The sequence below is a fragment of the Variovorax boronicumulans genome, from assembly GCF_030812215.1.
GTDB lineage: Bacteria > Pseudomonadota > Gammaproteobacteria > Burkholderiales > Burkholderiaceae_C > Variovorax > Variovorax boronicumulans_C.
This window is the reverse complement of record NZ_JAUSSG010000010.1, coordinates 166,399-220,934: the sequence shown is the minus strand read 5'-3', so window position 1 is coordinate 220,934 and position 54,536 is coordinate 166,399. Positions and strand designations below refer to the sequence as shown.

Annotated in this window: 54 protein-coding genes, 1 tRNA gene and 1 pseudogene (2 of these 56 only partly in view); 19 read left to right on the top strand and 37 right to left on the bottom strand. The window is 68.2% G+C overall.

Annotation, left to right across the window (positions count from 1 at the left end; genetic code table 11):
- Positions 1 to 1,099: the 5' portion of a 4-hydroxybenzoate 3-monooxygenase gene (gene pobA / locus J2W23_RS25200; protein WP_307650694.1), read on the bottom strand. 83 nt of this gene lie to the left of the window's left edge; only the first 1,099 of its 1,182 coding nucleotides appear in the window; it begins with the start codon at positions 1,097 to 1,099; the stop codon falls past the left edge of the window.
- A 133-nt stretch (positions 1,100 to 1,232) separates the two neighbouring features.
- On the opposite strand from pobA, the gene J2W23_RS25195 reads away from it, so the two are divergent.
- From J2W23_RS25195 to J2W23_RS25175, 5 genes are all read left to right on the top strand, one after another.
- Complete coding sequence (locus J2W23_RS25195; RefSeq protein WP_307650693.1) at positions 1,233 to 2,003, top strand: IclR family transcriptional regulator domain-containing protein; 771 nt, start codon at positions 1,233 to 1,235, stop codon at positions 2,001 to 2,003.
- A 59-nt stretch (positions 2,004 to 2,062) separates the two neighbouring features.
- Positions 2,063 to 2,722 carry a response regulator gene (locus J2W23_RS25190; protein WP_176657107.1) on the top strand — a complete coding sequence of 220 codons (660 nt, stop codon included), beginning with the start codon at positions 2,063 to 2,065 and terminating at the stop codon, positions 2,720 to 2,722.
- Positions 2,719 to 4,062, top strand: coding sequence for an ATP-binding protein (locus tag J2W23_RS25185; protein WP_307650692.1), 1,344 nt, complete (start codon positions 2,719 to 2,721; stop codon positions 4,060 to 4,062). The genes J2W23_RS25190 and J2W23_RS25185 overlap by 4 nt, the downstream gene beginning before the upstream one ends.
- 86 nt (positions 4,063 to 4,148) lie before the next feature.
- Positions 4,149 to 5,627, top strand: a complete 1,479-nt coding sequence (locus J2W23_RS25180) for a DegQ family serine endoprotease (RefSeq protein ID WP_307650691.1) — start codon at positions 4,149 to 4,151, stop codon at positions 5,625 to 5,627.
- Between the two features lie 124 nt (positions 5,628 to 5,751).
- Positions 5,752 to 6,054: a hypothetical protein gene (locus tag J2W23_RS25175; protein WP_176657110.1), complete on the top strand. Its 303-nt coding sequence runs from the start codon at positions 5,752 to 5,754 to the stop codon at positions 6,052 to 6,054.
- A gap of 21 nt (positions 6,055 to 6,075) precedes the next feature.
- On the opposite strand, the gene J2W23_RS25170 is transcribed toward J2W23_RS25175, so the two are convergent.
- The 3 genes from J2W23_RS25170 to J2W23_RS25160 form a co-directional block, all read right to left on the bottom strand.
- Positions 6,076 to 7,992, bottom strand: a complete 1,917-nt coding sequence (locus tag J2W23_RS25170; protein ID WP_307650690.1) for a sensor histidine kinase — start codon at positions 7,990 to 7,992, stop codon at positions 6,076 to 6,078.
- Positions 7,993 to 8,032: 40 nt separating this feature from the next.
- The gene (locus tag J2W23_RS25165; protein ID WP_176657112.1) at positions 8,033 to 8,722 is read right to left on the bottom strand and encodes a response regulator transcription factor; all 690 of its coding nucleotides are present in this window, start codon (positions 8,720 to 8,722) and stop codon (positions 8,033 to 8,035) included.
- Between the two features lie 89 nt (positions 8,723 to 8,811).
- Positions 8,812 to 9,810, bottom strand: coding sequence for a helix-turn-helix transcriptional regulator (locus tag J2W23_RS25160; protein WP_307650689.1), 999 nt, complete (start codon positions 9,808 to 9,810; stop codon positions 8,812 to 8,814).
- Between the two features lie 91 nt (positions 9,811 to 9,901).
- Between J2W23_RS25160 and J2W23_RS25155 the strand changes: the two genes are divergently transcribed.
- Complete coding sequence (locus J2W23_RS25155) at positions 9,902 to 10,306, top strand: GFA family protein (RefSeq protein ID WP_176657114.1); 405 nt, start codon at positions 9,902 to 9,904, stop codon at positions 10,304 to 10,306.
- On the opposite strand, the gene J2W23_RS25150 is transcribed toward J2W23_RS25155, so the two are convergent.
- Genes J2W23_RS25150 through J2W23_RS25135 form a run of 4 tightly spaced genes read right to left on the bottom strand, consistent with a single transcriptional unit; the run spans position 10,297 to position 13,762 of the window.
- Entirely contained in the window at positions 10,297 to 10,995 is a 699-nt protein-coding gene (locus J2W23_RS25150; protein WP_307650688.1) for a substrate-binding domain-containing protein, read from the bottom strand. The two genes, J2W23_RS25155 and J2W23_RS25150, sit on opposite strands and share 10 nt — an antisense overlap.
- Before the next feature lie 4 nt (positions 10,996 to 10,999).
- Positions 11,000 to 11,995, bottom strand: coding sequence for a Bug family tripartite tricarboxylate transporter substrate binding protein (locus J2W23_RS25145; protein ID WP_307650687.1), 996 nt, complete (start codon positions 11,993 to 11,995; stop codon positions 11,000 to 11,002).
- A gap of 36 nt (positions 11,996 to 12,031) precedes the next feature.
- Positions 12,032 to 12,730, bottom strand: a complete 699-nt coding sequence (ligK, locus tag J2W23_RS25140) for a 4-carboxy-4-hydroxy-2-oxoadipate aldolase/oxaloacetate decarboxylase (protein WP_176657117.1) — start codon at positions 12,728 to 12,730, stop codon at positions 12,032 to 12,034.
- Positions 12,731 to 12,733: 3 nt separating this feature from the next.
- A complete protein-coding gene (locus tag J2W23_RS25135) occupies positions 12,734 to 13,762 on the bottom strand; it encodes an amidohydrolase family protein (RefSeq protein ID WP_307650686.1) in 1,029 nt (342 codons plus the stop codon).
- Between the two features lie 136 nt (positions 13,763 to 13,898).
- Between J2W23_RS25135 and J2W23_RS25130 the strand changes: the two genes are divergently transcribed.
- The gene (locus J2W23_RS25130) at positions 13,899 to 15,188 is read left to right on the top strand and encodes a LysR family transcriptional regulator (protein WP_307650684.1); all 1,290 of its coding nucleotides are present in this window, start codon (positions 13,899 to 13,901) and stop codon (positions 15,186 to 15,188) included.
- A 20-nt stretch (positions 15,189 to 15,208) separates the two neighbouring features.
- Here the strand turns inward: J2W23_RS25130 and J2W23_RS25125 are convergent, their stop codons facing one another.
- From J2W23_RS25125 to J2W23_RS25110, 4 genes and pseudogenes are all read right to left on the bottom strand, one after another.
- Positions 15,209 to 16,342 (bottom strand): hypothetical protein, encoded by a 1,134-nt coding sequence (locus J2W23_RS25125; RefSeq protein WP_307650683.1) that lies wholly within the window; start codon positions 16,340 to 16,342, stop codon positions 15,209 to 15,211.
- 98 nt (positions 16,343 to 16,440) lie between these two features.
- Complete coding sequence (locus J2W23_RS25120) at positions 16,441 to 17,313, bottom strand: alpha/beta fold hydrolase (protein WP_307650682.1); 873 nt, start codon at positions 17,311 to 17,313, stop codon at positions 16,441 to 16,443.
- A 27-nt stretch (positions 17,314 to 17,340) separates the two neighbouring features.
- Positions 17,341 to 17,943 carry a LysR substrate-binding domain-containing protein gene (locus J2W23_RS25115; RefSeq protein WP_307650681.1) on the bottom strand — a complete coding sequence of 201 codons (603 nt, stop codon included), beginning with the start codon at positions 17,941 to 17,943 and terminating at the stop codon, positions 17,341 to 17,343.
- A gap of 151 nt (positions 17,944 to 18,094) precedes the next feature.
- Positions 18,095 to 18,181 (bottom strand): annotated as a pseudogene (locus J2W23_RS25110) (LysR family transcriptional regulator); the annotation flags it as partial.
- Between the two features lie 178 nt (positions 18,182 to 18,359).
- Here J2W23_RS25110 and J2W23_RS25105 point away from each other — a divergent pair.
- Both J2W23_RS25105 and J2W23_RS25100 read left to right on the top strand, forming a co-directional pair.
- Positions 18,360 to 19,373 carry a zinc-dependent alcohol dehydrogenase family protein gene (locus J2W23_RS25105; RefSeq protein WP_307650680.1) on the top strand — a complete coding sequence of 338 codons (1,014 nt, stop codon included), beginning with the start codon at positions 18,360 to 18,362 and terminating at the stop codon, positions 19,371 to 19,373.
- A gap of 145 nt (positions 19,374 to 19,518) precedes the next feature.
- On the top strand, positions 19,519 to 20,523 hold the full coding sequence (locus J2W23_RS25100) for an AraC family transcriptional regulator (protein ID WP_307650679.1): 1,005 nt from the start codon (positions 19,519 to 19,521) through the stop codon (positions 20,521 to 20,523).
- Positions 20,524 to 20,542: 19 nt separating this feature from the next.
- On the opposite strand, the gene J2W23_RS25095 is transcribed toward J2W23_RS25100, so the two are convergent.
- Positions 20,543 to 21,724 carry an ABC transporter substrate-binding protein gene (locus J2W23_RS25095; RefSeq protein WP_373423982.1) on the bottom strand — a complete coding sequence of 394 codons (1,182 nt, stop codon included), beginning with the start codon at positions 21,722 to 21,724 and terminating at the stop codon, positions 20,543 to 20,545.
- Between the two features lie 187 nt (positions 21,725 to 21,911).
- On the opposite strand from J2W23_RS25095, the gene J2W23_RS25090 reads away from it, so the two are divergent.
- The 6 genes from J2W23_RS25090 to J2W23_RS25065 are packed head-to-tail and all read left to right on the top strand — an operon-like array spanning position 21,912 to position 27,372.
- On the top strand, positions 21,912 to 23,171 hold the full coding sequence (locus J2W23_RS25090; RefSeq protein ID WP_307650677.1) for a dienelactone hydrolase family protein: 1,260 nt from the start codon (positions 21,912 to 21,914) through the stop codon (positions 23,169 to 23,171).
- Positions 23,168 to 24,148 carry a PDR/VanB family oxidoreductase gene (locus tag J2W23_RS25085; RefSeq protein ID WP_307650676.1) on the top strand — a complete coding sequence of 327 codons (981 nt, stop codon included), beginning with the start codon at positions 23,168 to 23,170 and terminating at the stop codon, positions 24,146 to 24,148. Before J2W23_RS25090 ends, J2W23_RS25085 begins: the two co-directional genes overlap by 4 nt.
- A gap of 23 nt (positions 24,149 to 24,171) precedes the next feature.
- Positions 24,172 to 25,515 (top strand): aromatic ring-hydroxylating dioxygenase subunit alpha, encoded by a 1,344-nt coding sequence (locus tag J2W23_RS25080; RefSeq protein ID WP_307650675.1) that lies wholly within the window; start codon positions 24,172 to 24,174, stop codon positions 25,513 to 25,515.
- Positions 25,512 to 25,997 (top strand): aromatic-ring-hydroxylating dioxygenase subunit beta, encoded by a 486-nt coding sequence (locus J2W23_RS25075; RefSeq protein ID WP_307650674.1) that lies wholly within the window; start codon positions 25,512 to 25,514, stop codon positions 25,995 to 25,997. The genes J2W23_RS25080 and J2W23_RS25075 overlap by 4 nt, the downstream gene beginning before the upstream one ends.
- Positions 25,994 to 26,587: a cysteine hydrolase family protein gene (locus J2W23_RS25070; protein WP_307650673.1), complete on the top strand. Its 594-nt coding sequence runs from the start codon at positions 25,994 to 25,996 to the stop codon at positions 26,585 to 26,587. The genes J2W23_RS25075 and J2W23_RS25070 overlap by 4 nt, the downstream gene beginning before the upstream one ends.
- Positions 26,584 to 27,372 carry an SDR family oxidoreductase gene (locus J2W23_RS25065; protein WP_307650672.1) on the top strand — a complete coding sequence of 263 codons (789 nt, stop codon included), beginning with the start codon at positions 26,584 to 26,586 and terminating at the stop codon, positions 27,370 to 27,372. The genes J2W23_RS25070 and J2W23_RS25065 overlap by 4 nt, the downstream gene beginning before the upstream one ends.
- Here J2W23_RS25065 and J2W23_RS25060 read toward each other — a convergent pair.
- Together J2W23_RS25060 and J2W23_RS25055 are read right to left on the bottom strand one after the other, a co-directional pair.
- The gene (locus tag J2W23_RS25060; protein WP_307650671.1) at positions 27,369 to 28,439 is read right to left on the bottom strand and encodes an MBL fold metallo-hydrolase; all 1,071 of its coding nucleotides are present in this window, start codon (positions 28,437 to 28,439) and stop codon (positions 27,369 to 27,371) included. The two genes, J2W23_RS25065 and J2W23_RS25060, sit on opposite strands and share 4 nt — an antisense overlap.
- Before the next feature lie 82 nt (positions 28,440 to 28,521).
- On the bottom strand, positions 28,522 to 29,415 hold the full coding sequence (locus J2W23_RS25055; protein ID WP_176657133.1) for a CsgG/HfaB family protein: 894 nt from the start codon (positions 29,413 to 29,415) through the stop codon (positions 28,522 to 28,524).
- Between the two features lie 318 nt (positions 29,416 to 29,733).
- Here J2W23_RS25055 and J2W23_RS25050 point away from each other — a divergent pair, with 318 nt between their 5' ends.
- Positions 29,734 to 29,952, top strand: a complete 219-nt coding sequence (locus J2W23_RS25050) for a hypothetical protein (protein WP_176657134.1) — start codon at positions 29,734 to 29,736, stop codon at positions 29,950 to 29,952.
- 357 nt (positions 29,953 to 30,309) lie between these two features.
- Here J2W23_RS25050 and J2W23_RS25045 read toward each other — a convergent pair whose 3' ends face one another.
- From J2W23_RS25045 to J2W23_RS25005, 9 genes are all read right to left on the bottom strand, one after another.
- Positions 30,310 to 30,963: a murein hydrolase activator EnvC family protein gene (locus tag J2W23_RS25045; protein WP_307650670.1), complete on the bottom strand. Its 654-nt coding sequence runs from the start codon at positions 30,961 to 30,963 to the stop codon at positions 30,310 to 30,312.
- Between the two features lie 51 nt (positions 30,964 to 31,014).
- Complete coding sequence (locus J2W23_RS25040; RefSeq protein WP_307650669.1) at positions 31,015 to 31,176, bottom strand: hypothetical protein; 162 nt, start codon at positions 31,174 to 31,176, stop codon at positions 31,015 to 31,017.
- Positions 31,177 to 31,227: 51 nt separating this feature from the next.
- Positions 31,228 to 31,473: a hypothetical protein gene (locus J2W23_RS25035; RefSeq protein ID WP_307650668.1), complete on the bottom strand. Its 246-nt coding sequence runs from the start codon at positions 31,471 to 31,473 to the stop codon at positions 31,228 to 31,230.
- Between the two features lie 136 nt (positions 31,474 to 31,609).
- Positions 31,610 to 31,685: transfer RNA gene (locus tag J2W23_RS25030), tRNA-Asn, on the bottom strand.
- A gap of 83 nt (positions 31,686 to 31,768) precedes the next feature.
- Positions 31,769 to 33,931, bottom strand: coding sequence for a TonB-dependent siderophore receptor (locus J2W23_RS25025; RefSeq protein WP_373423981.1), 2,163 nt, complete (start codon positions 33,929 to 33,931; stop codon positions 31,769 to 31,771).
- 16 nt (positions 33,932 to 33,947) lie between these two features.
- A complete protein-coding gene (gene thiE / locus J2W23_RS25020; protein ID WP_307650666.1) occupies positions 33,948 to 34,883 on the bottom strand; it encodes a thiamine phosphate synthase in 936 nt (311 codons plus the stop codon).
- A complete protein-coding gene (locus J2W23_RS25015; RefSeq protein ID WP_307650665.1) occupies positions 34,880 to 35,692 on the bottom strand; it encodes a thiazole synthase in 813 nt (270 codons plus the stop codon). The genes thiE and J2W23_RS25015 overlap by 4 nt, the downstream gene beginning before the upstream one ends.
- A gap of 24 nt (positions 35,693 to 35,716) precedes the next feature.
- Entirely contained in the window at positions 35,717 to 35,914 is a 198-nt protein-coding gene (gene thiS / locus J2W23_RS25010) for a sulfur carrier protein ThiS (protein ID WP_176657142.1), read from the bottom strand.
- Between the two features lie 5 nt (positions 35,915 to 35,919).
- Positions 35,920 to 37,020, bottom strand: a complete 1,101-nt coding sequence (locus tag J2W23_RS25005; RefSeq protein ID WP_307650664.1) for an FAD-dependent oxidoreductase — start codon at positions 37,018 to 37,020, stop codon at positions 35,920 to 35,922.
- Between the two features lie 44 nt (positions 37,021 to 37,064).
- On the opposite strand from J2W23_RS25005, the gene thiD reads away from it, so the two are divergent.
- Positions 37,065 to 37,943: a bifunctional hydroxymethylpyrimidine kinase/phosphomethylpyrimidine kinase gene (gene thiD, locus J2W23_RS25000; protein ID WP_307650663.1), complete on the top strand. Its 879-nt coding sequence runs from the start codon at positions 37,065 to 37,067 to the stop codon at positions 37,941 to 37,943.
- Here thiD and J2W23_RS24995 read toward each other — a convergent pair.
- Positions 37,876 to 39,222, bottom strand: coding sequence for a purine-cytosine permease family protein (locus J2W23_RS24995; RefSeq protein ID WP_176657145.1), 1,347 nt, complete (start codon positions 39,220 to 39,222; stop codon positions 37,876 to 37,878). The two genes, thiD and J2W23_RS24995, sit on opposite strands and share 68 nt — an antisense overlap.
- Before the next feature lie 322 nt (positions 39,223 to 39,544).
- Here J2W23_RS24995 and J2W23_RS24990 point away from each other — a divergent pair, with 322 nt between their 5' ends.
- A complete protein-coding gene (locus tag J2W23_RS24990) occupies positions 39,545 to 41,482 on the top strand; it encodes an adenylate/guanylate cyclase domain-containing protein (RefSeq protein ID WP_307650662.1) in 1,938 nt (645 codons plus the stop codon).
- Between the two features lie 4 nt (positions 41,483 to 41,486).
- Here the strand turns inward: J2W23_RS24990 and J2W23_RS24985 are convergent, their stop codons facing one another.
- On the bottom strand, positions 41,487 to 42,221 hold the full coding sequence (locus tag J2W23_RS24985; protein ID WP_307650661.1) for a TetR/AcrR family transcriptional regulator: 735 nt from the start codon (positions 42,219 to 42,221) through the stop codon (positions 41,487 to 41,489).
- A gap of 109 nt (positions 42,222 to 42,330) precedes the next feature.
- On the opposite strand from J2W23_RS24985, the gene J2W23_RS24980 reads away from it, so the two are divergent.
- Positions 42,331 to 43,635 (top strand): aspartate aminotransferase family protein, encoded by a 1,305-nt coding sequence (locus J2W23_RS24980; protein ID WP_307650660.1) that lies wholly within the window; start codon positions 42,331 to 42,333, stop codon positions 43,633 to 43,635.
- Here the strand turns inward: J2W23_RS24980 and J2W23_RS24975 are convergent.
- The 11 genes from J2W23_RS24975 to gsiC all read right to left on the bottom strand — a co-directional run.
- The gene (locus J2W23_RS24975; protein ID WP_307650659.1) at positions 43,616 to 44,692 is read right to left on the bottom strand and encodes an NAD(P)/FAD-dependent oxidoreductase; all 1,077 of its coding nucleotides are present in this window, start codon (positions 44,690 to 44,692) and stop codon (positions 43,616 to 43,618) included. The genes J2W23_RS24980 and J2W23_RS24975 overlap by 20 nt on opposite strands.
- Positions 44,650 to 44,979, bottom strand: a complete 330-nt coding sequence (fdxA, locus tag J2W23_RS24970) for a ferredoxin FdxA (protein ID WP_307650658.1) — start codon at positions 44,977 to 44,979, stop codon at positions 44,650 to 44,652. Before fdxA ends, J2W23_RS24975 begins: the two co-directional genes overlap by 43 nt.
- Positions 44,980 to 45,021: 42 nt before the next feature.
- On the bottom strand, positions 45,022 to 46,362 hold the full coding sequence (locus J2W23_RS24965) for a sulfate adenylyltransferase subunit 1 (protein WP_307650657.1): 1,341 nt from the start codon (positions 46,360 to 46,362) through the stop codon (positions 45,022 to 45,024).
- The gene (cysD, locus tag J2W23_RS24960; RefSeq protein WP_176657168.1) at positions 46,362 to 47,303 is read right to left on the bottom strand and encodes a sulfate adenylyltransferase subunit CysD; all 942 of its coding nucleotides are present in this window, start codon (positions 47,301 to 47,303) and stop codon (positions 46,362 to 46,364) included. Before cysD ends, J2W23_RS24965 begins: the two co-directional genes overlap by 1 nt.
- Positions 47,304 to 47,348: 45 nt before the next feature.
- Positions 47,349 to 47,981: a phosphoadenosine phosphosulfate reductase domain-containing protein gene (locus J2W23_RS24955; RefSeq protein ID WP_176657169.1), complete on the bottom strand. Its 633-nt coding sequence runs from the start codon at positions 47,979 to 47,981 to the stop codon at positions 47,349 to 47,351.
- A 13-nt stretch (positions 47,982 to 47,994) separates the two neighbouring features.
- A complete protein-coding gene (locus J2W23_RS24950) occupies positions 47,995 to 48,390 on the bottom strand; it encodes a DUF934 domain-containing protein (protein WP_307650656.1) in 396 nt (131 codons plus the stop codon).
- On the bottom strand, positions 48,387 to 50,165 hold the full coding sequence (locus J2W23_RS24945) for a nitrite/sulfite reductase (protein ID WP_176657171.1): 1,779 nt from the start codon (positions 50,163 to 50,165) through the stop codon (positions 48,387 to 48,389). The genes J2W23_RS24950 and J2W23_RS24945 overlap by 4 nt, the downstream gene beginning before the upstream one ends.
- Positions 50,166 to 51,170: 1,005 nt before the next feature.
- Positions 51,171 to 51,992: a M55 family metallopeptidase gene (locus J2W23_RS24940; RefSeq protein ID WP_307650655.1), complete on the bottom strand. Its 822-nt coding sequence runs from the start codon at positions 51,990 to 51,992 to the stop codon at positions 51,171 to 51,173.
- Complete coding sequence (locus tag J2W23_RS24935) at positions 51,989 to 53,068, bottom strand: P1 family peptidase (RefSeq protein WP_307650654.1); 1,080 nt, start codon at positions 53,066 to 53,068, stop codon at positions 51,989 to 51,991. Before J2W23_RS24935 ends, J2W23_RS24940 begins: the two co-directional genes overlap by 4 nt.
- Before the next feature lie 18 nt (positions 53,069 to 53,086).
- Positions 53,087 to 54,016, bottom strand: coding sequence for a glutathione ABC transporter permease GsiD (gene gsiD, locus J2W23_RS24930; protein ID WP_307650653.1), 930 nt, complete (start codon positions 54,014 to 54,016; stop codon positions 53,087 to 53,089).
- A 10-nt stretch (positions 54,017 to 54,026) separates the two neighbouring features.
- Positions 54,027 to 54,536, bottom strand: the 3' portion of a protein-coding gene (gsiC, locus tag J2W23_RS24925) for a glutathione ABC transporter permease GsiC (protein WP_307650652.1). Its footprint extends 411 nt past the window's final position; 510 of the gene's 921 nt are visible here — the last part of the coding sequence; its start codon lies beyond the right edge, outside the window; its stop codon occupies positions 54,027 to 54,029.

Here is a 54,536-nt window from a genome sequence, read left to right as displayed (position 1 = left end):
CGGCTTCCTGGATCTTCTGGCCGAAGGCGCCAGTCTCGGGAAAGCGGTGCATCAGCGAGGTGAACCACCACGAGAAGCGCTCGGCCTTCCACACGCGGCGCAGGCACAGGTCCGAATAGCGATCGAGCGCCGAAGCCGATTTTTCACTGTAGAAGATCTCGAACGCGCGCGAGAGGTAACCCACGTCGGCCGTCGCGAGGTTCAGTCCCTTGGCGCCGGTCGGCGGCACGATGTGCGCCGCGTCGCCCGCGAGAAACAGCGCGCCGAAGCGCATCGGCTCAGCGACGAAGCTGCGCAGCGGCGCGATGCTTTTCTCCAGCGACGGGCCGGTCACCAGCCGCTCGCGGGCCTCGGGGTCGAGGCGCGCGCGCAGCTCGTTCCAGAAGGCCTCGTCGCTCCAGTTCTCGACACGCTCTTCGGTCGGCACCTGCACGTAGTAGCGCGAGCGCGTGGCGCTGCGCATGCTGCACAGCGCGAAGCCGCGCTCGGTGTTCGCATAGATGAGTTCGTGCGACACCGGCGGCACATCGGCCAGCACGCCGAGCCAGCCGAAGGGGTAGACCTTCTCGTAGGTCTGGATCGCATCGGCCGGCACGCTCGCGCGGCTCACGCCGTGGTAGCCGTCGCAGCCGGCGATGAAGTCGCATTCGATCTCGTGCGTCTGGCCGTCCTTCTCGTAGCGCACGCGCGGCTTGGCTGAATCGAAGTCGTGCAGGCTGACGTTGGCGGCGCTGTAGATCGTCGTGAGGCCCTCGGTGGCGCGCGCTTCCATCAGGTCGCGCGTCACCTCGGTCTGGCCGTACACAGTGACCTGCTTGCCGCCGGTGAGGCCGTGCATGTCGATGCGGTGCCGCGCACCCTTGAACAGCAGCTCGATGCCTTCGTGCGGCAGCCCCTCGGTGCGGGCGCGTGCATCGACGCCGGCGCGTGCCAGCAGGTCCATCGTCACCTGTTCGAGCACGCCGGCGCGGATGCGGCCGAGCACGTAGTCGCCGCTCTGGCGTTCGACGATGACGTTGTCGATACCTGCCTTGAAAAGCAGTTGACCGAGCAGAAGGCCGGCGGGGCCCGCGCCGATGATCGCGACCTGGGTGCGCATGTTCGTGTCTCCGAGAAGGGTTTTGCCGAGCGTAGGGTGCGGCCGGCCGCTTGGTTCACGGCATTCCGAGGCACTGTGCGATCATGCGAACGCGTGCGCGATGATCGCGCAACACTTCGAATTGAGACCCCGAATGACCATCGCCAAGGCCGATTTCATCGAGGGCATCGCCAAGGGAATGGCGGTGCTCGAAAGCTTCGACACCGAGCGCCAGCGCCTCAATGCCACGCTGGCTGCCGAACGCGCCGGCCTCACGCGCGCCGCGGCCCGGCGCCACCTGCTCACGCTCGCCCACCTGGGCTACCTGGAGACCGACGGCAGCTATTTCTGGATGGCGCCCAAGGTGCTGCGCTTCTCGGGGAGCTACCTCGCCTCGTCGCGCCTGCCGCGCGCGCTGCAACCCACGCTGAACCGGCTCGCGGCGCAGACCGGCGAATCGTTTTCCGCGGTAGTGCTCGATGGCGAAGAGGTGGTCATCGTCGCGCGCAGCGGCAGCTACGGCACGCCGACGCGCGTGCTGGCCTACGGCCTGCACCTGGGCGCGCGGCTGCCGGCGCATGCGACCTCCACCGGCCGCGTGCTGCTCGCCGCCCTGGCGCCCGCGCAGTTCACGCAATGGCTCAAGGGCCGTCACCTCGCGCGGCTCACGCCGCAGACGGTGACGCAGGCGCGGGGCCTTCGCACGCTCGTTGCCCGCACGCGCAAGGACGACTATTGTTTTGCCAGCGAGGAGCACGAGCTCGGCGTGCAGGCGCTCGCGGTGCCGCTGCGCGACATGCAGGGCCACACGGTGGCCGCGCTCAACGTGGTGCTGTCAGGCACGCGCTACCAGGAAGAAGCCTTGCAGCGCGAGATGCTGCCGCTGCTGTTTGAGGCCGCTCGCGAAGTCCGCTCGCTCCTCTGAACTGAACTTCGCCACGGCCGCCGCCTCGAATCCCGAAGACCGGACAACGGAACACAACCATGCGACTCCTGCTTCTCGAAGACGACGTGATGATCGGCGAGGCCGTGCTCGACCTGCTGCGCGCCGAGCAATACGCGGTGGACTGGGTGAAGGACGGCGAGGCCGCCGAGTCGGCCCTGCGCACCCAGCAGTACGACCTGGTGCTGCTCGATCTGGGCGTGCCGCGCCGCGACGGGCTGGAGGTGCTGCGCAGCCTGCGCGCCCGCAAGCAGCGCATGCCGGTGCTCATCGCCACCGCGCGCGACTCGGTGCAGCAGCGCATCGAAGGGCTCGATGCCGGCGCCGACGACTACGTGCTCAAGCCCTACGACCTCGACGAGCTGCTGGCCCGCATCCGTGCCTTGCTGCGCCGCGCGGCGGGGCGCGCCGAGCCGGTGTACGAGCACATGGGCGTGAGCATCAACCCCGCCACCCGCGAGGTCACGGTGGCCGGGCAGCCGGTGGTGCTGTCGGCGCGCGAGTGGGCGGTGCTCGAGCCGCTGCTGGCGCGTCCGGGCATGGTGCTCTCGCGCGCGCAGCTCGAGGAAAAGCTCTACAGCTGGAAAGACGAGATCAGCAGCAACGCGGTCGAGGTCTATGTGCATGGCCTGCGCAAGAAGCTGGGCGCCGAGTTCATCCGCAACGTGCGCGGCGTCGGCTACATGGTGCCGAAGGTATGACCCGGAGCCTGACCGGATCGCTGCGCGCGCGTCTCCTGTGGTTCCTGCTCGCGGCCATCGTGCTGGCCGCTGGGGCGCAGGCCCTTGTCGCCTACCGCACGGTGTTGCACGAGGCCGACGACATCTTCGACTACCACATGCAGCAGATGGCGATGTCGCTGCGCTCGGGCCTGCCGCCCAGCGCGGCCGTCGGCGGCATCGGCAGCGGCGAGCAGAACTTCGAATTCGTGGTGCAGGTGTGGACCGCCGACGGCGTGCGCGTCTTCGAGTCCGCCGACCAGGCGGCGCTGCCGCAGCTCGCGGTGCTGGGCTTTGCCGACGTGCGCGCGCGCGGCACCACCTACCGCGTGTTCTCGATGCAGACGCGCGGCCTCGTGATCCAGGTGGCGCAGGACATGGCGGCGCGGCGCAGCATGGCCGGCACGCTGGCGCTGCGCACCATCGCACCGGTCGCGCTGATGGCGCCGCTCTTGATGCTGGTCGTGTGGTGGGTCGTGAGCCGCTCGCTCGCGCCGGTGGCCCGCGTGCGCAAGCAGGTGGCTTCGCGGCAGGCCGACGATCTTTCGCCGGTGAGCGACGAGGGCCTGCCCGAGGAGGTGCGCCCGCTGGTGCAGGAACTGAACCTGCTCTTCGGCCGTGTGCGCCATGCCTTCGATGCGCAGAAGCACTTCGTCGCCGATGCCGCGCACGAACTGCGCTCGCCGCTCGCGGCATTGAAGCTCCAGGTGCAGGGCCTGCAGCGCGCGCCCGACGATGCGGCGCGGGAGCTCGCCGTGAGCCGGCTGGTCGCGGGCATCGACCGCGCAACGCGGCTGGTCGAGCAGATGCTCGCTCTGGCCCGGCACGAGGCCAGCATGGCGGCCGGCGCGAAGCCGGAACCGGTCGACCTGGGCGAGGTGGCGCGCCTCGCCATTTCGGACGCGGTGGCGGGCGCGCAGGCACGCCGCATCGACATCGGCATCGCGCATGCCGATACGGCAGTCGTCCAGGGCCAGCCCGAGGCGCTGCGCATGTTGCTGCGCAACCTGCTGGACAACGCGGTCAAGTACACGCCCGAGGAAGGGCGCGTCGACATCGGCATCGCCAAGCGTGGCGATGCGGTCGAACTCAGCGTGGACGACAGCGGCCCCGGGCTGCCGGAAGCCGAGCGAGAGCGCGTGCTCGACCGCTTCTACCGCTCGGGCGAACCGCAGGCGCCGGGCAGCGGGTTGGGGCTGTCCATCGTCAAGTCGATTGCCGATCTGCACGGCGCCACGGTGACGCTGGAGAAATCCCCCAGCCTCGGCGGGCTGCGCGTGCGCGTGGTCTTCGCTCCCTCTTCGGGAGGCAGAGGAGCGTAGTTCCCGTTTAAGCCGCGCTTAAGTCAGCGCAACGACATTCCTTTCATCGTGTTTTGCGTCCATACGCAATTGAAAGGAACCGAGCCATGAACACCCGCCTGACTTCCCCCCGCGCCCTGGTGATCGCCCTGGCAAGCGCCGGCGTGATCGGCGCCGTCGGTGCCGGCGCCTACACCAGCGCCGTGAGCGCCCCGACCAACGCCACCCCCATCGCCGCAGCCCCCGCGATGGTGACGCTGCCCGATTTCTCGACCATCACCTCGCGCGACGGCCCGGCCGTGGTCAACATCAGCGTGACCGGCACCATGAAGGCGTCGGACGACGAGGCTGCCGCCGAGATCCAGGGCATCGACCCCGATGACCCGATGTTCCAGTTCTTCCGGCGCTTCCAGGGCCAGATGGGGCCGCGCGGCCAGCAGCAACAACGCGACGTGCCGGTGCGCGCGCAGGGCTCGGGCTTCATCGTCGACCCGAGCGGCATCATCATCACCAACGCCCACGTCGTGAAGGACGCGAAGGAGGTCACCGTCAAGCTGACCGACCGCCGCGAATACCGCGCCAAGGTGCTCGGTGCCGATGCCAAGACCGACATCGCCGTGCTGAAGATCGATGCGAAGAACCTGCCCGTGCTCGCGCTGGGCAACACCAAGGACCTGAAGGTCGGCGAATGGGTGCTGGCCATCGGCTCGCCCTTCGGCTTCGAGAACACGGTGACGGCCGGCGTCGTGAGCGCCAAGGGCCGCTCGCTGCCCGACGACAGCTACGTGCCCTTCATCCAGACCGACGTGGCGGTGAACCCCGGCAACTCCGGCGGCCCGCTGCTCAACACGCGGGGCGAGGTGGTGGGCATCAACTCGCAGATCTACAGCCGCAGCGGCGGCTACCAGGGCGTGTCGTTCGCGATCCCGATCGATGTTGCAGTGCAGGTGAAGGACCAGATCGTCGCGACCGGCAAGGCCTCGCATGCACGCCTGGGCGTCGCGGTGCAGGAAGTGAACCAGGCCTTCGCCGATTCGTTCAAGCTCGACAAGCCCGAAGGCGCGCTGGTCTCGAACATCGAGAAGGGCGGCCCCGGCGACAAGGCGGGCCTGAAGGCGGGCGACGTGATCCGCAAGGTCGACGGCCAGGCCATCGTCTCCTCGGGCGACCTGCCCGCGGTGATCGGCCAGCAGGCGCCCGGCAAGAAGGTCACGCTCGAAGTGTGGCGCCAGGGCGAGCGGCAAGAGCTGCAGGCCAAGCTCGGCGATGCCAGCGACAAGCCGGCCCAGGTCGCGAAGGCCGACACCGGCGCTGGCCAGGGCAAGCTGGGCCTGGCGCTGCGCCCCCTGCAGCCGCAGGAGAAGCGCGAGGCCGGCGTCGACACCGGCCTCCTGATCGAAGACGCGGCCGGCCCTTCGGCGCAGGCGGGCGTACAAGCCGGCGACGTGCTGCTGGCCATCAACGGCACGCCGGCGCAGAGCCTGGAGCAGGTGCGCGAGGTGGTGGCGAAGGCGGCCAACAAGTCGGTGGCGCTGCTGATCCAGCGCGGCGAAGACAAGATCTTCGTCCCGGTGCGCATTGGATAGGCTCGCCCCAGGCCGCGCGCACTTCGTGTCGCGCGCGCCAACCCCCTACCGGGGGCGACACCAGAGGCCCGGCCAAGCCGGTTCCTCGGTGTCCCTCGAAAAGCCCGATACGGACAGCCTTCGCATGACTTCATCTACTGGCGGTCTCTCCGCGCACATCCTGCCCACCTCGGCCACGATGATCGGCGTGTGCATGACCGTGATGTCCATCGGCCACCTCGGGCCGCGCGACGACATGCGGTTGCTGATCGACCGGCTTCTTGCCATCGACGCGCTGGTCTTCCTGGCCAGCGCGTTGCTGTCTTTCATCTCGATGCGTTCGCGCCGTTCGGGTGCACGGCTGGAGGCCTGGGGCGAGATGGTGTTCATCGCCGGCCTCGGGCTGCTGGCGCTGGGCGCGGTCACGCTTGCATTCGCGTTGCGGTGAGCCCGGCCCGGCCGGGCTGCTTCAGGGCATGACGCAGGGCCATTCGAGCCGCACGCGCGTGCCGCCGCCAGTCTCGGCGTCTGCCGGCTCGATTTCCAGCCGCGCGCCGATCGCCTGCGCGCGCGAGCGCATGTTCGAGATGCCGTGGCCCGCTGGCCTCGCCGCTGCGCCCGCGCCCGCGTCCGCGTTCTCACCGGTCCCGCCCGTCGCGCGGGACAGGCCCCGCCCGTTGTCGGTGAGCACGATGCGCACCAGCGGCGGCGTTTCGTCACCGTGCCAGCTCACCTGCATCACAATGCGCGTGGCCGCCGCATGCTTGAGCACGTTGGTGAAGGCCTCCAGCAGGATGCGCTGCAGTTGCAGCGCGGCCTGCGCCGCGAAAGGCGCAACGGTGGGGATGAGCGCCACGTTCCAGACCAGTTCGATGCCGGCCGCGTCCAGCCGCGGCTGCAGCCGGTAGCGCAGCGTCGCCAGCACGGTGGAGAGGTCGTCCTGCGCGGGCTGCAGCGAATCGACCGCCATGCGCATTTCGTCGAGCGCGAGCTTCACATGCTCCTCGACCACGGCCCGGTCGGGCGCGGGCTGCGTCACCACGTTGAGCAGGCCCACCAGCTGCGAGCCGACGCCGTCGTGGATCTCCCGCATGATCCGCTGCCGCTCCACCAGCACCGCCTGCTCCTGCTGCTGCAGGCGCACCGTTTCGAAGGCGCCGCGCAGCTGTTCCTCGCGCTCGGCCACGCGCGCCGCAAGGCTGGCGTTGAGCGCGCCATAGTCGGCCACCGTGCGGCTGTAGCGCTCCACCACCAGGCCGGCCAGGATCACCACGAAGAAGAACATCGCATGCGGCGTGAGCGTGTAGTAGGCGCCGCCGAAGAGGCCCATGCGCACCAGCAGCAGATCGTGCGCGCCGGCCAGGATGGCCAGCATGCCCGCCGCCATCAGCACCCCCGCGATGCGCCGCCGCGCCACCAGCGCGCCGTGGATCACATAGGGCAGGCAGACGATGCTGGTTACCTGCAGAACCACCAGGCCGCTGGTCCACAGCAGGGGCCTGGCGAGCGCGAAGGAAGCGCAGGCCAGCGTGACCGACAGCGCCAGCGCGCCGTAGATCGAGCGCACCAGCCAGGGCGGGTTGCGGTCCAGCACCAGCAGCACGAAGCGTGCAATGAGCCCGATGTGGCAGGCATAGCAGACCGCCACCAGCGCGCCCCAGAGCGGCCATGGCACCGGCACGTCGGGCCAGACGCGGTCGAGGTTGCGCGTGACGCCCGAGAGCGCTGCCAGCGCGAAGCAGCCGTAGAGCGCGTCGCGCTGGCGCAGCCACAGGCCGCCGGCCAGCCCGCCCATCAGCAGCAGGCTCACCGAATACACGATGGCCGAGTTGTTGCGCCAGTTCTGCTGCGTGCGGTGGAGCGCGGCGAGCGGCGCCTCGGCGCCATAGCGGATGCTCGCGAGCCCGCCGCCGCGTTGGCGCTGCAGCGTGGTCCGGATCACCAGTTGCTGCGGTTGGTCGCTGCGGTGCAGGGCAGCGGCGACCGGCACCAGCTGCGAGCCCTTGGCCGCGTCGTAGCCGGGGTTGCCGAGGCTGCCGAAGCTCGCAAGCAGCGCACCGTCCAGCGAGATCGTTACCTGGTTGCCCACGCCCGAGAGCAGCAGCGCCGCGGGTCCGCCCTCGGGCACGGCCACGGCCGGCAGCTCGATGCGGTAGCTCGCCTTGCCGCCGCGGCCGGGAAAGGCGTGGTCCCACCGAAAGGGCAACTGCACCCGGCGCACCTGCGGCGGCAGGCCGTCGGGCTCGAGCGTGGCCTCGGCCGAGCGCACGTCCATGCCGTCGGGCAGGCTGCCGGCGGCATCGACCGAGCGCGCATGGCCGGTGGAGGCCGGCAGGAGCAGCGCGGGGGCCAGGATCAGGAGCGACAGCGTGGCGGCGGCGAGCAAGGGCCAGCGCAGGCAGGCCCGCCGGACCGCTTCAGGGAACTCAGGGAAGCCAGCCCAGGTTGCGGGCTTCGAACACAGCTTCCGATTTGTTGTGCACATCCAGCTTGCCGTAGATATTGCGGATATGGGATTGGACCGTCGAGGCCGAGACTCCCATCTGCGCGCCGACTTCGACATAGGTGAAACCACGAGAGACCAGCCCGAGCACCTCCGACTCGCGCGGCGACAGGCGCTCGGGCGTCACGGCGGAGAAGCGGGCGGCACCGGCGCCGGGGCTCCCCGGACCGCGCTGCGACGCGTCGGCGCGGGTCTGCCAGCGCCGCAGCAGCTGCCGCGCGATCACCGGCGACATCGGCGAGCCGCCTGCGCGCAGGTTGCGGATGTGGGTGGCGAGATCGGCCTCGGTGCCGTCCTTGAGCAGGTAGCCGCTCGCGCCGGCCTCGAAGGCCAGGACCATGTTGGCCTCGTCGCCGAAGATCGACAGCACCATCACCGCGCAGGCCGGCTGCATGCTGCGGCAGCGGCGAATCACCTGCAGGCCCGGCAGGTCGGGCAGGCCCAGGTCCACCAGCAGCACCTCCACCGGGTTCTCGCCCAGCCAGCGCAGCATGTCCACGGCGCTCGAGGCGCTGTAGGCCAGCGCGAGCGAAGGGTCGGCACCGATGACGCGCGCGATGCGCTCGCGCACGCCGGTGTCGTCCTCGACCAGCGCGACCTGCGTGGTCGTCATGGAATCGGGCCGCGGGCGAGGCACATGGGCGGTTCCTGGAAGGGTTGCGACAGTCGCCAGCGTACGGATCGGCGCGGCGCCTGCCTATCCTATAGATGAGGGAGGCGGGCAGCCGGCTTTTGCGGTTTGCGCGGCGTGCGCGCCCCAGCCTTGCCGAGCCGCCCCGCGACGAGCGCCAGGTGCTCGGCCAGCGCCGGCGGCGATTCCACCTCGAAGTCATGCCCGAGGCAGCCGAGCCACACGGCCAGCGCATCGAGCGAATTGGCTGCGGTCGCGATCCGTGTCGTGCTGTCGTCGATCGCCTCGGGCACGCCGCCCACCCAGCCCAGGTGCGCCTCGAGCGCCTTGGCGGGCGCATGCACCACGACACGCGCGTGGTGCAGGTAGGGCGAGACGCGCAGCGCCTGTTCCATGTACGCCGCCACATCGCCGTGCGGGAGCCTGCGTGGCGTGAAGCGCGCGCCGGTCGGCACGGGCGCCACGATGCGGTCGAGGCGAAAGGTGCGCCAGTCCTCGCGCGCCGTGTCCCACGCCAGCAGGTACCAGCGCTGGCCCGACTGCACCACGCGGTGCGGCTCCACCGTGCGCGCGGTCGCCTTGGCGTGGTGGTCGCGGTAGTCGAAGCGCAGTGCGGCCCGGTCGGTGCAGGCTTCGGCGAACAGCGTGACCGCCTTCAGCCGTACCTCCGACTTGCCGCGCGCGAGCGGCACCACCGATGCGCGCACGCTGTCGAGCCGCTTGCGCAGGCGCGGCGGCATCAACTGCTCCAGCTTGGCGAGGGCGCGCATCGACGCGTTCTCGATGTCGCCCTTGCCGTCGCTCGGGTTGCCCAGGCCCAGCGCCACCGCGATGGCCTCTTCGTCTTCGAGCAGCAGCGGGGGCAGGGCGGCGCCTGCGCCGAGCCGGTAGCCGCCGGCCACGCCCGAGGTCGAGTCGACCGTGTAGCCCAGGCTGCGCAGCCGGTCGACGTCGCGGCGCAGCGTGCGTTCGGTGATTTCGAGCCGTTCGGCGAGGCCGGCGCCGGTCCATGCGCGTTGGGCCTGGAACAGGGAAAGAAGCCTGATGAGGCGTGCGGAGGCAGACAGCATGGACCGGATGATGCCTCGGATCGAGGACAGAATCTGTCCGCAATGGGTCGTAGCCTCGGGTTTCTCTCCAACCCATCTCTAGGACGTCACCATGAAGAAGACATACAACGGCAGCTGCCACTGCGGCAAGGTCCGCTTCCAGGCCCTCATCGACCTCGCCGCGGGCACCGGCAAGTGCAATTGCTCGATCTGCATGAAGGCGCGCGGCTGGGGCGCCATCGTCAAGCCCGAAGACTTCACGCTGCTTTCGGGCGAAGAAAACCTGTCGAGCTACCAGTTCGCCTCGCACAGCGCCGAGCACCTGTTCTGCAAGACCTGCGGCATCAAGTCGTTCGGCCGCGGCAACGTGCCGCAGATCGGCGGCGCGTATGTCAGCGTGAATGTGAGCTGCCTGGACGATGCGACGCTGGAAGAGCTTTCGACCGCGCCGGTGCGCTACATGGACGGGCGCAACAACAACTGGTTCGAGGTGCCGGCAGAGGTGCGCTACCTCTGAGGAGCCGGCGCCATGCCGTGGCGGCGCTTGGCTTCGGCGCTGCCGTCCGAGGCCATGAAATCGAGCAGGGCGCGCACGGCGGCCGGCTGCGGGGTGCAGAAGCCCGGCGCGGCCGAGAAGGTCGTGACGATCTGGATGGCCTGCGGCAGCGGGCCGAGCAAGCGGATGCCTTCGAGGCCGATCAGTTCGCTCATCTGCTGGAACCCGAGCGCGGCCTCGCCGCGTGCGACCAGCGCACCGACCGGCACACCGGGCGGCGCTTGCACGAGGCGGCCGCGGATCTCGTCGGCGATGCCCCAGCGCCCGAACAATGCGAGCAGCGCAACGCCGCTCGGGCCGGTCGAATAGGCGATGCTGGCCGCCGCCTGCACGGTGCGGCGCACGGCATCTTCCGTGGCGATGCCGGGCGGCTCGGCATCGGCATGCACCGCGACGCCGACTTCCGAGCGGACGATGTCGACCTTGCCCGCTGCGTCGAGGCTGCCTGCTGCAATGAGCTTGTCGATCGCGTCCGAGGCCAGGGCTACCACATCGAAAGCCTCGCCATCGGCCACGCGCCGCGCGGCATCGACGCCGCCCACAGCCAGGAACGAGACCGGCACGCCGCTCTGCCGCGAGTGCGCCGCCGCCAGTTCGTCCAGCAACCCGCGGGTCGCCATCGAGCAGATTCCCTTGAGGGGCGTTGCCATGGAGTCAATCCGGCTTGATGCTGGCTTCGCGAATCAGCTTGCCGTAGCGGGCCGCGTCGCTCTTGAGCAGCTTCTCGAACTGCGCGGTCGGCCCCGGCAGGGGAACGCCGCCGGCCGCGGCGAGTTGATCGCGCACCTCCTTCGAATCGATCGCTTTCTGCACCGCCTCGTGCAGCTTCTCCTGCACCGGCTTCGGCAGCCCGGCAGGCGCCACGAAGCCGTACCAGACGCTGGCCTCGAAGCCCGGATAGCCTGACTCGGCCACCGTCGGCACGCCCGGCAGCACGGCGGAGCGCTCGGTGCTCATTACCGCCAGCACCTTCAGCTTGCCGCCCTTCACGAGCGGCAGCACTTCGAGCGCGTTGACCGCCACCACGTCGACGTGACCGCCCAGCACGTCGGTGATCGCCTGCGCGCCGCCCTTGTAGGGCACATGGCTCAGCTTGAGGCCGGCGGTGTGCTGGAACAGCTCCATCGCCAGGTGCGGCGTGGCGCCGTTGCCCGGCGTCGCGACGGTCACGCCGCCCGGCTTGGCCTTGGCCGCGGCCACGAACTCGGGCAGCGTCTTGATCGGCGAGCCTTCGCGCACCGCGAACACCACGGGCACGCGGCCGACCATCGAGATGGGCGTGAAGTCGCGATCGAGGTCGTAGGGTGCGGGCTGGTACATCGACGGGTTCACCGCAAGCGCATTGGCCGCCAGCAGCAGCGTGTAGCCATCGGGCACGCTCGACGTCAGCGACTTGATCGCGATGTTGGTGCCGGCGCCGGGCTTGTTCTCGACGACCACGGGCTGGCCGAGGATCGTCGCCATGCGCTGGCCGACCGAGCGCGCGATGGCATCGACCGCGCCCCCGGCGCTGTAGCCGACGAGGATCTTCACGGGCCTGGACGGATAGGCGTCGGCGGCGCCGGCGTGGATCGAGGCGCCGAGCGCGAGCAGCCCGGCAAGGGCGAGGGGGAGAGCGAGGAAAGGGCGGCGGAGGGAAGAGGTCTTCATGGTTTCGCGGGAGGGTAGGACTGCGGTGCGGTCTCGTCAGTCGATGTAGCGCAGACCCGCCTTGGCCAGCGGCTCGCGCATGGCGTACATGTCCAGGCCCAGTTCGCCGGCGGCGAAGCGCTCGCGCTTGGCGGTCTCGTTGGCTTCGCGGGCCTCGGCCGCATCGGCCACCTGCTGCGCACGCGCGGCCGGCACGACCACCACGCCATCGATGTCGGCGACGACCACGTCGCCCGGGTTCACCAGCGCGCCAGCGCACACCACCGGCACGTTGACCGAGCCGAGGGTTGCCTTGATGGTGCCTTTCGAATGGATGGCGCGGCTGAACACGGGGAAGCCCATCGCGTTGAGGTCGCGCACGTCGCGCACGCCGCCATCGATCACCAGGCCCTTGCAGCCGCGCGCCTTGAACGAGGTCGCGAGCAGGTCGCCGAAGAAGCCGTCGGTGCTGTCGCTGGTGCAGGCGGCGACCACGACGTCGCCGGGCTGGAGCTGCTCGGCCGCGACGTGCAGCATCCAGTTGTCGCCGGGCTGCAGCAGCACGGTGACGGCGGTGCCGCAGAAGCGCGCATCGGGGTGGATGGGGCGGATGCGCGGCTGCATCAGCCCGAGCCGGCCGAGCGCTTCGTGCACGGTGGAGACGCCGAAGCGCGAGAGCTTTTCGACCGCGGCTGCATCGGCGCGCGCAATGTTGCGATGGACGACGCCGAGTTGCTGTTGGAGGGTGTTGGACATGGGTCAGAGGCCTTTGGCGATGAGTGCGCGATCCAGGCGCGGATAGACGCGGCGTGCGTTGGCTTCGAACACCTTGTGCCGCGTCTCGGTATCGAGCATCGGCGTCGCGTCGATGTAGCGGCGCGTGTCGTCGTAGAAGAACCCGGTCTCCGGATCGATGCCGCGCACCGCGCCGATCATCTCGCTTGCAAAGAGGATGTTGTCCACGGGAATCACGCGCGTCAGCAGGTCGATGCCCGGCTGGTGGTAGACGCAGGTGTCGAAGAAGATGTTGTTGAGCAGGTGGTCCTTGAGCAAGGGCTTCTTCATCTCTTGCGCCAATCCGCGAAAGCGCCCCCAGTGATACGGCACCGCGCCGCCGCCGTGCGGGATCACGAAGCGCAGCGTGGGGAAATCGGTGAAGAGATCGGAGGTGAGGCACTGCATGAACGCGGTGGTGTCCGCGTTGAGGTAATGCGCGCCGGTGGTGTGAAAGCAGGCGTTGCAGCTGGTGCTGACATGCACCATCGCCGGAATGTCGTGCTCGACCATCTTCTCGTAGAGCGGATACCAGTGGCGGTCCGACAGCGGCGGCGAAGTCCAGTGCCCGCCCGAGGGATCGGGGTTGAGGTTGATCGCCACGAAGCCGTATTCGCGCACGCAGCGCTCCAGCTCGGGAATGCAGGTGCGCGGGTCCACGCCGGGCGACTGCGGCAGCATCGCCGCGCCGATGAAGTGGTCGGGAAACAGCTCGCTCACCCGGAAGCACAGCTCGTTGCAGATCGCGGCCCAGGTCGACGAGGTTTCGAAGTCGCCGATGTGGTGCGCCATGAAGCTCGCGCGTGGGCTGAAGATCGTGAGGTCGCTGCCGCGCTCCTTCATGAGACGAAGCTGGTTGCCCTCGATCGATTCGCGCAACTCGTCGTCGCTGATCTTCAGGTCGGCGACACGGGGCTTCATCGCCGGGTCTTTCAGCCCTGCGATCTGCTGGTTGCGCCAGTTCTCCAGCGCCTTGGGCGCGGTGGTGTAGTGGCCGTGGCAGTCGATGATCATTTTCTTTTGGCAACCCCATCGGTTGTTGTTGGCTCGGATGCCTTCGAGTGTGTTTGCACGCGCCGTTGCGTGGGGTGAGTTCGCGTTGCCCTACCATCAGACTTTCTTATCGGCAGGGTTTACCCCAGGGATCGAAGTGACTCCGGCCAACCAGCAAGACAAAGTGATCGGCAGCGCGCTCGCCATCAACCTGCGGCACCTGCGCGCGTTCTCGGCCGTGGCCGCCGCCGGCAGCATCGCCAGGGCCGCGGACGAGCAGCTGTACCGCGTCGCCTCGGGCGTCACGCGCTCCATTTCCGAACTCGAGCGCGCGCTGGGCAGGCCGCTTTTCGATCGCCGCGCGCGCGGCATGGCGCTCAATTCCTACGGCGACCTGGTGCTGGTGCGCGCGCGCCGCATCGAGCGCGAGTTCGAGGAGGCGCGCGCGCAGCTCGTTGCGCGCGGCGGCATCGGCGCGACGGCCGATGTGCCTTCGCTCTTCGCGTCGATCCTCAACGGCCGGCGGCTCGCGGTGATCGCGAGCCTGGTCGAGAAGCGCAACATGCCGGCGGTCGCGCGCGAGTTCGGCATCACGCAGCCGGCCGTCAGCAGCGCGCTGAAGGACCTGGAGGGCGGCCTGGGCGTTGCGTTGCTCGAACGCAAGGCGCGCGGCCTCGCGCCGACGCCGGCCGGGGAGATCGTGGCCCTCTACTTCAAGCGCGTGCTCGCGGAGCTGCGCCACATCGGGCCGGACATCGCCGCGAGCGAAGGCATGCTGCAGGGGAGCGTGACCGTCGGGGCGCTTCCGCTCGGGCGCACGCAGATCCTGCCGCTCGCGATCGCCTCGCTGCTCGCGCGGCATCCGGGGCTGCATGTGGCCACGGTCGAGAGCCCGTACGACGCGCTGGCCGCATCGCTGCGCAGCGGCGACGTCGACTTCATCCTCGGCGCGCTGCGCAGCCCCGCCGAAGCCAGGGACCTGCAGCAGGAGGCGCTGTTCGAGGACAGCATTGCGGTGATCGCGCGCGCCGGCCATCCGCTGGAGCGCGCGAAGCGCATCGACTTCAATGCGCTGCGGCAGGCGACGTGGGCCCTCTCGCGGCACAACACGCCGTCACGCGAACTGCTCGAGCGCTTCTTCTCGTCGGCACGCGAGGCACCTCCGATCCCCGCGGTGGAAACAGGCGACCTCGCCGTGCTGCGCGGCCTGCTGCTGGAGAGCGACATGCTCACAGCGATCTCGCCGCATCAACTGCGCTACGAAATCCGCGACGGCAGCTTGGTGGTGCTGGGCTTCCCGCTCGACGAGACGCGCCGCGAGATCGGGTTGACGCAGCGGCAGGGCGCATTGGCATCGCCGGGGGCGAGGGCGTTGATGGCGGAAATCGCGGCGGTGGTGGCGCGGTCCCCGGATTTCAGGGCGACGGTGCGGCGAGCGGGTGGCTGATCGGCGTTTTCGATCCACGCTCATCCAGCCGCGGGTGCGCTTCGGTCGAACCGGAGTCCGGCCGCGGTTCCGCTCTCGAGATCGAGCACGAAGCGCATCTCCGCGCCCTCTGAAACAAGCTGGAGCTTGAGCTTCGCCCGCAGCGTGTCGCAGCTAAGGTGCGCGTTCTCCGCAGCGGAGGCTGCGTCGCGCACCAGCAGCGAATCGATCTCCACCGTCACGCCGCGGCCCACGGCCTCGGAATGCAGCCCGATGCGGTTGCGGCCTTCGTCGCGGCCTTCGAGGCGGCCTTGCAATCCCGGCAGCGCGAAGCCTCCGTCGCCCAGCTGCAGGTCGCCGGACAGCGAAGTGCGCCCCAGCAGGTCGCGCGCCTGCTCGGTCAATCCCTCGTGCCCCTGGCCAAGGCCCCGGCGCAGCATCGATTCGGCGAATTCCTGCAACTGCAGCTTGCCGCGCTCGGAGATCCATGGGCTCAACAGCGCACCGCGGCGCTCGAAGGCCACGCCGGCCAGCGGAGCCGAGGCGAACCGGTACACATAGCTGCGGCCATTGGGCGCATCGACATAGATGCCCAGGCGGCTCACGCCCATGCGCGAGTCGGGACCGAGGTGCTCGACCGTCGCGTCGTTGAAATCGATCCGCCCACCGCGTACCGGCACCGTCACGTCGGCATCGAAGAGCAGGTGCGCATCGGTGATCTGTCCGCGGATGGTGCCGTGGGCCGTGCCGAGGGGCGTGAGGCTTGTTGCATCGGCCGACGCTTGAGAGGCGGGGGCTTCTGCAGCCGGCGCATGCGCGGTGTTCCATGCCTCGTGCAGCCGCGGCGGCATGCGCAAGGGGCCGTGCAGCTTCAGGCCCGAGAACTCGGCTTCGCGGGCCTCGACGCCGGCCAACTGCGGCGCGCCGGCCTCGCTGCGTATCTGCGCGACGAGGCCGCGCACGGCCACGCGGCCGATTGCCAGCGTGAGCTCTCCGGAGGAGAGCTGAAGGGATGCCGCTTCGAGTCGGTCGATCCGGAGGCTGGCCGTGCCATCCTTTTCCGGCGCCCAGGCCAGACCTTCGATCGCGAAGCGATTGCCTGCGGTTCCATCGGAGGCGCCGAGGTCCACGCCGAGCAGGAGTTGGAGGATGGAGGACACGAGAGGAGTCGCCATGGGTTTCTTCTACCAGACCTCGTTGTGGCGGCGTGTCGGCCTCCGGCGCATGCGCGGCAGGCCGGATGGCGGCCTTTCGCCCGGGAGAAGCCCGCCTTTCAGGGCGTGCGCACGACGCGCGCGATCCAGGCGAGCAGCACCGCCACGACTTCATCCCGGTTGGTTTCGTTCAGCGTCTCGTGGCGCGCGCCGCCGAACACATGGCACGACACGTCGCGCAGGCCCGCCTCGCGATAGCGCTGCACCAGCGGGTAGAACCATTCGGCCTTGTTGCTGACCGGGTCCTGGTCGCCGATGAAGAGGTACAGCGGCAGCTCGGGCCGGATGCGCGATTGCATGGCTGCGGGCGTCAGGTCGTCGAGGTTCGCGAACATCGACCCCAGCCCCTCGGCCGACACCGTGAAGCCGCACAGCGGATCGGCGATGTACGCATCGACCTGTGCCGGATCGCGGCTGAGCCAGTCGAACGGCGTGCGCACATCGGGCAGCGTGGCATTCATGTCTTCGAGGCGAAAGCCGCTCTGCAGCGCGGTGCCCAGCAGGTCGAGCGCCGCGGTGCCCGAGAGCACCGCGCCGGACAAGAGCTCGCTGTGCCGCACCAGGTAGTACTGCGTGGCGAACGAGCCCATGCTGTGGCCGATGAGGATGAGCGGCAGGCCGGGGTGCGCGGCGCGCGCATGCCGGCTCAGCAGCGCCATGTCGTCCACGAGGCCGGCGAAGTTGCGCGGGCCGAATTCGCCGAGTTCGTTGTTCGCCAGGGCGTAGGCGCCATGACCGCGGTGCTCGTTCGCATAGACCACGCAGCCGGCCTGCGTGAGCGCATCGGCGAGCGGGCGATAGCGCAGCGAATGCTCGCCCATGCCGTGCGCCAGTTGGACGATGGCGCGCGGCGCGGCACCCTGCCAGCGGTGGGCTTCCACGGGGTGGCCGTCGTTGGCGGTCAGTTCGAAGTTCGTCTCGGTATGGGGCATGCGGTGTCCTTGCGGGAGGTTGTTGTCCTAGTCATTGAAACTGCGCAGCATCGCCTTGCGCAACCACGTTTCTGCTGAGTCCTTGTCCGTCACCGCGCGCCAGGCGAGCTTGATCTGGTAGTCCGGGCTCTCGAACGGCAAGGCCTCGTAGCGAAGCCCACCTTGCGCCGACAGTGCCAGCGCCACGTGCTCGGGCACCGTGGCCAGCAGGTCGGTGCCGGCCAGCACGGCGGGGAGGCTGCCGAACTGCGGCACCGAGAAGGCCACGTCGCGCTGGCGCCCCATTTCGCCCAGCGTTTCGTCGACGGTGCCGCACAGGTCGCCCGCATAGGTCACGAGCACGTGGCGGCGGCGGCAGTAGTCGTCGAGCGAGAGCTTGCCGGGCACGGTGTCGGCGCGCAGCATGGCGAAGCGTGCCGTACGGACCTTGCGCACCTTGGCATCGGCGGGCAGGTCTTTCAGGAACGACATCACCGCGCTGACCTCTCCCTGCTCCAGGTAGCTCATGGCATTGCGATAGCAGACCGTGAGCGTCACCAGCTTGGCGCGGGGCACTTCGGCGCTCAGGGCGCGCAGCAGGCGGGGCAGCATCGCGATCTGCAGGTCGTCGGTCAGGCCGATGCGGAACACCGGCGCGGCGCGCTCGGGTTCGAAGTCGGCCTGCGCGGAACGTGGCCTCGATCTGCGCGAGCGCGGGGCCCAGGCCCTGCATCAGTGCCAGCGCGCGCTCGGTCGGCTCCATCACGCGGCCCTGGCGCACCAGCAGCGGATCGCCGGTGAGTTCGCGCAGCCGCGCCAGCGCATGGCTCACCGCGGGCTGGCCGAGGTTCAGCCGCTCGGCCGCGCGGCTGACGTGGCGCTCTCGCATGAGCGCGGCCAGCATGGTGAGCAGGTTCAGGTCGATGCGGTTGAGTTCGACGGGTTTCATCGGTGGTCCTGGCGTTATCGATTGCGCGCATAGCGAATATCCGGCGAATCGATTTCCTTGATTGTCCTGCGGCCTCTAGATTGATGCCATCGGTCATTCAAGAAGAAGGAGTTCTTTCATGAGCAAGATGGTTCGCTTCCACACATTCGGCGGCGCCGACGTCCTGAAGCTCGAGGAGGTCGCGACGCCGGCACCCGGCGCCGGCGAGGTGCGCGTCGCGGTGCATGCCATCGGCCTGAACCGGGCCGATGCGCTGTGGCGAGAGAACCTGTATGTCGAAGACGCGACGCTGCCGGCAGGGCTGGGCAACGAGGCCGCGGGTGTCGTCGAGGCGGTCGGCGAGGGCGTCGAGGGGCTGAAGGTCGGAGACAAGGTCGCGGTGTTGCCGGGCGCGGGGCAGGGCCGCTACCCCACCTATGGCGAAAACATCCTGCTGCCGGCAGCGCACCTGGTGCGGTATCCCGCGAACCTGTCGGCTGCGCAGGCGGCGGGTGCCTACATGGCCTATCTCACGGGCTACTTCCCGATGTTCGAGATGGCGCAACTGAAGCGCGGCCAGACGCTGCTGGTGACCGGCGCTTCATCGGGCACCGGCATGGCGGCGCTGCAGATGGCGCGTGCGGCCGGCATCGTCGCCATCGCGGTCACGCGCACGGCGGCCAAGCGCGATGCGCTGCGCGAAGCCGGTGCGGCGCATGTGGTCGTGACGGACGATGAAGACGTGGTCGAACGCGTGCTGGAGCTCACCGAGGGCCGCGGCGTCGACCTGGTCTACGACGGCGTGGGCGGCGCGCAAGTCGAACGGCTCGGCGATGTGGTCGCGCACCGCGGCTGGTACGTGCTGTATGGCCTCTCGGGGGGCGCGGAGTTCAAGTACCCCGTGATCGCGCAGTTCCGCAAGAGCTGGCGCTTTCACGTCTACAAGGTGCTGGAGCACACCGGCGCGGCCACCATGGGATTGCCGCGTGACGAGGCCGCGCTCGGCCGTGCGCTGGCCTTCGTCGATGCGGGCCTCGCGGGCGGCACGCTGCAGGTGCGCATCGACCGCGCCTTCGCGCTCGGCGACGTGGTGCAGGCCCATCGATACCTGGAGCGCGCGGGGCACATCGGCAAGGTCGTGCTCACGGTTTGAGCGGGGCGCCACGGAGTCAAAGCCGGGCAAGCTTCTTGCACGTCGGGGCAAGTCCCATGGCAGGAAGCGCGGCCCGGCGGTAGATTGCAGGCACGCCCCCGTGGCAAACAAAGGTTTCCAACCCCCTGACCCCCCAGGAGTGCCCGTGGACGCATGGTCGAGCCAGCAGCTTTCTCCCTTGTACGGACGCGAGGTGTTCCGCTCGCGCGAGGCGGACGAGACCCATGCGCTGGTCGCCAATGAATTGAAGGACCATCGCAGCGTCTGGGGGCGGGGCAAGGTCGATGCGGTTTTTTGCCGCGCCGAACTGAGCGCACTGTCGCTGTGCATCCTGCGCTATGGCTGCGACGTGGACATCGAGCCCGATGCGCTCGGCAACTTCGTGCTGGTGCAGATGCCGCTGCGCGGCCATGCCGAAATCCGCGCGGGCGGGCAGACGCTGCACATCCATCCAGGGCAAGGCGCGGTGGTGTCCGCGCACAAGCCGGTGCGGCTGCGCTGGCATGCCGACTGCGAGCAACTGATGCTCAAGATCGAGCTTGGCCGCCTGCAGGAAGTGGCGCGCCGCGCCTTCGCCACGCGTCATGCGCAAGACGTGGGCGAGATCGATTTCGACATGCCGCTGCGGCTGGACGACGCCGCCGGCACGCAGTGGTGCCGCATGGTGGCCAACCTCGCATCGCTGCTGCCGCCGGCGGGCGACAGCAGCACCCCGTACGACCCGCGCTGGCTGGCCCACTGCGAAGACAACCTCATGCTCTACCTGCTGTGCCACCGGCCCAACTCGGTGCGGCGGCAGCACGATGCGCTGCGGCTCGGCTCGGAGGCGGCCAGCCTCGGTCAGCTGCGGCGCGCCGAGGAGTTCATGCGCAGCCGGCTCGAAACCGCCGTGTCGCTCGAAGAGGTGGCAGAGGCCGCGGGCGTGACGCGGCGCACGCTGGCGCTGCTCTTCAGGCGCCACCGCGACCTGTCGCCGATGGAGGTGCTGCGCAACATGCGGCTGGATGCCGCGCACGCACAACTCGCGCGCCACGACGGCGCGAGCGTGACGCAGATCGCGCTCGACTGCGGCTTCTCGCACCTGAGCCGATTCGCCGCCTGCTACCGGGAGCGCTTCGGCCAGCTCCCGCGCGAAACCTCAAGACACTAGCGCTGCATTCAGGACTGCACTAGGACTTCATCGCGCACTTGGCGGCCGTGGTGTCCTGGTAGTTTTGCAGCACGGTGCCGATCACCTTGTTGGTGATGCGGCCGCTGGCGTCCTTGCCGATCACGCGCAGGTAGTAGTTCTGGATGGGGAAGTTGTTGGCGCCGTAGCTGAAATCGCCGCGCACCGACTTGTACTTCGCGGCCTTGATCGCCTTGAGCAGTGCCGGCTTGTCGTCCACCTTGCCGCCGGCGTCGCGCACGGCCGCGTCCATGGCCATCAGCACGTCGTAGGCCTGGCCGGCATAGAACGACGGATTGCGCCCGTTGTTCTGCTGGCGGAATGCGGCCACGAAGCGCTGGTTGGCGGGGTTGTCCAGGTCGTAGGACCAATGCGCGGTATTGAAGAGACCGAGCATGGGTTCGCCCACGGCGGGAATCATGTCCTCGTCGGCCGAGAAGGCGGTCGAGATCAGCGCCACGTCTTTGGACAGGCCCGCGCCGACGAATTGCTTGATGAAGCTCACGCCCATCGCGCCGGGCAGGAAGAAGTAGAGCGCATCGGGCTTGCTCGCGCGGATCTGGGCGATCTCGGCCGAGTAGTCGAGCTGCCCGAGCTTGGTGTAGAGCTCGTCGCCCACGGTGCCCTTGAAGTTGCGCTTGAAGCCGCTGGCCGCGTCCTTGCCGCCTGGGTAGCTCGGCGCGATGAGCGCCACTTTCCTGAAGCCCTTGTCGGAGGCGAACTTGCCCGCGGCTTCGTGGTACGCATCGTTCGGGTACGACGCGCCGAAGAAGTAGGGGTTGCACTTGGCGCCCGAGTAGTCGCTCGGGCCGGTGTTGCTCGACAGGTAGGGCACCTTGGCGGCGAAGAGCGGCGGGCCGACCGCGAGCGCCACGGAGGAGCCGATGGGGCCGGTGAAGAGGTCGATCTTGTCGCGCAGCAGCATGCGCTCCACCACCTGCCGGGCGAGCTCGGGGTTGCCGGCGGTGTCGGCCTCGACGAACTCGACCGGCACGCCGCCGAGCTTGCCGTCGAGCTGCTTCATCGCCACGGCGAAGCCGGCCTTGGCTTCGGCGCCGCCGACGGCGAAGGGGCCGGAGAGGTCCATCGCGAGACCAACCTTGACGGGCTGGGCCTGCGACAACGACGCGCCGGTGACGACGGCGAAGGCCAATGCGGCCGTTCGGATGCTTGCCTGCGACATGGGAAATCTCCTCTGAAGGGATTCGGTTGCGTGGGGAGGTGAATGCAATGCGGGTCGCAGTCTGCGTGCCGAGGCGGCGGCGGGCTATCCGTTTCTCGCAGCGACATCGCTTGCACGAAGTGGACAGACAGCGGCAAGGGTGCTGCCCAGAATTTCGCAAGCCCCACCACTTCGAGAGACATCCACGATGAGCCAGTACATCGACATCCCGGCCGGCGACGGCCGCAGCTTTCGCGGCTACCTCGCACTGCCGGCTTCCGGCAGCGGCCCCGGCATCGTGCTGTGCCAGGAAATCTTCGGCATCAACGACTATGTGCGCGAGGTGGCCGACCTCTATGCCGAGGAAGGCTACGTGGTGCTCGCACCCGACCTCTTCTGGCGCATGGAGCCCAACGTCGACCTGGGTTACTCGCCCGAAGACTGGGAGCGTGCCTTCGGCTTCTTCCAGAAGTTCGACATCGACGCGGGCATCGCCGACGTCACCGCGAGCGTGAAGGCGCTGCGCGCACACCCGGCCTGCACCGGCAAGGTCGGCGCGCTGGGCTATTGCCTCGGCGGCAAGCTGGCTTACCTCGCGGCCGCGCATTCGGGCGTGGATGCGGCGGTGGGCTATTACGGCGTCGGCATCGAGGCCGCGCTGGATCTCGTGCCGAAGATCGAATGCCCGATCGCGCTGCACTTCGCCGAGCTCGACAAGTTCTGCCCGCCCGAGGCCCGTGCCCAGGTGCTCGAGGCTTTTGCCGGCAAGGCCGGCGCGCAGATGTATGTCTACCCCGGCGTGGACCACGCCTTCGCGCGCACCGGCGGCGACCACTTCGACAAGCCTTCCACGCTGATGGCGCACCAGCGCTCGATGGCGCTGTTCAAGGAAGCCATCGGCCCGGTCTACGACCTGTCGGCGCTCTGGGACAAGCATTGCGAATACGAGTTCGCCATGCGCGATGTTGTCGCCACCATGGGCACGATGGTGAGCGAGCCCTATGTCAACCACATCCCGACGATGACCGGTGGCGTGGGCGCAAAGGAGCTGTCGCGCTTCTACAAGCACCACTTCATTCCGACGACGCCGCCCGACACGCGGCTCACGCCCATTTCACGCACCGTGGGCGCGACGCAGATCGTCGACGAGATGCTGTTCCGCTTCACCCACACGGTGGAGATCGACTGGATGCTGCCGGGCATCGCGCCGACCGGCAAGCCGGTGGAGATTCCGCTGGTGGCCATCGTCAAGTTCCGAGGCGACAAGCTCTACCACGAGCACATCTACTGGGACCAGGCCAGCGTGCTGGTGCAGATCGGCCTGCTCGATGCCAAGGGCCTGCCCGTGGCGGGCGTGGACACCGCGCGCAAGCTGGTGGACGAGACGCTGCCCTCGAACACGCTGATGCCGCGCTGGTCGAAGTCGAGCGGCTTCACCATCGCCGACCCCGCGCTGCCGCTCGGATGACGCAGGGCGCAGACATGCTGGCGCTGGTCGTGGCTTCGGTCACGCCGCTCACGCCGGCCATCAAGGCCTTCGTGCTGCGGGCGGCGAACGGCGGCGACCTGCCACCGTTCGCACCGGGCGCGCACCTGAGCGTGAGCGTGCGGACGGCGGGGGCGAGCGGGCAGCGCGCGTATTCGCTGGTTCGCCCGCACGATGGCTCCGGCAGCTACGAGATCGCGGTGCTGCACGAGCCGCAGGGCGCGGGCGGCTCGGCCTGGATGCATGGCCTTGCCCCCGGCGCGGTGCTGGCCGCGCACCCGCCGCGCAACGATTTCGCGCTGCACAAGGGCGACAAGGACGACAAGAGCGGCCAGCAGCCGCTGTTGGTGGCGGGCGGCATCGGCATCACGCCGCTGCTGTGCATGGCGCGCGCGCTGGCCGCCGAGGGCCACGCTTTCGACTTCTTCTATGCGACACGCAGCGAGCAAGCGACCGCCTACCTGGACGAAGTGCGCGCGCTCGGCGGCACGGTGGTGCACGACGGCGGCGACCCCGCGCGCGGACTCGACCTGCGCGCGCTGCTCGCGGCGCCGCGGAGGGGGCGCCATTTGCATGTCTGCGGCCCGCGCGGCATGGTGCAGGCGGTCGTGGACACCGCCCGCGCACAGGGCTGGCCAGAGGACCACGTGCACTTCGAACTCTTCGCCGGCGCGCTCGCCGAGGTCGGCGACATGCCCTTCGAGGTGCGCACGCTGCGCTCGGGCAAGACGCTGACGGTGCCGCCCGGGCAGAGCCTTCTGGATGTGCTGATCGCCGCCGGGCTCGACCCGATGTACGACTGCCGCCAGGGCGATTGCGGCGTGTGCGCGGTAGACGTGGTCGAGGGCGTTCCCGACCACCGTGACCACAACCTGAGCCCCCGCGAGAAGGCGGGCGGCAAGACCCTCTGCACCTGCGTGTCGCGCGCAAAGACGCCGTGCCTGGTGCTCGACATCTGATGACGCTTCAGGAGACCCACCCGATGAATTCCGTGATCCCGATAACCCCCATTGCAGCGACAAAGTCCATCGACATCCAGGCGCTCGTGCAGCCCGACCGGGTGCACAAGCGCGTCTACACCGACCCCGCCATCTTCGAGCTGGAGATGGACCGCGTCTTCGGCCAGGCCTGGCTGTACGTGGGCCACGAGAGTCAGGTGCCGAACGTCGGCGACTACTTCACCACGCGCCTGGGCCGCGAGCCCGTGGTGATGGTGAGGCACACCGACGGTGCGGTGAACGTGCTCTACAACCGCTGCCCGCACAAGGGCGCCAAGATCGTTCCCGATGGCAGCGGCAGCGCCGGCAAGTTCCTGCGCTGCCTGTACCACGGCTGGACCTTCAAGTGCGACGGCAGCCTCTTGTCTGTGCCGCTGCGCAGCGGCTACGAAGACACGGCGCTCGATCTCAAGAGCGGGTCGCATTCGGTGCGCAAGGTGGCGCGCGTGGCGAGCCATCGCGGCTTCGTGTTCGCCAGCTTGTCCGAAGAGGGGCCCGAACTGGCCGATTTCCTCGGCGGCGTGGCCACCTCGCTCGACAACTTCTGCGACCGCGCCCCCGAGGGCGAAGTGGAAGTGGCCGGCGGCGTGCAGCGCGTGATCCAGCGCAACAACTGGAAGATCTTTTTCGAGAACCTGCACGACACGATCCACGCGGTAGCCACACACGAGTCGTCGTGGCGCGCGGCCAAGGAAGAATTCGAGGCCATGCCTTCGGGCACGCCCAAGCCCTTCGAGGTGGTGATCGTCGATGGCAACGGTGAGCCGCTGGAGTTCTGGGAGAGACTGGAGCTCAAGGGCTACGACAACGGCCATGGCTTCATGGAAGGCATCTTCGTGCCGCCCACCGACCCGGTGAGCCTGGCCTATGTGGCGGCGCTCGAGGCCCGCCAGGGCGCGCAGCGCGCCGACGAGATATTGCGGGTGAACCGGCACAACACCATCGTCTATCCGAGCTGTTCGCCGCACACATCCTTCCAGCAGATCCGCGTGATCCGGCCGCTGTCGGTGGACCGCACGCTGGTGGAGATCTTCAGCTTCCGCCTGAAGGGCGCGCCGGAGGCGACCTTCCAGCGCACCTTGAAGTACACCAACATCGTCAACTCGCCCTCGTCGAACGTGATGCCCGACGACCTGGAGGCCTACAACCGGGTGCAGGAAGGACTGGCCTCCGACGGCGGCGACTGGGTCAGCATGCACCGCGCCGCCGGGCGCGACCAGCCGCTGCCGGGCGGGCGGGCCTCCAACGGCAACAGCGAGATGCCGTCGCGCAACATGTTCGCGGCGTGGGCTTCGTACATGGGCGTGCGGGCCGGGAGTGGCGAATGAACTTCAACGACTGGCACGAGCAGCAGGCGATCGCGCAGTTCCTGCACCACGAGGCGCGCCTCCTGGACGAGCATCGCTGGGACGAATGGCAGCGGCTCTTCACGCCCGACGGGCTCTACTGGGTGCCGCTGGTGCACGGGCAGACGGACCCCATCAACCACGCCTCGCTGTTCTGCGAAGACGCCTTGCTGCGCTCGATGCGGGCGCGGCGGCTCGAGCAGGCGCGTGCCTATTCGCAGCAACCGCCCACGCGCACGGTGCATGTGGTGGGCAACATCGGCCTCGAATCGCGCGACGAGGAGGGCTGTGTCGTGCGATCGACCTTCCTGCTCCTTGAATGGCGCAAGACCGAGCAGCGCACTTTCGGCGGCAGCGTGCTGCACACGCTGCGGCGCGAGGGCGGCGAATTCCGCATCCACATGAAGCGCGTCGAGCTCGTCAACTGCGACGCGCCGCACGAAGCCTTGCAGGTGTTCATGTGAAGGCCGCGCTGCTGGCCATGCACTACCAGAACGACGTGCTGCACGCCGATGGCAAGGTGCGCGTGGGCGTGGCGGCCGACGACCCGGCGCGCCCGCTTCTCATCGCCTCGGCCGCGCGCCTGATCGCCGGCGCGCGGGCGAACGGCGTGCCGGTGATCTTCGTGCGCATCGCATTTGCACCGGGGTATGCCGATTGCCTTCGCAACTGCACGCTGTTCCGGCGCGTGGCCGAAACGGGCGCAGTGATCGATGGCGAATGGGGTGCGGAGTTCTACGAAGAACTCGCGCCGCGGCCGGGCGAGGCCGTTGTCACCCACAAGCGCAACAACCCGTTCTGGGCCAGCGGTCTTGAAGATGTCGTGCGCAACACCGGCGCATCGAGGCTCTATGTGGCGGGCATTGCGACCAACCACGTGGTCGAGCACGGCGCGCGCCACGCGAGCGACCTGGGTTACCAGGTGGCGGTCGTCGCCGATGCCTGCAACACTGCGCAGGCGCACCTGCATGCGGCAAGCCTTGAAACATTGGCGATGCTCGCGGATGTAGTGAACGTCGCTGAAGCAGTCGCGCAAATGGAGGTCATGCGATGAACTCGAACTTCGAAGGAAAAGTCGCCATCGTCACCGGCGCAGCGGCCATGCTCGGCAGCGCCATCGTTGGCGCTTTCGTGAAAGCCGGTGCGCAGGTGCTCGCGGTGGACATCGATGCCACACGCGGCGAGGCGCTGGCGGCCGAGCTGGGGTCGCGCTGTCGCTTCGTGGCATGCGATATCGCCTCCGACACGGCGCTCGATGCGCTGGTGGCCGATGCGCTCGCCAGCGAAGGGCGCATCGACTTCCTCATCAACAACGCGGTCGTGTACGGCGACAACGGGCTCGCGGCTTCGCGCAGCGAATGGCTGCATGCGCTCGACGTCAACCTGGTTTCCGGTGCGCTGCTGGTGCACAAGACCGCCGATGCGCTGGCGGCGCAGGGCGGGGCGGTGGTGAACATGGGCAGCGTCGGGGGCAAGTTCGGCACGGCGGGCCGGGCGCTCTATCCAGCGGCCAAGGCGGCTATCCTGCAGCTCACGCGCAACCAGGCCGCGAGCCTGGCGCACCGGCGCGTGCGCGTGAACTCGGTGTCGCCCGGATGGACCTGGTCAGATGCGCTCTCGCGCATGGCGGGCGGCGACCGCGCGTATGCGGACCGTATGGCGGCGCCGCTGCATCCACTGGGCCGCGCGGGCGACGGCGACGACGTGGCGCAGGTGGTGCTGTTCCTGTGCTCGGACGCGGCGCGCTTCGTGACCGGCGCGGACATTCCGGTCGACGGCGGCTTCTCGATGCTGGGCCCGGACCAGGGGCGGTCGGCGCGCGACTGGTTCGGCGGCTAGCCGACGAGCCGGTACCAGCCGATGCCGTCGTCGGCGATGTCGCACGCGACCTCGCCGCGGTGCAGCAGGTAGTTGAGGCAGGCGAGGCTTTCACCCGTTGCCATGCCCAGCAACTGCACGTCGGACTCGGCGATGCTGCGCGCGAACAGGCTGGCGAACACGTCGACTGCGCGTTTCGGCGTCTTCAAGGTGTTGCGCAGCCGGTCGAGCGAGCGCTCCTGCCCCTGCTGCAGCCGGTCGATGCGCGCATGCAGCCCGCGGAAGCACTCGTTGTGAGAGGGCAGCACCAGCACGTCGTCGGGCACCTCGCGCCTGAGCTTGGCGAGCGATGAGAGCCAGTCGGCCATCGGGTCGGCGTCGGGCTCGATGGGCGAGACCGACACGTTGGACGAGATACGCGGCAGGATCTGGTCGCCCGAGATCAGCACCTTGAGGTCGGGGCAGTACAGGCACGCATGCTCGGGCGAATGGCCGTTGCCGGTGACGATGCGCCAGTCGTGTGCGCCGATGCGCAGCACCTCGCCGTCGCGCAGGCGCCGGAAGCTGTCGGGCAGCGGATGGATGTGCTTGCCGAAGTTGCCGAAGCGCGTGCGGTAGGTCTCGATGGCCGCCTCGCCCCAGCCGGCGCGCCGGTAGAAGGCGATGGCGTCGTCGGGCGCCTCGCGTCCGGTGTCGGACACCATCACGCGGCACATGAGGTATTCGGAGCGGGTCATCCACAGCCGCACGCCGAACTTGCGCGTGAGCCAGCCGGCCATGCCCACGTGGTCGGGGTGCATGTGCGTCACGAACACGCGGGTGAGGCCGCGCGTGTCGGGCGAATTGGCGAAGAGCTCGCGCCAGACGGCCACCGTTTCCTCGGTGCGCACGCCCGTGTCCACCACGGCCCAGCCGGCGCCGTCGTCCAGCGCCCACAGGTTGATGTGGTCGAGCGAGTAGGGCAGCGGCATGCGGATCCAGTGGACGCCCGCAGCGACCTCGATCGATTTGCCGCGCGGTGGGAGTTCCGCAAAGGGGTAGACGAGCTTGCCTTTTGCCGATTCCGCCGTCTCTTCCAGACCATCCATCGTGTTCACCTCCAGAGGGATGAATTGTGAACCCGGCCGCAATCAGGGCCGGGCCTTGCCCGATGACGATGGACTGGCGCGCTTACTTGCGGCGCGAGCGGGGCGCGCCCGGCGCCGAGGTTTGCGAAGGCGCGGCACCGCCGTCCACGCCGAGACGACCGCCGCCGCCCAGGCCCTGGCCGCGCACCGTTTGCGCCTTGTAGTTGCGCAGCGACCGGACCATCTGGTTGAACGCGTCCATGAAGGCAGCGGCAATCACCTTGCCCTGCGGCGTGCGCGTGTAGCCACCGATGCCGCCCGCGGCGGACAGACCGCCCAGGCCGCCGAAGCCCGCGAAGTCGGTCTTGGAGGCGCTGCCTTCGGCGGCCGCCACCTGCACGCCCGAGCGGTTGTCGATGAGGGTCAGGAGCGCGCTGGCTTCCTTGGTCTGCAGGCTGGCGCCGATGCTGGCAATGGCGCGGCCGCGGCCACCGCCCACCAGGCCGCCCAGCGCACCGCCGATGCCGCCGGCGTCGTTGTTGCTGAACACGATCTCGGGCGACAGGCCGTAGTCGGAAGCCACCATCTGGCCGCGCCCGAAGTTGCTGCCGCCGCGCATCTCGCCCGACTGCATGAGCGCGCGCTCGCGCGTCATGGCGTTCATGCCGGCCGCGCCGCGCTCGACCACCACGAAGCAGTTCGACTGCTGCACCAGGAGGCGCAGCAGGTTCGCGGTCGGCGGGAGCTTGTATTCGCCGGTGAGAACGGTGTACCAGCCGGCATTGACGTTCTCGATGAGGGAGACAGTGCCCAGCGGCGAATCGCAGCGCTCGAGCGCGCTGCTTTCACCGGAGGTGGCCGAACCGGCGGCGCTGCCGGTGGCCACGGTCTTGGCCGACTGGCTGCCCATTTGCATGTCGGTGGTCGCGCAGCCAGAGAGAACCAGCACGCCTGCAAGAACGCCTGCGCTCGCGAAAGAGAATTTGGAAGAAGCCATGTCCGGATCCAGAGAGAGAAGAGTGAAGAGGCGCCCCAGTGGGAGACGCCACTCCTCGGATACCGAAGTGGGACCGCATGGCCTGTGTGACCTCCCCCGAATCGTCGCGCCGCCAGCGACCGCGCGACGATACGACCCGCAGAAGCGGCATGCCAGTGCCGAAAGTCATGGTCCGCGCGCAGTGAAGCGGGCGAGATTATTACCCAGCGCAAGGCCCGTGGGCGGGGGACAACAAGCGCCCCGGAGTGGGCGGGGTGATGGCCTTCGGCGGGGCGCGGGGGCCGTTACAGTCGGGCCTTCATCACGAGGAGTTTTCAGATGGCAACCACCAAGAAGAATGTCGTTGGCGAAGCAGCAGCGGAACTGACCCGCCAACAAGTCGCACAGGCCCTGGCCATTGCCGGGGCATCGAATTTCAGCGGCGCTTCCGATCCGGCTTTCGTCGGCTCCGTCCTGGTGGCCCTGGCCGTCAACACCAACTCCGTCAGCGCGACCATCGACAACGCGAAGGGCCGCACCCCCGTCGTGCAGCACTGATCCTCGGTGCGATCCGCCCCGGGCTTTTCAGCTGCGCGGGCGGCGCGCGCCTCCGGCCATGGCCTTCGCCTGGTCGTCGAGCCATTCGAGTTCGTTCGGCGAATAGGGCCGGGACCATGACATCCCGTCCAGCCGTACGCGAACCATCAATCCCCGGGCGGTCGTGACCGTTCCCGGCTGGCCTTGAAAACTGACGCGTGCCCCCTTTCTTGCGGGGACGTTGAATTGCGCACAGATGTCCTCGAAACCCAGCCGTGGGGCGGGCTTGCGTTCTTCGTTTGTACTTGCCATGCAAGTGCTACGCGGGAGGGGGCGATCCGGATTCAACCGGATCGCTTCATCGAAGGCCCTTGCTGGTCAGTCGGGCGAAACGAAATAGGGAACGGGATCGACCGCATTGCCGTTCCGGCGCAACTCGAAGTGCAGCTTGACGCGATCGGCTTCGGTGCGGCCCATGCGGGCGATCACCTGGCCCCGCTTGACTGACTGCCCTTCCTTGACGAGCAGCTTGCTGTTGTGCGCGTAGGCGGTCACGAAGATCGCGTCGTGCTTGATCATGACGAGTTGGCCATAGCCGCGCGGGCCCACGGCCGAATACACGACCTTGCCGTCGCGCGCGGCGATGACCGGATCGCCTTCCGATCCCGCGAAGTCGACGCCCTTGCTGTTGCGGCCATTGAATCGCTGGATGACGGTGCCGTTCGACGGGCGAAGGAAATTTCGCTCCGCCTTGGCCACCGGAGCGGAGGGCGTGGACGATGCGGAAGGTGCTCCCTCGCTGCTGCGCGAGCGGCGTGCCGGTGCGGGGCGCTCGTCGTTGCGGGCAGCGGGTGCGGGCTTGGCGCTTGCTGATTTCTTCGGTGCGGGCGCCGGGGCTGGCTTGGAGGCGCAGCCGACGAGCAGGACGCCCAGCATGCCAGAGGCAAGGGCCAGTGCGATCCGATGGGCGATGAGCGGGCGGGGCGGGGAGAGGTCGGGAAGTCCGGGTTCAGCTTGCGGCTTGAAATGCATGGTGAGGACTGTATTGGAATCCGTCGGCCGTTCGCCTGAGCGAACGATTGATCAGCTCCCGACGTGATGGTCCGCGGTGGAATGCATGCGGCCGTGGTCGGTGGACTCCTTCATGGCGTCCCTCGGTTTTCGCAGCGTGTTGGTGGGGGCCTGCGGGCTGGTGCCGACCTCGCGGGCCGCGATGCCGGGTCGCACGCCGCCGACGAGAACCATGTATGCGGCATCGCGAGAGTGGCCCCGCTTCGCCTTGCCTTGCCTTGCCGATCAGCCCGGAACTCGCATCGGCAGCAAGCCGATGGGCGAGATGCGCGCAATGACCTCGGCCTGCATGAGCGCAGGGGAGTGGGCCGGAAGGAAGGTGGCTTGTACGGTCACGCCGGCCGATCCCATGCTGCGGCTGACCGTTGCCGTGGTGATCGCGCCGGGAAGCTTGAGCACTTGCTCGACCTGCAGCTGCTGCGCTTCGCTGCAAAGGGGCAGACTGAATTCGTATCGACTCGTGTTGTTCATGCTGAAGACCTCGATTCGGTGGACGGACGAGGTGCGAGTCTAGCGGCGGTGCCGATCGCCAAACAAGCGGCCCACAATTGAAAATGCCCCGCTACCTTTTGAGTAGCGGGGCATCCAGTTGCCTTGCGGCTTGTAGTGGCTCCTCGACCTGGGCTCGAACCAGGGACCTACGGATTAACAGTCCGGCGCTCTACCAACTGAGCTATCGAGGAACAAGCCTCAGATTATAGCGCGGTTTTTTGGACCTTCTCAAGCCTCCGAAACTTTTGCGCAAAAAACTTTCGTTCGTGCGTCATCACAGGGCGACGCTCAGGCCCAGACGCAGCGTGCGCGGCGCGCCAGGAAACAGGTAGACATGCCCGAACTGGTAGGGCGATTCCTTCCAGTAGCGGCGATCGAACAGGTTGTCGACGGCCAGTGTCCAACTCGTGTTCACGCCGCGCAGTTTCGTGTCGTAGCGCAGCACCGCATCGACGCGCGTCCACGAGGGCAACGTGATCGAGCCATCGGCGAGCACGTTGCGGCGTCCTTCGTGCGACAGCTGGCCCGCCACTTCCAGGCCCGGCACCGAGGGCACGCGATACGCCGCCTGCGCGCGCAGCACCTGCTTGGGCACATTGGTCGGCCATTGCCCATTGCTGGCCGGTTCCACGATGCTGCCGCGGCGCTTGGCGTCCATCAGCGTCACGCTGCCGCCGATGCGCCAGGGGCCCTGGGTCCACTGCGCGCCGGCTTCGAGGCCGCGGTGCACGGCGCGGCCGTCGTACTTCGCTTCGCACGGCGTGATGCCGAGGCGGTTGCACGCATCCAGGTTGGTCATGGGGCGCGAGATGTCGAACCACGCGAGCTGCCAATTGAACGCCTCGTTGCCGCCCTTGATGCCAAGTTCCCACTGGCGCGAGCTGAGCGCGGGCAGCGCTTCCCCAGCGTTGCTGTACTGCGAACTCTTGTTCGGCACGACCTGCGATTCGACGCCCTTGCCCCAGCTCGCATACGCGAGCAGTCCGGGCTGGATCGCGTAGCTGGCTGCGATCCACGGCGTGGTGATGCCGTCCTTGTAGCCGGTGGGACGCGAGCCGTCGGTGCGAATGCTGCTGCGGTCCAGCCGCGTGTGGCGCACGCCGGCCCAGGTCGTGAAGCGCTCGTTCCAGCGAATGGCGTCCTGCACCGAGAGCTCGGTCGAGCGTTCGTCGCGGTTGGTGTTGACGTCGGTGAGCGCCGGGTTGGCCGGCACCACGGCGGTTGCCCAGATGTTGCCCGTGCCCACGTAGTTGTAGGCCTGGTCCTGGAAGCGGTTGCGCACACGGCTTTGCAGGAGGCCGAAGCCCAACTCGTGCCGCACGCTGCCGGTCATCACGTTGCCCTTGAGGTTCAGGCTGCCCGCGGTCTGCGTGCGGCGCTCGTTTTCGCTGCGGAAGTCGTAGACGTCGAAGGTGCCGTCGGAGCAGTAGCGGTCGTAGTTGAGTTCAGCGCCGCAACCGAAGGCGTAGGCCAGGCGGTCGTCGGTCTTCAGGCGCTGCTGGCCGATCTGCGCGGTCCAGCGCCAGTCGGCGTTCAGCGCCTGGCTGAAGCGCACGGTGCCGGTCAGCGCCTTGAACACCGAGGGCTGCGACCACGGCTGGTTGTTGAGGTTGATGCGCGGATCGACCGGCGCGGGCAGCACACTGCCCAGGAGGCTGTAGCCGTTCTGGCTTGGCTGTGTCTTGCGGCTTTGCTCGATCTCGAACTCCAGCACCGAGTCGCGCGTGATGCGCCAGTCGGCCGCGAGGGAGAACATGTTGCGGTTGCCGTCCAGGTTGTGCGTGAGCGGCTTGAGGTTTTCGCTCGCGATGTTGAGCCGGTAGCCGAACTGGCGGGCCTCGCCGAAGCGGCCGCCCAGGTCGAGCGCGCCGAGCACGCTGCCGCGGCTGGTGGTCTCGATGCGCACCGTGCGCAGGTCTTGTTCAGTCGGGCGCTTCACCACGTAGTTGACGAGCCCGCCCGGTGCGCTGGTGCCGGCCTGGATGCCGCTGGTGCCGCGCAGGATCTCGATGCGCTCCTTGTTGTCGAGCGGGATCGAGGTCTCGGCGCTGATCGGCAGGCCTTCGCGCCGGTAGTTGAAGCGATTGTCGAGCACGAAGCCGCGCACGGTCAGGTAGTCCCAGTAGCCGGCGGAGTTGTAGGCGTCGGTGACCGACGAATCGAACTGCGTGAGGTCGGCGAGCCGGCGCGCGCCGCTGGTAATCAGTTGCTTGCTGTCGATCACCGTGGCCGACAGCGGCAATTCGCGCAGGGGCACGTCGCCGAAGCCGCTGACATCGGCTTGCGGTGCCGCTGCGCCTTCATTGACGACGACTTCGGGTAGCGCGGCCTGCTGCGCGTGCGCGCTGCAGGCGGCTGCGAAAAGCACGGCGGCAACGGCGCATGAGATGGGCGAAAGCGTCAAGGCAAAAGAATGTGGAAAGCGTCGTTGAGTCATTGAGGGTTCGATGTATTCAGTTGCCGATGGCGGCGCCCATGGCCGTCATCCATTGCGCGGCCGTGGCCTCGGGATCGGCGGCCGTCACCAGCGCGCGCACCACGGCAACCGAGCCCACGCCGGTGGCCAGCACTTCGGGCAGCCGCACCGCGTCGATGCCGCCGATGCCCACTTGCGGATAGCCGCGCAGCAGGCGCGCATACGCTGCGAGCCGCGCCACACCCTGCGGCGCGGTCGCCATTTTCTTGAGCGTGGTCGGATAGACCGCGCCCATCGCGATGTAGCTCGGGCTCACCGCATCGGCGCGCACCATCTCGGCATAGCCATGCGTGCTGACGCCCAGGCGCAGGCCTGAGGCGCGCAGCTGACCCAGTTCCTCCGGCGAGAGGGCGTCGAGGTCTTCCTGCCCGAGGTGGATGCCATAGGCGCCTGCGGCAATGGCGACTTGCCAGTGGTCGTTGATGAAGAGCAGCGCGCCCGTGCCCTGCACAGCCTCGACGGCCGCCTGGACTTCGCGTTCGACGGCCGCGGCGTCGGCGGACTTGAAGCGCAACTGCACCGTCGGCACGCCGGCACGCGCCATGCGGCCGACCCATGCCGCATCGGGCAGCACGGCGTAGAGGCCGAGCCGCTCAGGGCAGGGCAGGAAAGCGTCGTCGCGCGATGCGGGCGGGAATGGGCGCATGCCGAAATCGGCGGGCGCGTCGGGCCATCGCGCGGCGTCGAAATGGCCGATGCGTTCGGTCTGCGCATGCCAGGCGAGCGCGAGGCATTCGGCATCGACCTCGATGAAGCCGAGCGCCGCACAGGCCTGCTTGGCGCCGCGGTAGACCGCGTCGTCCGAAGAGAAGGGCGTGGCGCCCACGGTCGATGCGGTGATGGCGCCGAAGCGCAGCCCGTGGGCCGCGACGATGGCGTGGGCGATGGAGCGCGCGTCGGTCATGTTGCTCATGCCGCGTGGTGCCAGAAGGGCGTGCCGAGCACGGGCGTGCTGGGCTGCGCAGAGTCTTGCGCGGCCATCGCGCCCGCACGCCACGCGGTGCGGCCGGCGCCTACTGCATCGGCAAAGGCACCGGCCATCGCGACGGGGTCCTGCGCGAGCGCCACGGCGGTGTTGAGCAGCACGCCGTCGTAGCCCCATTCCATCACCTGGCAGGCATGCGAAGGCAGCCCGAGCCCGGCATCGACCAGCATCGGCACCTTGAGCCTCTCGCGCAGCACCTGCAGCGCGTACGGATTGACGGGGCCACGGCCGGTGCCGATGGGCGCGGCCCACGGCATGACGGCCTGGCAGCCCACGTCGACCAGCCGCTGGCACAGCACGAGGTCTTCGGTGCAATAGGGCAGCACCTGGAAGTCGTCGCGGATCAACTGCGAGGCGGCATCGACGAGGTTCAGCGTGTCGGGCTGCAGCGTGTAGTCGTCGCCGATCAGTTCGAGCTTGATCCATGGCGTGTCGAACAGCTCGCGCGCCATGTGGGCGGTGGCGATCACCTCCTGCACGCTGTGGCAGCCGGCGGTGTTGGGCAGCACGGGCACTTCCAGCTTGCGCAACAGTGCCCAGAACCCGGTGCTCGTGTCGTTGCCGCCCGAGCCCTGGTTCGCCGTCTGGCGGCGCAGCGAGGCAGTGAGCATCGCGGGCTTTGCGCGCTTCACGGCCGCTTCGAGCAGATCGGGCGAGGGGTAGCGCGCGGTGCCGAGCAGCAGGCGGCTCTGGAAGGTCTGGCCGTAGAGAACCAGCGGGTCGTTCGGGGTGGTCATGGTGTTGTCGTCTCCTGTCTTTTTTCAGCCGCCCGTCACGGGGCGGATCACTTCGATGCGGTCGTCGGGCTGCAGCGCGCGCGCGGCGTAGGCCGAGCGCGGCACGAACTCGCGGTTCACCGCCACCGCGAACGGCGGCACGGCCTCCAGCGCGGCCAGTGCGTCGGTGAGCGTGGCGTGGTCGGGCAGGGTGTAGGGCTTGTCGTTGATCAGGATGTTCATCGTCGTCATGCGTCGTCGGATGCCGTGGTGTCCATGCCGAAACCCTGCGCGAGCGTGCTGTGCCCGTGCACGAGCAGCTCCATCGCCGCGTCGAGCAGCGCCGGCGCGATCATGAAACCGTGGCGGTAGAGGCCGTTGATCTGCAGCACGCGGGGTTGCGGCTGGCGGATGGCGGGCAGGTTGTCGGGCAGCGTGGGGCGGCACTGTGTGGCGATCTCCACGATGCGCGCCTCGGCAAAACCGCTGTGCACCGCGTAGGCCGCACTCAGCAGCTCGAGCGTGGAGCGCACGCTGGCGGGCGACATGTCGTCCGATTCGATCTCGGTCGCGCCGATCACGAACAGGTGGTCGGGCTTGGGCGCGATGTAGAGCGGGTAGCGCGGATGCACGAGCCGCGTCGGGCGCCGCAGGGTGACCTCGGGCGCATGCACACGGATCACTTCGCCGCGCACACCGCGCAATGCGCGCCACTGCGGGCGGGCGCCGAGGCCGCGGCAGTCGATCACCCAGTCGGGCTGGCCGGGTGTGCCGGGCGAGAAGTCGGCCGGCACGTGCGGCGACTGCCAGTGCAGCGTGACGTTCTCATTCGCCTGGAGCGTGGCGAGCAGCGAGGCGAGCAGCGCGCGGTTGTCGAGCTGGCCTTCGCCCGGAAGGAACAGACCCTTGGCGAAGCGCTGGCCGAGCGACGGTTCCAACGCGGCGATGCCCACGCCGTCGAGTGTCTGCATCGGCGCCAGCTCGGGCACCTGCATGCCGGTGTGAGCGAGCACGCGTTCGAGCCGCGCGGCCTCGGTGGCGTCCTGCCGGTGCCACAGCACCAGCGTGCCTTCGCGCTGGAAGAACACGGGCTGCGCCAACGGTGCGAGCAGTTCGGGCCAGCGCGACAGCGCGTAGTGGCCCATGCGCACGACCGACACGGGTGCCACGGCCGATTCGGCCAGCGGCGCGAGCATGGCAGCCGCGACGCGGGCCGCTGCGCCTTCGGCTTCGGGGCTGCCGGCTTCGTAGAGCGCGACCTTGCAGCCCGCTTGCGCGAGCGTCACCGCCATCAGGCGCCCCATGAGGCCCGCGCCGATGATCGCGGCCGATTGGAACGGGACGCTCATGCCGATGCTCCCGCATCCTTCATGGGTCGCCGATAATTTTCAGCATGACCCAAGGACCTTCCTCCGCGCCGCAAGCGTCCCTGCGCTATGCACGCGTGCTCTCCATCGCAGGCTCCGACAGCGGCGGCGGCGCCGGCATCCAGGCTGATCTCAAGACCTTCGCGGCCCTCGGCTGCTACGGCATGACGGCCATCACCGCGCTCACCGCGCAGAACACGCGCGGCGTCTCGGGCATCCATGGCGTACCGCCCGAATTTCTGAAGGCGCAGATCCAGGCCGTGGTCGAGGACATCGGCGTCGATGCCGTCAAGCTCGGCATGCTGCATGCGCCCGAGGTGGTCGAGGTCGTCGCATGGGCCATCGACCACTACAAGTTGCCGAACGTGGTGCTCGACCCGGTGATGGTCGCCACCAGCGGCGATCGCCTGATTGCCTCGGAAACCGTGCAGGTGCTGGTGCGCGAACTGTTCCCGCGCGCGGTGGTGGTCACGCCCAATCTCGATGAAGCGGCCTTGTTGATCGGCCATGCCATCGACGGCATCGACGCGCTCGACGGCGCGGCCGACGAATTGCTGGCGCTGGGTGCGAAGGCCGTGCTGCTCAAGGGCGGCCATCTGCCCGGCAACGAAGTGGTCGATGTGCTGCTGCAGGCCGACGGCACGCGCAAGCGCCTGGCCTCGCAGCGCATCGCGAGCCGCAATCTGCATGGCACCGGTTGCACGCTGTCGTCCGCCATCGCGGCGCACTTGGCGCTGGGTCTGACGCTGCCCGAAGCCGTCGAGCGCGCGCGCGCCTACATCCTCGGCGCGATGGCGGCCGGTGCGGATGTGGCGGTCGGTGCAGGCCACGGTCCGCTCAACCACGGCTTTGCGCCAGTGCCGATGCATCGGCTGCCGCTGCCCGAGAAGGTCTTGGCCGGCTGATCCAGGCCAGAACGAAAGTCGCGGCCAGCGTCGGCAGGGCCGAGCCGAACTGAGGCGCCCACTTGGCGAGCGCGTGGTACGCCGCGATGCCGGCGATCCAGATCAGCGCCGCGGCCCAGTCGATCTGGCGCGTGCCAACGGATGCCACGGCCCGCCCACTGCCGAGGCGCCCGAGGATCACGCCGTAGAGCGGCACGAACACCGAACTGAGCAGCAGCAGGAACGGTTCGAGCGTGTGCATCGGCAGCACCAGCGCGAGCGCGATGCACAGCGCGGCCAGCAACAGGCCCCAGCGCTTCACGCTCCAGCGCGGCAAGAGGCTGTGCGTGGAGACCGAACCCGAATAGACATCGCCATACGCGTTGTCGAGCTCGTCGATGAGGATGAGGCCCAGCGCCACCAGCCCGCCCTGCGCGAGCAGCAGCGCGGTGACGAGGCCCGTGCCCGGCTCGGCCACGCTCACCACCATGACGCCGAGGGCATAGCACCAGATGTTGGCGAGCGCATAGCCGATCCAGGTGCCAGTGAATGCGCTGCCGAGGCCCCCCGCGCTGCGCTTGCCGTGTCGCGCATAGTCGGCCACCAGCGGCAGCCATGACACCGGCATCGCGATCACCAGGTCGAGCGCGCCGAACATGCCCATGCTGCCGTCGCCGGGGCGCGCCCAGAAGGCGTCCAGGCCCTTGGCCTGCAGCCGCGTCGCGAACTGCCACGTCAGCCAGAGCAGGGAGATCACCACCAGCGGCAGTCCGAAGCGGCTCACGAAGCGCCGCACCAGCTTGACCATCGAACCGGCGAGCAGCGCCAGCAGCACCGCGCCCCAGAGCAAGGTGGTGAAGACGCCGCCCCAGAACGAGCCGAGCGAAGCGCCGAAGGCGACCTGGCCGATGGCCTGCGTGCCTTCCCGCATGATCACCAGCTCGAAGGTGGTCCAGCCCACCAGCTGCACGATGTTGAGCAGCACCGGCAGGCGCGCGAAGGCGCTGCCGTAGGTCGCGTGCATGAGGCCCGCGCTCGCGAGGCCGGTTTCGCAGCCCAGTCGCGCGGTCCAGGCCAGCAGGCCGGCGCCGATGACCGAGCCGAGCGCAATCGCCAGCGCTGCATCGCGCGTGCCCACGGCCGGCACCAGGTACGCGCCGATCTGCATCACCAGCAGCCCGACGCCCAGGCTGAACCAGAGCGAGGCGTGGTCGTGCCAGCCGAACACGCGGCGGGACGCGGGCAAGGGCGTCAGCGCCTCGTTGCCGGAAGAGGAAACTCCGTTGTCGTCGTGTGCCATCCGTTTGCTCCAGTGCAAAAGGTTTGGCAGGTGGGCGAGGCTCCAGCAGCGCTGCCGCCACGCGAGACAACGTGACAGGCCGCCGGACCAGCTTCCCTGCGCGAGGATTACCTCAGTCAGGTTCAAAGGGACTCTCTCAGTCAGCCCCGGAACGGATTCCGGTTCGACACCCCTAGCGATGCGCCCCGGCAAGCCGAAGCGCGGGGCGGATTTTATCCCCTGACGGAAAAGCACACGACCATGGAAACCCAGGCCACGCGCGGGGCGGGGGAAAATCGCCGCCACATAAGCGCATCCGAGTGCGCAGGAGGAACCCCCGCACATGACAGACGACTTCACGCAGCAGCAGCCGGGCCCGGCGGAGGCACCGCCCGCGGCCTCTTCCTCGTCCCGCGCGCGGCTGCGCCGCTTCCGGGTCGACGTGGGCACCATCATCTGCGCGGTCGCGCTGCTGCAGTCGCTGCTGCTGGTGGCCTTCGGCTACTGGGGGGCAGAGCAGTTGGTGTCGCGGGTGGGCGAGTCGGCGCACAAGGTCAACCATGACCGCGTCGAGGACAACGTGCTCGCCTTCCTCACCAAGACCGAAGCGCTGGTGCGCGCCATTGCGCACACGCCCAGCCTGCATCCGGCGGGCCATGACGGCGACCAGACCGCCGAGCTGCTCTGGGCCGCGCTGGAGCAGACGCCCGAGATCGACAGCATCGACGTGGCCAGCGACGACGGGCACCTGCTGATGGCGATGCGCTATCCGGAGGCCGCGGTGCGGCAAGTGCTGCGCGATGCGGACTTCAGCACCGAGACCTGGGAATACAAGCAGCCGCCGGATGGCGATGGCGACGATGACCCGCGGCAGCGCTACGCCACGAGCCGCATCGAGGCCTTTCGCAGCGACGACGACCCGACGAAGGACGAGGATTTCGTTCAGGCGACGAGGGCGCAACGCCCCGTTTGGACATCGCCTTTCGTGCTTCCCTCCGAGAAGGAGCTCGGCGTCAGCCACGCGCGGCCCAGCCGGCGGCGCGACGACGAGGGCCGCGCGCAGACGCTGGTGGTGTCCGCCAGCGTGTCGCTCGGGCATCTCTCCAGCCTCGTGCGGGTGTTCGGCGGCACGGGCCACGGCTACAGTGCCTTGCTGAGTGCCGACCATCACGTGATCGCGCGCAGCGACAACCCCCACGTCGTCCATGTGCTGGAAGACCCCGACGACGGTGTGCTCGGCGCGTTGCACGCCCACATGCTGGCCGCCGGCAGCCGCGGCTGGACCGAGGACATGGCCTTCACGCTCGACCACGGCGGCGCGCGCTACCGGGTGCAGACATCGCACATCGCGTCCACGGGCTGGCGGCTCGTGAGCTGGGAGCCTGAAGACGCGCTGCTCGGCGGGCTGCACCGGAACGTGCTCCTGTCGCTGTTGCTGGCGCTGAGCTTCCTGGCCGTGGCGCTGTTCATTTCGCTGCGCCTGTCGAAGCTCGTGACCGCGCCAATCGAGAGCCTTTCGCACACGGCGCGCCGCATCGGCCGGCTGGAGCTGGACGCGCTGCCGCGCGAATCGAGCCGGGTGTTCGAGATCCAGAACCTGAGCCAGGCGCTGGACGATTCGGCGCGCAGCCTCCAGGCCTTCAGCAAGTTCGTGCCGGTGGACGTGATCAAGCAGCTCGTCGCCGAGGGCCACGCGCTCGCGCCCAACGGTTCGCCGCGCCGCGTGACCGCGATGTTCACCGACGTGGAAGGCTTCACCAGCATCTCGGAATCGATGGACGCCGATGTGCTGATGCGCCAGCTGACCGAGTACTTCAACCTCGCCACGCGCGTGTTCGCACGGCATGGCGGTGTGGTCGACAAGTTCATGGGCGACGGAATCATGGTGCTGTGGGGGGCGCCGGCGGACCTGCCAGACGCGGAGTACCAGGCCTGCATCGCCTCGCTCGAGCTGCATGACGAGATGCAGGCGCTCAACCGCAAGTGGCAGGAGGACGGGCTCCAGGCGTTCCGCACGCGCATCGGCATCCACACCGGTGTCGTGATCGCGGGTGTGCTCGGCTCGAGCGACCGGCTGTCCTACACGGCGCTGGGCGATGTGATCAACGTGGCGAGCCGCATCGAGGGCACGAACAAGCAGTTGGGCACGCGCACGTTGATCTCGGAGGCCACGTTCGAAGGGCTCGGCGGGCGGCTCGCCACGCGGCGGATCGAGGAGTTGACCGAACTGCGCGGGCGGCAGACGCGGATGGTGCTGTACGAGCTGGTGGGGCCAGCCTGAATGTCTATGCGCCCCTGACCCTGCGCGCGAACGCTTCCAGCCCGTCGATGGTGATCTGGATGTGCCGCTCGAAACTGCTGTCCAGCGGCACGGTGGTTCCGTTGTCCCAGCGCACGATGAAGGCTTTGTTGGCGAGCATCGGCAGGTTGCGCGCGAGCACCGGGTGGTCGAGCGGGCGGATGGTGTGGACCCGTTCGCGCAGCTCCTCGGCCCAGGCCTGGGTGTTATCGGCGGGCAGAGGGGAGAACTCCATCGTCAGGAACCCCAGCATCGCCGCGATCACGCAGTTGTAGGCCTCCAGCAGCGATTGGCCCTCGAAGCCGGCTTCCGTCAGCGCCTCCAGCACGCCTTCGACCAGCTCGGTCGCCAGGCTGCCGTTCGACACCAGCTGCGCGCCCAGCAGCTGGGCCACGTTGGGATGACGACGCACCGCGGCGCGGCAACGGCGGAACAGTTCGGCGATCCATTCCTGCCAGGGCAATTCCGTGGGCGGGGTGACCTCTGCCATCACCGTGGCGGCGACCTCGGCGAGCAGCGCTTCGCGCGTGCTGACGTGCCAGTGCACCGTGGCCGGATACACGCCGAGCTGCGACGCGATCTCTCGCATGCTGAACGCGCCCAGTCCGAACTTGTCGATGTGTGCGAGCGCCGCTTCGGCGATGAGCCGTTTCGAGAGCGCGCCCCCGCCGGCGGGGCGGCCGGCGGTCTTGGGTTTGGGCTCGGGGGCGGTCTTTTTCATGGAGGAAATGGCGTTGTGCGGCGGGTGAATTGATTGTATAAATATTATTAATTGATCAGTGACCAATTAAACGACCCGCAGCGCCAACTCATCTTTCAAGGACCGCTCCATGACCGACACCGCCATCGATCAAGCCCTCGCCGGGGCGCATCAACGCTTTATCGAAGGCAATGCCGAGAGCCGGCGCCGCTTCGACGAACAGACGCGCTACATGCCCGGCGCCAACACGCGCTCGGTGCTGTTCTACGCGCCGTTCCCCTTGACCATCGCCAAGGGCGAGGGGGCCGCGCTCTGGGATGCGGACGGCCATCGGTATGCCGACTTCATCGCGGAGTACACCGCTGGCGTCTACGGCCACTCGGCGCCCGAGATCCGCGAGGCGGTCATCGAGGCGATGCAGGGCGGCATCAACCTCACGGGCCACAACCTGCTCGAAGGCCGGCTGGCAAAAACCGTCTGCGAACGCTTTCCACAGATCGAGCAACTGCGCTTCACCAACTCGGGCACCGAGGCGAACCTGATGGCGCTCACGGCCGCGCTGCATTTCACGGGGCGGCGAAAGATCGTGGTCTTCTCGGGCGGCTATCACGGTGGGGTGCTCGGCTTCGGCGACAAGCCTTCGCTGACGACCGTGCCTTTCGACTTTCTCGTGCTGCCCTACAACGACGCGCAGCGTGCGCGCGAAGAGATCGCCAGGCACGGCCCGGAGATCGCCGCCATCCTGGTCGAGCCGATGCAGGGCGCAAGCGGCTGCATTCCGGGGCGCCTCGATTTCCTGCAGGCGCTGCGCGAGGGCGCCACGCAGGCCGGCGCGCTGCTGATCTTCGACGAGGTGATGACCTCGCGCCTTGCGCCGCACGGGCTGGCCAGCAAACTGGGCATCAAGTCCGACCTCACCACGCTGGGCAAGTACATCGGCGGCGGCATGTCGTTCGGCGCCTTCGGCGGGCGTGCGGACGTGATGGCGCAGTTCGATCCGCGCACCGGCGCGCTCGCGCATTCCGGCACCTTCAACAACAACGTGATGACGATGGCAGCCGGGTATGCGGGCCTCACGAAGCTCTTCACGCCCGAGGCGGCCGGCGCGCTGGCCGAACGCGGCGAGGCGATGCGGGCACGGCTCAATGCGCTGTGCGCCAAGGAGGGCGTGACGATGCAGTTCACCGGCGTCGGGTCGCTGATGAATGCGCATTTCGTCAGCGGCGAAGTACGGCGCGTGGACGATCTGGCGGTAGTCGACGGGCGCCTGCGCCAGTTGCTGTTCTTTCACCTGCTGAGCCAGGGCATCTACACCTCGCCGCGCGGCTTCGTCGTGCTCTCGCTGCCGTTGTCCGATGCGGACATCGACCGCTACATCGCCGCCATCGGCAGCTTCATCGGCGAATACCGGTCGCTTATGCCGGCCGTGAAGTAGCCACGCCCAGCAGTTCGTGCAGCCGTGTGCTGGTGGTCGTGTACTGCAGCGGCACCGCCTTGCCGGGAAAAACGATGGCGGTGGCGCCCCAGGCCGCCAGCGTGGCTTCGTGGAAGCCGCAGACGATCAGCTTCCTCTTGCCCGGGTAGGTGTTGATGTCTCCGACCGCGAACACGCCGTGTTCGCGGGTCTCGTACTTCTCGGTGTCGACGGGCACCTGCTTGCGCTCGAGCTCCAGACCCCAGTCGGCGATGGGGCCGAGGCGCGGCGAGATGCCCAGGCACGCGACCAGCGCATCGAGCGGCAGGTCGATGGTCGTGGCGTCGGGCGTGGTGATCTGCAGTTGCTTGCCGTCGAAGGCGGTCGGCTGGCCGACCTTGAAGGCCAGCTTGCCGGCGGCCACGAGGGCGCGCATCGCGGCGATGTTCGCTTCGCTGGCCTGGAAGCCGTCGCGGCGATGGACCAGCGTGACCTGTCCGGCGATGGCGGTGAGCGCCACGGCGGTTTCGAGCGCGATGTCGTCGCCACCGTTCACCACCACGGTCTGGCCCGCAAAGCGGTCCAGCGATTCAGGGTGATAGAAAAGCGTGGTGCCTTCGAACTGCGCGATGCCATCGAGCGCGATTCGCTTGGGCACGAAGGCGCCGACACCGGCTGCGATGAACACCGTTTTCGCCAGGAATGCCTTGCCGGCCGAAGTCGTCAGCAGCAGCCGCCCGTCGTCCTGGCGGGCGAGCGTGGCGACCTGCTCGCCGAAATGAAACTGCGGCTTGAACGGCGCCACCTGTGCGAGCAGCGACTGCGCAAGATCGCGCCCGCTGGTCACCGGCGTGCCGGGAATGTCGTAGATCGGCTTGTCGCCATAGAGCGCCACGCACTGGCCGCCCGCAGCGGGCAGTGCATCGACGATGTGGCAGGAAATTTCAAGCAGGCCCAGCTGGAAGGCCTGGAACAGCCCGACAGGGCCTGCACCGACGATCAGCGCGTCGGTTTCGATGGGAGCAGGCAGCGCGCTCAGCGCACCAGCTCCCCGACCTTGTCGGTCTTGTCTTTCCATTCTTCAGCGTCGGGGAGAGCAGACTTGCGCTTGGTGATGCTCTTCCAGCCATCGGCCACGGCCAGCTCGGCGTTGATCTTGATGAAGGCGATCTGGTTGGCCGGAAGGTCTTCTTCGGCGTAGATCGCGTTGACCGGGCATTCGGGGATGCAGACCGCGCAGTCGATGCATTCGTCCGGGTCGATCACCAGCATGTTGGGACCTTCGCGGAAGCAGTCGACGGGGCAAACGTCCACGCAGTCGGTGTATTTGCAACGGATGCAGGCTTCGGAAACGACGTGGGTCATTTGTCTTTTAAACGTCAGTTTGATCGGGGAAAACCCCAGATTTTAGGCCTTTGCGGCGGCGGGCTGCACGAGCACGGCAGCAGCGGTCTTGTGGGAGGCGGTATCGACCAGCACCAGCGAGCCCAGGGCGCGCGATTGCGTGAAGGGCAGAACGGCCAGCGGCTGCTGCAGCGCGAGCACCACATCGCCGATCGAATTGGCTTCCAGCTGCGTCGCCGGTTCCGATTCGAGCGTCGTGATGTTCACCCGGTCGACGATGCGCGCCACCTTGGCCTTGACCCAGCGGTGGCCCTGCAGCGCCCAGTACACGCGGCCCGCGACCAGCGGCTCGTCGTCGAGCCAGGCCACGGTGGCGGTGATCTCGCGCACCGGCTCGAAGGCGCCGGGCGCCAGCAGCCAGTCGCCGCGCGACACATCGACCTCGCGGTCCAGCACGATGCCGGCGCTGTGGCCCGCATGCACCGACTTCGGCTGGCGCGTGTGGCTCAGCACCTGCGCGACGGTGGCGGTCTGGTTGCTCGGCAGCACGGTCACGCGCTGGCCGGGTTCCACGTGGCCCGAAGCGACGCGGCCCCAGAACACGCGGCGGCCCTGCGAAGTGTCGGCCGAGGACGAAAACTTCTCGACCCACTGCACCGGGAAGGCGAAGGGCACGGCCTCGTCCTGCACCGTGACCGGCAGGTCTTCGAGCAGCGAGAGCAGGCTCGGGCCTTCGTAGCCGACCCAGTCGGCATGGCGCGTGGCCACGTTCCAGCCCTTGAGCGCGGAAATCGGAACGATGCCGGCCACTTGCACGCCGGCCGCTTCGGCAAAGGCGTTCAGCGCGGTCGAGATGCGCTCGAAGGCCAGGCCCGCGTCGTCGATGGCGTCCAGCTTGTTGACCGCGAAGACGATCGACTGCACGCGCAGCAGATGGCACAGCAGCGTGTGGCGGCGCGTCTGCGGCAGCAGCTCGCGCTTGACCACGGTGCCGTCTTCCACCTCGGCGGCCCAGGCCAGCTTGGTCGCATCGACCAGCACCACGGCGGCATCGGCGGCCGAGGCGGCGGTGACCATGTTGCGCGTGTACTGCTCATGGCCCGGCGCATCGCCGATGATGAACTTGCGCTTGGCGGTCGAGAAGTAGCGGTACGCCACGTCGATCGTGATGCCCTGTTCGCGCTCGGCCGAGAGGCCGTCGGTGAGCAGGGCAAGGTCGGTTTCGCCGCCGCGCTGCACGCCGGCGAGCTGGTCCTGCAGCACCGTCTTGCTGTCCACCAGCAGGCGGCCGATCAGCGTGCTCTTGCCGTCGTCGACCGAGCCGCAGGTGATGAAGCGCAGGGCGGTGCCGGTGTCGCCGTGCACGGCGAGTTCGTTGGGGGGGGCTGTCGTCGTCGCGCTCATCAGAAGTAACCGTCTTTCTTGCGTTTTTCCATGGATGCTTCGGAGGTCATGTCGTCCATCCGGGTGGCGCCGCGTTCGCTGACGTCGACCGACAGCGTTTCGAGCACCACGTCACCGGCATCGGCCGCGAGGCTTTCGACCGGGCAGGTGGTCGTGATGTCGCCCACGGTGCGAAAGCGCACGTCGCGCACCTGCACCGTTTCGCCGTCGCGCGGCGGGGTGAGTTCGGTCACCGGCACCAGGAGACCGCGGCGCTCGACCACTTCGCGCTTGTGCGTGTAGTAGATCGACGGCAGGCCGACATGCTCGCGCTCGATGTACTGCCACACGTCAAGTTCGGTCCAGTTCGAGATCGGGAACACGCGGAAGTGTTCGCCGGGGGCCAGGCGCGTGTTGAACAGCGTCCACAGCTCGGGCCGCTGGTCCTTGGGTTGCCATTGGCCGAAGGAATCGCGGTGCGAAAAGATGCGCTCCTTGGCACGCGCCTTTTCCTCGTCGCGGCGGGCGCCGCCGATCAGCGCGTCGAAGCGGAATTCTTCAATCGCTTCGAGCAGCGTCACCGACTGGTGCGCGTTGCGCGATTCGCCGGGGTGCGCCAGGCGCACGGTGCCACGCGCCATCGAATCCTCGACGCTGCGCACGATGAGCTCGGCGCCCAGTTCCTTCGCGCGCTGGTCGCGGTAGGCCGTCACTTCGGGGAAGTTGTGGCCGGTGTCGATCATCAGCAGCGGGTAGGGAATGCGGCCGACGCCGAACGCCTTTTCCGCGCACTTCAGCAGCACCAGCGAATCCTTGCCGCCCGAAAACAGCAGGGTGGGGCGCTCGAAGGCGGCCGCCACTTCGCGCAGGATGAAGATGGTTTCCTCTTCCAGCGCATCGAGGTGCGTGTTGGACAGGTGCGCCGGCGACAGCAGCAGTTCGGTTTCGGTACGGGCGTTCATCGGGTTGGGGCTGGATTCAAAGGATCGGTTGAGGCGTTCTGGCGCTCAGTGCGCGATGTGCAATCCGCACTCGCGGTTGTCTTCGCCCTTGGTCGGGTCCACGTAGTCGAAGTTGTTGGGCAGGCCGTGGGCCGTGCAGTACTCGTACAGCTCCTTGGACGACCAGTGCAGCAGCGGCGCGACCTTGATGAGGCCGTCGGGGTTCACGCTGACCGGGTCCATCTGCGCGCGCACGGCAGTGTCGGTGGCCCGCAGCGCGGTGAACCAGACCTTCGGCGCCGTCTCGCGCAGCGCGCGGGCAAAGGGCTCGAGCTTCACCTCTTCGGTGAAGGCTGCATGGCGCGGATCGTCCAGCGCGGGTGTCGGGCCTTCCACCGCTTCGCGGTGTGCGCGCGAGCGGCGCGGCAGGTAGATGTGCAGGTCGAGGCCCAACTGCTTGGTCACCTCGTCGGCAAATCGGTAGGTGGCCTCGGTGTTGTAGCCGTTGTCCATCCAGATCACCGGAACATCGCGCTTGGCACGCGTGACCATGTGGAGGATCACCGCTTCGAACGGGCGGAAGTTGGTGGTGATGATCGAAGGCTGGCCCAGGCCGATCGCCCAATCCACCAGGCCTTCGGCGTTGCGGCCGAGGTCGGTGTTGATGCGTGCGAAGTCGATGTCCGTGGCGATGCTCATGTCGGAAGCTTTCTCAGTTGCCGGCCACGAAGTGCGGCGCGGTCTTCACCGCATCGCCTTGATAGAAGCCCGAAAAGCGGTCGAACTGGCGCTGCGCGTCGGAGGCGTCCACGCCTTCCTTCAGCACGGCACTGGAGAAGCCGGTGCGCTCCATCTGCACCAACTGGTCGATCAGCACGTCGCCCGTGGCGCGGATGTCGCCCGTGAAGCCGAGGCGGCGGCGCAGCAGGAAGGCCTGGCTGTAGGCGCGGCCATCGGTGAACTTCGGAAAGTTCAGGTCGATGCGTTCGATGTCCGCCAGGCACACCTCGATGGCGAGCGGGTCGGCGTCGTTGGCCAGTTGCAGGACCTTCGGGTCGCCGTCGTCGATGTGTTCTTCTGCCGAGAGGATATTCAGAGTCTTGTTCATGCTGCTTCCTCCACCTTGAATCGCGCACCGTTGGCCGCGGCCTTGAACGGGTCGTGGCCCACGCGGCGCAGCGTGTCGATGAAGGTCTCGCCCGAAGAGCGGGTGTCGCGGTAGGTTGTGAGCACAGCCTCGATCACGCCCGGCACTTCGGCCGCCGAGAACGAGGGGCCGACTGCCTTGCCGGCCTGCGGCGTGCCGCTGAGCGCGGAGCCGTCGGAGCCGCCGAGGGTGACCTGGTACCACTCCTTGCCGTCCTTGTCGACGCCAAGGATGCCGATGTGGCCGCTGTGGTGGTGGCCGCAGGAGTTGATGCAGCCGCTGATGTGCAGGTCGATCTCGCCCAGGTCGTCGAGCTCGTCGAGGTCTTGGTAGCGCTCGGTGATCGCTTCGGCGATGGGAATGGAGCGCGCATTGGCCAGAGCGCAGAAGTCGCCGCCGGGGCAGGCGATCATGTCGGTCAGCAGGTGCACATTGGCGCTGGCAAAGCCGGCGGCGCGCGCGGCGAGCCACAGCGCGTGCAGGTCTTCGGCGTGCACCCAGGGCAGCACCACGTTCTGGTCGTGCGTCACGCGGGCTTCGCCGGCCGAGAAGCGGTCGGCCAGTTCGGCGAGCGTGTCGAGCTGGTCGGCCGATGCGTCTCCGGGCGCCTGCTTCAGGCGCTTGAACGACAGCGTGACGGCGCGCAGCGCGGGGTTCTTGTGCGGCGCCACGTTGCGGGCGAGCCAGCGGGCGAACATCACGTCGTCGGCGGCCTGGGTGCGCAGCTCGGCGTCGGTCTTCTCGGCGCTTTGCAGCACGCGGGTGGCCAGCGTCGGCGGCACGAAGGAGGCGGCCACGCGGTCGTACTCTTCCTGCGTGATGGTGTGCGGTGCGCCGTCGTGCTCGAGGATCTGCTTGTACTCGGCCTCGACGTCGTCGATGTAACGCTGGCCTTCGGCCTTCACCAGGATCTTGATGCGCGCCTTGTAGATGTTGTCGCGGCGGCCATAGCGGTTGTAGACCCGGATCACCGCTTCGAGGTAATTCATGATCTGCTGCCAGGGCAGGAACTCGCGCAGCACGGTGCCGATGATCGGCGTGCGGCCCATGCCGCCGCCCACTTGCACGCGGAAGCCGATTTCGCCGGCTTCGTTCTTCACCACATGCAGGCCCACGTCGTGCCAGCCGGTGGCGGCGCGGTCTTCGGTGGCGCCGGTGATGGCGATCTTGAACTTGCGCGGCAGGAAGGCGAACTCAGGGTGCAGCGTGCTCCACTGGCGCATGATTTCCGCGAAGGGGCGCGGATCGGCGATCTCGTCGACCGCAATGCCGGCGCGCTCGTCGCTCGTGATGTTGCGGATGCAGTTGCCGCTGGTCTGGATGCCGTGCATGTCGACCGAGGCGAGCAGGTCCATCACGTCGGCCGACTTGGCGAGCGGAATCCAGTTGTACTGGACGTTCTGGCGCGTCGAGAAGTGGGCGTAGTGGGTCGGGAGCTTGTGGCTGCCGAGCAGGCCCTGGGTTTCGATGGCCTTTCGATAGACCTCGGCCTCGGGCTCGTCGTATTCGCGGGCGATCTTGGCCAGCACACGCAGTTGGCGGCTGGAGAGCTCGCCGTAGGGCACGGCCACGCGCAGCATCGGCGCGTAGCGCTGGACGTACCAGCCGTTTTGCAGCCGCAGGGGGCGGAACTCGTCCTCGTGCAGGCGGCCCTTTTGCCAGCGCTCGAGCTGGTCTCTGAACTGGGCGGCCCGTTGGTGAACGAACTGGCGATCGAATTCTGTGTATTGGTACATCGTGCGTAGGTCTGGTCTTGAAGTGCGGTGCGTCCAGCGCGCCAGCAAGAAGCCGGGATTCTGGAAGCGGGCCTTATGGAAACAAACTATTTTTTGGTTCGCGCTTTATGCGGATAAGCTTATTCGCCAGTGTTCATGCGGGTTTGCGGGCGGTTTGATGCTTATTCTGGATAAGGGAAGTTGGGTGGGAATCGGTTTTCTGGGGTGGGGATTTTAGGAATTGGCGAATAGGGTTTGGGCTTCGGGTTCTTTTTGGGTTTTGGCTTTTTTTGAGTTTCGAGGCCGGGTCTCGCCCCGGCGGGCGACTCACTTTCTTTTGCTTCGCCAAAAGAAAGTAAGCAAAGAAAAGGCGACCCCGCTGTCTGCGACCCTCCGCTTCGCTGCGGGCAACCTGCGGTGCTCGCGTTTCGCGGGGTCTCGCAGAACTCGCTTCGCTCAAACAGCTGCGAGCCCTGATCCGCGAAACGCTGCGCTCCTCGGCGCAGCCAGAGGGGCTTGGAGACAACACGGGCCATCGCTCTGCTCGGCTTGGAATCGGGCCTTCGCTTCGCTCGGCCTCGTTTCGGTTGGGCTGCCGTTTTGCTCGGCGGGGCGGACTTGCTCCCTCTCCCCTTGGGGAGAGGGCCGCGGCCTTCATGCGAGGCGGTGCTTGTTCCTGTGCCGTCTACGCTCACCCCAACCCTCTCCCCAAGGGGAGAGGGAGCCCGAGCCGAGCGAAGCGAAGGCCCGTGAGCTGGCCGAGCGCAGCGATGGCGCGTCGGTCCCCAAGCCCTTCTGTATGCGCCGAGGAGCGGAGCGTTTCGCGGATCAGGGCTCGCCCTTGTCTGAGCGAAGCGAGTTTGGGCGAGACCCCGCGAAACGCGAGCACCGCAGGTTGCCCGTAGCGAAGCGAAGGGACGCAGACAGCAGGGTCGCCTTTCTTTTGCCTACCTTTCTTTGGCGAAGCAAAGAAAAGTAGGTCGCCTGCCGGGGCGAGACCCGGCCTCGGAACTCAAAAAGAAAAGCTCAACGCAACATCGAAGACATGGCAGAACAGCAGTTCAACATCCGCACAGCCGCTTCCACCGTATCCGCCGTGAAGCGCAAAGTGACGCCATCCACCCGCTCGAACGTCGGCCACTGGCAAAACAGATCCGCCATCATCGGCGACTGCGTCCGCAACGTAACAACCTGCGGCCCCTTGAAGACCAACGGCTTCGCATTGCCCCGCGCAGCAAGCGCCTCGACCACTCCAGCGCGAATCGCCGCACGCGATTGCTCCGGCGACAGCGACACACCGCTGTTGAACCCCGTCGCCTTCTTCGTCTCGACAAACGTCGCATGCGGAAAGAGCCCCCGGTTCTCGGAGATGAACACGTCATCCCCGCTGCCCATCACCACGGGCACGCCGTACTCGCCGGCCAGCGCGCCGTAGATCCCGGCCTCGCCCAGCTCCTGCTCCCCCAGCCGGATACCCGCAAACGCAAAGCTGTTGATCGTGTGCGCAAGAATGCCGCGCCCCTGCGCGCGCGAGTGATAGCCGACCATGCAGACCGCTTCCACGCCGTCTTCCTCCACGCCCGCCACCATGCTCAGGTAGCGCGGCTTGCCTTGCACGACACGCGCGCGCGCATCCAGCACATCGGGCGGCATGTTGCGAAAGCCGCCGTGCGAGTCGTTCACCAGCACCTCGGTGGCCCCCGCGTCGAACGCGCCTGCAATCGCCGCGTTGGCCTCGTGCGCCATCAGCAGCCGGGCACGTTCGTACTCGGGGTTGCCGGCCCGCGCCTGCTCGTGGTGATAGACGCCCGCAACGCCTTCGATGTCGGTGGAGATCAGGACTTTCATGTGGGCGTGCGCAATGAGGCGAAGGAGGAAGAAAGGAAAGAGGGCGGCAACACCTCGGACAGCGCCGCCCGGTGATTGCCGTCGCGGCCCGTCACGGCCGTGGCGCGCCAGAGCGCATGAAGAATAGCTTGCTCGGTGCTGTCGGCCGCGGCCTGGAAGAGGCCATCGAGCAGCCCGTCGTGCACCATCGCGATGGTCGGCATCGGGCGGTCCACGCGGTCGGGCACGGTGTAGGCGGTCGAAAACGCCAGCACGATGTCGCCGCTGCCATGGCCGAAGACCGAGCCGGTGCGCGCCAGCCCCGCGCCTGCGCGGAGGGCCAGGCGGCGCAGTTGGCGCGCGTCGAGCGGTGCGTCGGTCGCGACGACGATGATGATCGAGCCCTTCTCGGGCTCCTTGAATTCGGGCGTGTTCTGCGCGGCCAGCCGCTCGCCCACCGCGTGGCCGGCCAGCACCAGCTGCGGCTGGCGCCCGTAGTTCGCCAGCACGAGCGTGCCCACCGTGTGCACCTCGCCGCAAGGCGAGGACACGCGGCGCGAGGCGCTGCCGATGCCGCCCTTGAACTGGAAGCTCGACATGCCCCGTCCCGCGCCGACCGAGCCTTGCGCGAAGTCGGGGCCGGCGGCGTCGAGCGCCTGCAGGTAGTCCGCCTCGGTCACCGCCAGCCGCTGGATGTCGTTCAGAAAACCGTCGTTGCACTCGAAGACCAGCGGGTTCACCGTCGGCAGCGAACGGCCGCTCTCGGGGTTGCTCGCGATGCAATGCCGGATCTGCGCCGTCGCCACCGTGCCGACCGAAAACGTGTTGGTGAGCGCAATCGGCGTTTCCAGCACGCCGAGCTCTTCGAGCTGCACCAGCCCCACGCTCTTGCCGAAGCCGTTGAGCACCACGGCCGCGGCCGGCACCTTGTCGCGGAACGGGTCGCCGGCATGCGGGCGGATCACCGTCACGCCCGTCTGCACGCCGCCGTCGTCCAGCGTCTGGTGGCCGACCGTGACGCCTTCGACGTCGGTGATGGCGTTGCGCGCGCCCTGGAGCAGGGTGCCGATATAGGGCAGGGTGGTCGTCGATGCCATGAAGAGAGAAAGAAGAGATTACTCGCGGTCGATCTTCGGATCGAGCGCATCGCGCAGTGCATCGCCCAGCAAGTTGAAGGCAAGCACGGTGAAGAAGATGGCAAGGCTCGGGAACAGCGCCACGTGCGGCGAGGTCACCATGTCGGCGCGCGCTTCGCTGAGCATCGCGCCCCACTCGGGCGTCGGCGGCTGCGCGCCCATGCCGAGGAACGACAGGCTGGCCGCCGTGATGATCGAGGTGCCCACGCGCATCGAGAAGTACACGACGATGGAGGAGATCGTGCCCGGCAGGATGTGCCGCACGATGATGGTCCAGTCCGACGCGCCGATGCTGCGCTCGGCCTCGATGTAGGTCTGTTGCTTCAGCACCAGCGTATTGCCGCGCACCAGGCGCGCGAAGGCCGGCACGCTGAACACCGACACCGCCACCACCACGTTGGTCATGCTGCTGCCCAGGATGGCGACCACGCCCAGCGCCAGCAGGATGCCGGGGAAGGCGAACAGCACGTCCGAGATGCGCATCACGATGCGGTCCCACCAGCCTTCGTAGTAGCCCGCCAGCAACCCGAAGCCGGTGCCGATGAAGCCGCCCACCAGCACCGAGAGAAAGCCCGCCATCAGCGAGATGCGCGCGCCTGCCAGGATGCGGCTGAAGATGTCGCGGCCCAGCGGATCGACGCCGAACCAGTGCGTGGCCGAGGGGCCGCTGTTCAGCATGTCGTAGTCGAAGAAGTTCTCGGGGTCGAAGGGCACGATCCACGGTGCGAACACCGCGACGAACACCAGCAGCAGCACGAAGATCGCGGCCACGATGCCCACGGGCTGCTTCTTGAAGCGGCGCCAGCATTCGCCCCAGGGCGTGCGGACCTTGCCCGCGATCTGGACGGCCGCGACGGGTGTCGTTGGAATGATGAGGGTTTCGGCAGGCACGCCGGAAGCTTGCGTCATGGCTGCTTGCTCACTTGTAGCGGATGGTCGGGTTGATGTAGCCATAGAGCACATCCACCACCAGGTTGATCAGGATGAATTCGAGCGAGAACAGCAGCACCAGCGTCTGGATGACGGGGTAGTCGCGCATCTGCACGGCATCGACCAGCAGGCGGCCGAGGCCGGGCCAGTTGAACACCGCCTCCACAAGGATGGAGCCGCCCAGCAGGAAGCCGAACTGCAGGCCCATCATCGTGACCACCGGGATCAGCGCATTGCGCAGCGTGTGCTTGAACACCACGCTGGTTTCGCGCACGCCCTTGGCGCGCGCGGTGCGCACGAAATCTTCCTGGATCACCTCGACGAACGAGGCGCGCGTGAAGCGGGCCATCACGGCCGCCACGGCTGCGCCCAGCGTGATCGAGGGCAGGATGTAGTGCTTCCAGGTCGCGGCGCCCACGGTGGGCAGCCAGCCGAGCTGCACCGAGAAGATCTGCATCAGCAGCATGCCGAGTGCAAATGCGGGAAACGAAATGCCCGA

Coding starts and splice junctions, on each gene's coding strand:
- J2W23_RS25195 (WP_307650693.1), top strand. CDS start 1,233: ATGACCATCGCCAAGGCCGATTTCATCGAGGGCATCGCCAAGGGAATG.
- J2W23_RS25190 (WP_176657107.1), top strand. CDS start 2,063: ATGCGACTCCTGCTTCTCGAAGACGACGTGATGATCGGCGAGGCCGTG.
- J2W23_RS25185 (WP_307650692.1), top strand. CDS start 2,719: ATGACCCGGAGCCTGACCGGATCGCTGCGCGCGCGTCTCCTGTGGTTC.
- J2W23_RS25180 (WP_307650691.1), top strand. CDS start 4,149: ATGAACACCCGCCTGACTTCCCCCCGCGCCCTGGTGATCGCCCTGGCA.
- J2W23_RS25175 (WP_176657110.1), top strand. CDS start 5,752: ATGACTTCATCTACTGGCGGTCTCTCCGCGCACATCCTGCCCACCTCG.
- J2W23_RS25165 (WP_176657112.1), bottom strand. CDS start 8,722: ATGACGACCACGCAGGTCGCGCTGGTCGAGGACGACACCGGCGTGCGC.
- J2W23_RS25160 (WP_307650689.1), bottom strand. CDS start 9,810: ATGCTGTCTGCCTCCGCACGCCTCATCAGGCTTCTTTCCCTGTTCCAG.
- J2W23_RS25155 (WP_176657114.1), top strand. CDS start 9,902: ATGAAGAAGACATACAACGGCAGCTGCCACTGCGGCAAGGTCCGCTTC.
- J2W23_RS25150 (WP_307650688.1), bottom strand. CDS start 10,995: ATGGCAACGCCCCTCAAGGGAATCTGCTCGATGGCGACCCGCGGGTTG.
- J2W23_RS25145 (WP_307650687.1), bottom strand. CDS start 11,995: ATGAAGACCTCTTCCCTCCGCCGCCCTTTCCTCGCTCTCCCCCTCGCC.
- ligK (WP_176657117.1), bottom strand. CDS start 12,730: ATGTCCAACACCCTCCAACAGCAACTCGGCGTCGTCCATCGCAACATT.
- J2W23_RS25135 (WP_307650686.1), bottom strand. CDS start 13,762: ATGATCATCGACTGCCACGGCCACTACACCACCGCGCCCAAGGCGCTG.
- J2W23_RS25125 (WP_307650683.1), bottom strand. CDS start 16,342: ATGGCGACTCCTCTCGTGTCCTCCATCCTCCAACTCCTGCTCGGCGTG.
- J2W23_RS25120 (WP_307650682.1), bottom strand. CDS start 17,313: ATGCCCCATACCGAGACGAACTTCGAACTGACCGCCAACGACGGCCAC.
- J2W23_RS25105 (WP_307650680.1), top strand. CDS start 18,360: ATGAGCAAGATGGTTCGCTTCCACACATTCGGCGGCGCCGACGTCCTG.
- J2W23_RS25095 (WP_373423982.1), bottom strand. CDS start 21,724: ATGTCGCAGGCAAGCATCCGAACGGCCGCATTGGCCTTCGCCGTCGTC.
- J2W23_RS25090 (WP_307650677.1), top strand. CDS start 21,912: ATGAGCCAGTACATCGACATCCCGGCCGGCGACGGCCGCAGCTTTCGC.
- J2W23_RS25085 (WP_307650676.1), top strand. CDS start 23,168: ATGACGCAGGGCGCAGACATGCTGGCGCTGGTCGTGGCTTCGGTCACG.
- J2W23_RS25080 (WP_307650675.1), top strand. CDS start 24,172: ATGAATTCCGTGATCCCGATAACCCCCATTGCAGCGACAAAGTCCATC.
- J2W23_RS25075 (WP_307650674.1), top strand. CDS start 25,512: ATGAACTTCAACGACTGGCACGAGCAGCAGGCGATCGCGCAGTTCCTG.
- J2W23_RS25065 (WP_307650672.1), top strand. CDS start 26,584: ATGAACTCGAACTTCGAAGGAAAAGTCGCCATCGTCACCGGCGCAGCG.
- J2W23_RS25060 (WP_307650671.1), bottom strand. CDS start 28,439: ATGGATGGTCTGGAAGAGACGGCGGAATCGGCAAAAGGCAAGCTCGTC.
- J2W23_RS25055 (WP_176657133.1), bottom strand. CDS start 29,415: ATGGCTTCTTCCAAATTCTCTTTCGCGAGCGCAGGCGTTCTTGCAGGC.
- J2W23_RS25050 (WP_176657134.1), top strand. CDS start 29,734: ATGGCAACCACCAAGAAGAATGTCGTTGGCGAAGCAGCAGCGGAACTG.
- J2W23_RS25045 (WP_307650670.1), bottom strand. CDS start 30,963: ATGCATTTCAAGCCGCAAGCTGAACCCGGACTTCCCGACCTCTCCCCG.
- J2W23_RS25040 (WP_307650669.1), bottom strand. CDS start 31,176: ATGGTTCTCGTCGGCGGCGTGCGACCCGGCATCGCGGCCCGCGAGGTC.
- J2W23_RS25035 (WP_307650668.1), bottom strand. CDS start 31,473: ATGAACAACACGAGTCGATACGAATTCAGTCTGCCCCTTTGCAGCGAA.
- J2W23_RS25025 (WP_373423981.1), bottom strand. CDS start 33,931: ATGACTCAACGACGCTTTCCACATTCTTTTGCCTTGACGCTTTCGCCC.
- thiE (WP_307650666.1), bottom strand. CDS start 34,883: ATGAGCAACATGACCGACGCGCGCTCCATCGCCCACGCCATCGTCGCG.
- J2W23_RS25015 (WP_307650665.1), bottom strand. CDS start 35,692: ATGACCACCCCGAACGACCCGCTGGTTCTCTACGGCCAGACCTTCCAG.
- thiS (WP_176657142.1), bottom strand. CDS start 35,914: ATGAACATCCTGATCAACGACAAGCCCTACACCCTGCCCGACCACGCC.
- J2W23_RS25005 (WP_307650664.1), bottom strand. CDS start 37,020: ATGAGCGTCCCGTTCCAATCGGCCGCGATCATCGGCGCGGGCCTCATG.
- thiD (WP_307650663.1), top strand. CDS start 37,065: ATGACCCAAGGACCTTCCTCCGCGCCGCAAGCGTCCCTGCGCTATGCA.
- J2W23_RS24995 (WP_176657145.1), bottom strand. CDS start 39,222: ATGGCACACGACGACAACGGAGTTTCCTCTTCCGGCAACGAGGCGCTG.
- J2W23_RS24990 (WP_307650662.1), top strand. CDS start 39,545: ATGACAGACGACTTCACGCAGCAGCAGCCGGGCCCGGCGGAGGCACCG.
- J2W23_RS24985 (WP_307650661.1), bottom strand. CDS start 42,221: ATGAAAAAGACCGCCCCCGAGCCCAAACCCAAGACCGCCGGCCGCCCC.
- J2W23_RS24980 (WP_307650660.1), top strand. CDS start 42,331: ATGACCGACACCGCCATCGATCAAGCCCTCGCCGGGGCGCATCAACGC.
- J2W23_RS24975 (WP_307650659.1), bottom strand. CDS start 44,692: ATGGAAAGACAAGACCGACAAGGTCGGGGAGCTGGTGCGCTGAGCGCG.
- fdxA (WP_307650658.1), bottom strand. CDS start 44,979: ATGACCCACGTCGTTTCCGAAGCCTGCATCCGTTGCAAATACACCGAC.
- J2W23_RS24965 (WP_307650657.1), bottom strand. CDS start 46,362: ATGAGCGCGACGACGACAGCCCCCCCCAACGAACTCGCCGTGCACGGC.
- cysD (WP_176657168.1), bottom strand. CDS start 47,303: ATGAACGCCCGTACCGAAACCGAACTGCTGCTGTCGCCGGCGCACCTG.
- J2W23_RS24955 (WP_176657169.1), bottom strand. CDS start 47,981: ATGAGCATCGCCACGGACATCGACTTCGCACGCATCAACACCGACCTC.
- J2W23_RS24950 (WP_307650656.1), bottom strand. CDS start 48,390: ATGAACAAGACTCTGAATATCCTCTCGGCAGAAGAACACATCGACGAC.
- J2W23_RS24945 (WP_176657171.1), bottom strand. CDS start 50,165: ATGTACCAATACACAGAATTCGATCGCCAGTTCGTTCACCAACGGGCC.
- J2W23_RS24940 (WP_307650655.1), bottom strand. CDS start 51,992: ATGAAAGTCCTGATCTCCACCGACATCGAAGGCGTTGCGGGCGTCTAT.
- J2W23_RS24935 (WP_307650654.1), bottom strand. CDS start 53,068: ATGGCATCGACGACCACCCTGCCCTATATCGGCACCCTGCTCCAGGGC.
- gsiD (WP_307650653.1), bottom strand. CDS start 54,016: ATGACGCAAGCTTCCGGCGTGCCTGCCGAAACCCTCATCATTCCAACG.